Origin of the sequence: Rothia mucilaginosa, from assembly GCF_049990865.1 — a bacterium.
In the GTDB taxonomy this organism is placed as follows: domain Bacteria; phylum Actinomycetota; class Actinomycetes; order Actinomycetales; family Micrococcaceae; genus Rothia; species Rothia mucilaginosa_I.
Window position 1 is genome coordinate 1,326,093 of record NZ_CP188231.1, and the last position, 57,671, is coordinate 1,383,763.

General features: G+C 60.4%; 43 protein-coding genes (2 of these 43 cut by a window edge). 8 read left to right on the forward strand and 35 right to left on the reverse strand.

Annotation, left to right across the window (positions count from 1 at the left end; all coding sequences use genetic code 11):
* The 23 genes from dnaE to dinB form a co-directional block, all read right to left on the reverse strand.
* Positions 1-1,418 carry the 5' portion of a DNA polymerase III subunit alpha gene (dnaE, locus tag ACP3RB_RS05175; RefSeq protein WP_426698706.1) on the reverse strand. 2,125 nt of this gene lie to the left of the window's left edge, so 1,418 of the gene's 3,543 nt are visible here — the first part of the coding sequence; it begins with the start codon at positions 1,416-1,418; its stop codon lies off the left edge, out of view.
* A 109-nt stretch (positions 1,419-1,527) separates the two neighbouring features.
* Entirely contained in the window at positions 1,528-2,514 is a 987-nt protein-coding gene (locus ACP3RB_RS05180; protein WP_311449967.1) for an RluA family pseudouridine synthase, read from the reverse strand.
* 105 nt (positions 2,515-2,619) lie between these two features.
* Positions 2,620-3,249, reverse strand: a complete 630-nt coding sequence (gene lspA / locus ACP3RB_RS05185; protein WP_426698707.1) for a signal peptidase II — start codon at positions 3,247-3,249, stop codon at positions 2,620-2,622.
* 335 nt (positions 3,250-3,584) lie between these two features.
* Complete coding sequence (locus tag ACP3RB_RS05190) at positions 3,585-4,124, reverse strand: DivIVA domain-containing protein (RefSeq protein ID WP_426698708.1); 540 nt, start codon at positions 4,122-4,124, stop codon at positions 3,585-3,587.
* A 494-nt stretch (positions 4,125-4,618) separates the two neighbouring features.
* Positions 4,619-4,918, reverse strand: a complete 300-nt coding sequence (locus ACP3RB_RS05195) for a YggT family protein (protein ID WP_294627031.1) — start codon at positions 4,916-4,918, stop codon at positions 4,619-4,621.
* A gap of 10 nt (positions 4,919-4,928) precedes the next feature.
* On the reverse strand, positions 4,929-5,411 hold the full coding sequence (locus tag ACP3RB_RS05200; protein ID WP_426699566.1) for a cell division protein SepF: 483 nt from the start codon (positions 5,409-5,411) through the stop codon (positions 4,929-4,931).
* Between the two features lie 609 nt (positions 5,412-6,020).
* Positions 6,021-6,854 carry a YggS family pyridoxal phosphate-dependent enzyme gene (locus ACP3RB_RS05205; RefSeq protein WP_426698709.1) on the reverse strand — a complete coding sequence of 278 codons (834 nt, stop codon included), beginning with the start codon at positions 6,852-6,854 and terminating at the stop codon, positions 6,021-6,023.
* 51 nt (positions 6,855-6,905) lie between these two features.
* Positions 6,906-7,754 carry a polyphenol oxidase family protein gene (locus ACP3RB_RS05210; RefSeq protein WP_426698710.1) on the reverse strand — a complete coding sequence of 283 codons (849 nt, stop codon included), beginning with the start codon at positions 7,752-7,754 and terminating at the stop codon, positions 6,906-6,908.
* A 149-nt stretch (positions 7,755-7,903) separates the two neighbouring features.
* The gene (gene ftsZ, locus ACP3RB_RS05215) at positions 7,904-9,088 is read right to left on the reverse strand and encodes a cell division protein FtsZ (protein WP_049354877.1); all 1,185 of its coding nucleotides are present in this window, start codon (positions 9,086-9,088) and stop codon (positions 7,904-7,906) included.
* A gap of 196 nt (positions 9,089-9,284) precedes the next feature.
* Complete coding sequence (locus tag ACP3RB_RS05220; RefSeq protein WP_426698711.1) at positions 9,285-10,898, reverse strand: cell division protein FtsQ/DivIB; 1,614 nt, start codon at positions 10,896-10,898, stop codon at positions 9,285-9,287.
* A 9-nt stretch (positions 10,899-10,907) separates the two neighbouring features.
* Positions 10,908-12,407: a UDP-N-acetylmuramate--L-alanine ligase gene (murC, locus tag ACP3RB_RS05225; RefSeq protein WP_426698712.1), complete on the reverse strand. Its 1,500-nt coding sequence runs from the start codon at positions 12,405-12,407 to the stop codon at positions 10,908-10,910.
* A complete protein-coding gene (gene murG / locus ACP3RB_RS05230) occupies positions 12,407-13,507 on the reverse strand; it encodes an undecaprenyldiphospho-muramoylpentapeptide beta-N-acetylglucosaminyltransferase (RefSeq protein WP_426698713.1) in 1,101 nt (366 codons plus the stop codon). Before murG ends, murC begins: the two co-directional genes overlap by 1 nt.
* Before the next feature lie 210 nt (positions 13,508-13,717).
* A complete protein-coding gene (locus ACP3RB_RS05235; protein ID WP_426698714.1) occupies positions 13,718-15,895 on the reverse strand; it encodes an FtsW/RodA/SpoVE family cell cycle protein in 2,178 nt (725 codons plus the stop codon).
* A 149-nt stretch (positions 15,896-16,044) separates the two neighbouring features.
* On the reverse strand, positions 16,045-17,631 hold the full coding sequence (gene murD / locus ACP3RB_RS05240; protein ID WP_426698715.1) for a UDP-N-acetylmuramoyl-L-alanine--D-glutamate ligase: 1,587 nt from the start codon (positions 17,629-17,631) through the stop codon (positions 16,045-16,047).
* Positions 17,631-18,836: a phospho-N-acetylmuramoyl-pentapeptide-transferase gene (gene mraY, locus ACP3RB_RS05245; RefSeq protein WP_426698716.1), complete on the reverse strand. Its 1,206-nt coding sequence runs from the start codon at positions 18,834-18,836 to the stop codon at positions 17,631-17,633. Before mraY ends, murD begins: the two co-directional genes overlap by 1 nt.
* A gap of 6 nt (positions 18,837-18,842) precedes the next feature.
* Positions 18,843-20,462 carry a UDP-N-acetylmuramoyl-tripeptide--D-alanyl-D-alanine ligase gene (locus tag ACP3RB_RS05250; protein WP_426698717.1) on the reverse strand — a complete coding sequence of 540 codons (1,620 nt, stop codon included), beginning with the start codon at positions 20,460-20,462 and terminating at the stop codon, positions 18,843-18,845.
* Entirely contained in the window at positions 20,455-22,200 is a 1,746-nt protein-coding gene (locus ACP3RB_RS05255; protein ID WP_426698718.1) for a UDP-N-acetylmuramoyl-L-alanyl-D-glutamate--2,6-diaminopimelate ligase, read from the reverse strand. Before ACP3RB_RS05255 ends, ACP3RB_RS05250 begins: the two co-directional genes overlap by 8 nt.
* Positions 22,201-22,368: 168 nt before the next feature.
* Positions 22,369-24,234, reverse strand: a complete 1,866-nt coding sequence (locus ACP3RB_RS05260) for a peptidoglycan D,D-transpeptidase FtsI family protein (protein ID WP_426698719.1) — start codon at positions 24,232-24,234, stop codon at positions 22,369-22,371.
* A 62-nt stretch (positions 24,235-24,296) separates the two neighbouring features.
* Entirely contained in the window at positions 24,297-25,295 is a 999-nt protein-coding gene (locus ACP3RB_RS05265) for an amino acid ABC transporter ATPase (RefSeq protein WP_426698720.1), read from the reverse strand.
* Between the two features lie 20 nt (positions 25,296-25,315).
* Positions 25,316-26,380, reverse strand: coding sequence for a 16S rRNA (cytosine(1402)-N(4))-methyltransferase RsmH (gene rsmH, locus ACP3RB_RS05270; protein WP_426698721.1), 1,065 nt, complete (start codon positions 26,378-26,380; stop codon positions 25,316-25,318).
* Between the two features lie 101 nt (positions 26,381-26,481).
* Positions 26,482-26,913, reverse strand: coding sequence for a division/cell wall cluster transcriptional repressor MraZ (mraZ, locus tag ACP3RB_RS05275; protein ID WP_005506565.1), 432 nt, complete (start codon positions 26,911-26,913; stop codon positions 26,482-26,484).
* Positions 26,914-27,506: 593 nt separating this feature from the next.
* Positions 27,507-27,908, reverse strand: coding sequence for a DUF3040 domain-containing protein (locus ACP3RB_RS05280; protein ID WP_049337555.1), 402 nt, complete (start codon positions 27,906-27,908; stop codon positions 27,507-27,509).
* A gap of 304 nt (positions 27,909-28,212) precedes the next feature.
* A complete protein-coding gene (dinB, locus tag ACP3RB_RS05285; protein WP_426698722.1) occupies positions 28,213-29,643 on the reverse strand; it encodes a DNA polymerase IV in 1,431 nt (476 codons plus the stop codon).
* A 185-nt stretch (positions 29,644-29,828) separates the two neighbouring features.
* Between dinB and ACP3RB_RS05290 the strand changes: the two genes are divergently transcribed.
* On the forward strand, positions 29,829-31,061 hold the full coding sequence (locus tag ACP3RB_RS05290; RefSeq protein WP_426698723.1) for a polyprenyl synthetase family protein: 1,233 nt from the start codon (positions 29,829-29,831) through the stop codon (positions 31,059-31,061).
* A gap of 146 nt (positions 31,062-31,207) precedes the next feature.
* Here ACP3RB_RS05290 and ACP3RB_RS05295 read toward each other — a convergent pair whose 3' ends face one another.
* Positions 31,208-31,576: an Rv2175c family DNA-binding protein gene (locus ACP3RB_RS05295; protein ID WP_060823681.1), complete on the reverse strand. Its 369-nt coding sequence runs from the start codon at positions 31,574-31,576 to the stop codon at positions 31,208-31,210.
* A gap of 214 nt (positions 31,577-31,790) precedes the next feature.
* Here ACP3RB_RS05295 and ACP3RB_RS05300 point away from each other — a divergent pair, with 214 nt between their 5' ends.
* Complete coding sequence (locus ACP3RB_RS05300; RefSeq protein WP_426698724.1) at positions 31,791-33,518, forward strand: serine/threonine protein kinase; 1,728 nt, start codon at positions 31,791-31,793, stop codon at positions 33,516-33,518.
* A gap of 177 nt (positions 33,519-33,695) precedes the next feature.
* Here ACP3RB_RS05300 and ACP3RB_RS05305 read toward each other — a convergent pair whose 3' ends face one another.
* Both ACP3RB_RS05305 and ACP3RB_RS05310 read right to left on the reverse strand, forming a co-directional pair.
* Entirely contained in the window at positions 33,696-35,060 is a 1,365-nt protein-coding gene (locus ACP3RB_RS05305) for a class II 3-deoxy-7-phosphoheptulonate synthase (protein WP_311648031.1), read from the reverse strand.
* A gap of 363 nt (positions 35,061-35,423) precedes the next feature.
* On the reverse strand, positions 35,424-36,173 hold the full coding sequence (locus ACP3RB_RS05310; RefSeq protein WP_424826811.1) for a lysophospholipid acyltransferase family protein: 750 nt from the start codon (positions 36,171-36,173) through the stop codon (positions 35,424-35,426).
* 224 nt (positions 36,174-36,397) lie between these two features.
* On the opposite strand from ACP3RB_RS05310, the gene ACP3RB_RS05315 reads away from it, so the two are divergent.
* The gene (locus ACP3RB_RS05315) at positions 36,398-37,264 is read left to right on the forward strand and encodes an alpha/beta hydrolase (protein WP_426698725.1); all 867 of its coding nucleotides are present in this window, start codon (positions 36,398-36,400) and stop codon (positions 37,262-37,264) included.
* 151 nt (positions 37,265-37,415) lie between these two features.
* Positions 37,416-39,590 (forward strand): AMP-binding protein, encoded by a 2,175-nt coding sequence (locus ACP3RB_RS05320; protein ID WP_424826809.1) that lies wholly within the window; start codon positions 37,416-37,418, stop codon positions 39,588-39,590.
* Positions 39,591-39,747: 157 nt separating this feature from the next.
* Here the strand turns inward: ACP3RB_RS05320 and ACP3RB_RS05325 are convergent, their stop codons facing one another.
* The 6 genes from ACP3RB_RS05325 to ACP3RB_RS05350 all read right to left on the reverse strand — a co-directional run bounded on the left by ACP3RB_RS05325 (position 39,748) and on the right by ACP3RB_RS05350 (position 49,479).
* Positions 39,748-41,205 (reverse strand): mycothione reductase, encoded by a 1,458-nt coding sequence (locus tag ACP3RB_RS05325; RefSeq protein WP_424826808.1) that lies wholly within the window; start codon positions 41,203-41,205, stop codon positions 39,748-39,750.
* A gap of 258 nt (positions 41,206-41,463) precedes the next feature.
* The gene (locus tag ACP3RB_RS05330) at positions 41,464-42,276 is read right to left on the reverse strand and encodes a ParA family protein (protein WP_060823688.1); all 813 of its coding nucleotides are present in this window, start codon (positions 42,274-42,276) and stop codon (positions 41,464-41,466) included.
* A gap of 204 nt (positions 42,277-42,480) precedes the next feature.
* Positions 42,481-43,128 carry a MerR family transcriptional regulator gene (locus ACP3RB_RS05335; protein WP_304192133.1) on the reverse strand — a complete coding sequence of 216 codons (648 nt, stop codon included), beginning with the start codon at positions 43,126-43,128 and terminating at the stop codon, positions 42,481-42,483.
* Between the two features lie 735 nt (positions 43,129-43,863).
* Positions 43,864-44,637 (reverse strand): transcriptional regulator FtsR, encoded by a 774-nt coding sequence (locus tag ACP3RB_RS05340; protein ID WP_314706852.1) that lies wholly within the window; start codon positions 44,635-44,637, stop codon positions 43,864-43,866.
* Between the two features lie 594 nt (positions 44,638-45,231).
* Positions 45,232-45,624 carry a glycine cleavage system protein GcvH gene (gene gcvH, locus ACP3RB_RS05345; RefSeq protein ID WP_296705285.1) on the reverse strand — a complete coding sequence of 131 codons (393 nt, stop codon included), beginning with the start codon at positions 45,622-45,624 and terminating at the stop codon, positions 45,232-45,234.
* Positions 45,625-45,987: 363 nt separating this feature from the next.
* Positions 45,988-49,479: a bifunctional proline dehydrogenase/L-glutamate gamma-semialdehyde dehydrogenase gene (locus ACP3RB_RS05350; protein ID WP_426698726.1), complete on the reverse strand. Its 3,492-nt coding sequence runs from the start codon at positions 49,477-49,479 to the stop codon at positions 45,988-45,990.
* A 511-nt stretch (positions 49,480-49,990) separates the two neighbouring features.
* Here ACP3RB_RS05350 and ACP3RB_RS05355 point away from each other — a divergent pair.
* Positions 49,991-50,917: a LysR family transcriptional regulator gene (locus ACP3RB_RS05355; protein ID WP_294631469.1), complete on the forward strand. Its 927-nt coding sequence runs from the start codon at positions 49,991-49,993 to the stop codon at positions 50,915-50,917.
* 209 nt (positions 50,918-51,126) lie between these two features.
* Here the strand turns inward: ACP3RB_RS05355 and ACP3RB_RS05360 are convergent, their stop codons facing one another.
* From ACP3RB_RS05360 to ACP3RB_RS05370, 3 genes are all read right to left on the reverse strand, one after another.
* Entirely contained in the window at positions 51,127-51,924 is a 798-nt protein-coding gene (locus ACP3RB_RS05360) for a transcriptional initiation protein Tat (RefSeq protein ID WP_426698727.1), read from the reverse strand.
* Positions 51,925-51,935: 11 nt separating this feature from the next.
* Complete coding sequence (locus ACP3RB_RS05365) at positions 51,936-53,312, reverse strand: 6-pyruvoyl tetrahydrobiopterin synthase (protein ID WP_426698728.1); 1,377 nt, start codon at positions 53,310-53,312, stop codon at positions 51,936-51,938.
* A 282-nt stretch (positions 53,313-53,594) separates the two neighbouring features.
* Complete coding sequence (locus ACP3RB_RS05370; protein ID WP_426698729.1) at positions 53,595-54,542, reverse strand: sugar-binding transcriptional regulator; 948 nt, start codon at positions 54,540-54,542, stop codon at positions 53,595-53,597.
* A gap of 122 nt (positions 54,543-54,664) precedes the next feature.
* Between ACP3RB_RS05370 and ACP3RB_RS05375 the strand changes: the two genes are divergently transcribed.
* From ACP3RB_RS05375 to glpK, 3 genes are all read left to right on the forward strand, one after another.
* Positions 54,665-56,410 (forward strand): glycerol-3-phosphate dehydrogenase/oxidase, encoded by a 1,746-nt coding sequence (locus ACP3RB_RS05375; protein ID WP_426698730.1) that lies wholly within the window; start codon positions 54,665-54,667, stop codon positions 56,408-56,410.
* Between the two features lie 346 nt (positions 56,411-56,756).
* Complete coding sequence (locus tag ACP3RB_RS05380) at positions 56,757-57,554, forward strand: MIP/aquaporin family protein (RefSeq protein WP_426698731.1); 798 nt, start codon at positions 56,757-56,759, stop codon at positions 57,552-57,554.
* Between the two features lie 42 nt (positions 57,555-57,596).
* A protein-coding gene (glpK, locus tag ACP3RB_RS05385) for a glycerol kinase GlpK (protein ID WP_426698732.1) crosses the window boundary here: on the forward strand, positions 57,597-57,671 show its start. 1,482 nt of this gene lie beyond the right edge of the window; the window shows 75 of its 1,557 coding nt (coding positions 1-75); its start codon is at positions 57,597-57,599; its stop codon lies off the right edge, out of view.

Consider the following 57,671-nt stretch of genomic DNA (forward strand, 5'->3'; position numbering starts at 1 on the left):
GCCTTGGTGAGGCGCTCGCCGACCGAGTATGGCTGGTCCATCACGCGGGAGGCGTCCTTGAGCGCCTGCTTCGCCTTAATGGTGCCGAAGGTGACGATCTGTGCGACCTTCTCTTCACCGTACTTTTCGGTCACGTAGTCGATGACTTCGCCGCGGCGACGATCGTCAAAGTCCACATCGAAGTCGGGCATGGAGACGCGGTCGGGGTTGAGGAATCGCTCAAAGATCAGGTCGTGGTCGAGCGGGTTCAGGTCGGTAATACGCATCGCGTACGCGACCATGGAGCCTGCACCGGAGCCACGGCCGGGGCCCACGCGAATACCGTTGCGCTTCGCCCAGTTGATGAAGTCGGCGACCACGAGGAAGTAGCCGGGGAAGCCCATGGAGGTAATAACCCCCACCTCGTACTCTGCCTGCTTGCGCACGGCGTCGGGAACACCCTGCGGGAAGCGGTAGTGCAGGCCCTTCTCGACCTCCTTCACGAACCAGGATTCCTCGTTTTCGCCTTCGGGCACGGGGAAGTTCGGCATGTAGTTCGCCTTGGTGTTGAACTCCACGTTGCAGCGTTCAGCGATTTCGAGGGTGTTCTCACACGCGCCGGGAATGTCGCCGAACAGGGCGTACATTTCTTCAGCCGAGCGCAGGTAGAAGTTATCCGCGTCGAATTTGAAACGCTTGGGGTCGGTGAGGGTCGAGCCGGACTGCACGCACAGCAGCGCCGCGTGGGCGGTGTGGTCTTCCTGGCGGGTGTAGTGCAGGTCGTTGGTGGCGACGAAGGGCAGGTTCAGCTTCTTGGCGAGGCGGTGCAGATCCTCCTGGACGTTGCGTTCAATATCCAGGCCGTGGTCCATGACCTCGCAGTAGAAGTTGTCCTTACCAAAAATATCGCGGAATTCACTCGCCGCCTTGACTGCCTCGTCGAACTGGCCCAAGCGCAGGCGCGTCTGAACCTCACCGGAGGGGCAGCCGGTGGTGGCAATCAGGCCCTTCGAGTAGGTCTGCAACACCTCACGGTCCATACGCGGCTTGTACAGCTGACCTTCCAGCGACGCAATCGAGGAGGCACGGAACAGGTTGTGCATGCCCTCGGTGGTTTCAGCCCACATGGTCATGTGGGTGTACGCGCCACCACCGGAGACGTCGTCGCGGGAACCGTCACCCCAGCGCACACGCGAACGGTCAGTGCGGTGCGTGCCGGGGGTCAGGTACGCCTCCACACCAATGATGGGCTTGATGTCGTGCGCTTTAGCCTGCTTCCAGAAGTCGAAGGCACCAAAGAGGAAGCCGTGGTCACTGGTCGCCATGGACTTCATGCCGAGTTCTTTAGCGTAGGTGAACAGGTCACCCAGGCGCGCGGCACCGTCGAGCATGGAGTACTCGGTGTGCACGTGCAGGTGCGTAAATTCTTTGGTTGCCACGGGAATCTCCTGGAGGTGTGGGCTGGAGGATGGGCGGTGAATGTGATGCTGTGTGCGGCGGCCCGCGGGCGGCTATAGCTAGCCGAGCTGAGCTGTCTAGCTGAGCTGTCTAGCCGAGCTGAACCTTACCCTCGCGCAGAGCAGTCAGCGCGTAGGACAGGTCGAGCGGGTACTCGCTGGTGAAGGTCACGCGCTCGCCGGTGCCGGGGTGATCGAAGCCCAGGCGGTGCGCGTGTAGCCACTGGCGGGTCAGACCCAGTTCGGCGCTAAAGCGCGGGTCGGCGCCGTAGGTCAGGTCGCCGCAGCAGGGATGGCGCAGCGCGGAGAAGTGCACACGAATCTGGTGGGTGCGTCCGGTTTCCAGGTGCACCTCCACCAGCGATGCGGGGCCGAAGGCTTCGAGCACATCGTAGTGGGTGATGGAGTTGCGTCCGTCTTCGACCACGGCAAACTTCCATTCGTTGCCGGGGTGGCGGCCGATGGGTGCGTCAATAGTGCCGCGCAACGGGTCGGGCAGGCCCTGCACGAGGGTGTGGTAGACCTTGTCCACGGTGCGTTCCTTGAAGGCGCGCTTGAGTTCGGTGTAGGCGCGTTCGCTGCGGGCTACGACCATCAGGCCGCTGGTGCCCACGTCCAGGCGGTGCACGATGCCCTGGCGTTCTGCCGCACCGGAGGTAGCAACCGAAATGCCCTCGCCCATGAGCGCGGAGATGACGGTGGGGCCGTGCCAGCCCGGCGAGGGATGTGCCGCCACGCCTGCGGGCTTATCCACCACAACGATGTCCTCGTCCAGGTGCACGATGCGGAAGCCGTCCACCTTCTCGGGGCGGATGTCCGCCAGATCGCGCGGTGCGGGGGCATCCACGACGACCTCGTCCCCTGCGGACAGCTTGTAGGACTTGCCGATTTTCACGGTCTTGCCGTTGTTGGTCACGCTCACGTGGCCGTCACGAATCCACCCGGAGGTGCGGGTGCGCGGCGCATCGAGGGCACCGGCGAGCGCGGCGTCCAGGCGCATACCGGCGAGCGCGCCTTCAACGGTGAATTCGGCGCGGATGCGTGCCGATTCTTCGGCGGCGTTGGTGGTTTCGCTCATGCGGCTCTCCTTCGGGTGGTGTTTGCTTAGGTTGTCTGTGTGAGGGGGTCGTCTGTGTGAGAACGGCTATAGGCACGTGTAATGGCGATGTAGCCGGGCGGGGAGCTACTTGGCGCTCTTTTCGTCGGTGCTCTTGTCGTCAGCCGGGGTTTCGTCAGCCTGCACGCGGGTGCCATTGAGGTTCAGACCCTTGAAATTCAGCAGCACGATGAACGCCATGCACACGCAGATCGCGGAGTCTGCAATATTGAAAATCGCGAAGTTCGGTACGGAAATGAAATCGACCACGTGACCGGAACCGAAGCCGGGCTCACGGAAGAGACGGTCGAAAAGGTTGCCGCAGATACCGCCGAGCAGGCCGCCCAGCGCGAGGGTCCAGGACAGCGCGCGGGTGCGGCGCAGCAGGTAGAGCACCACGGCTGCGGCGGCGACCATGACGAGGGTGAAAACCCAGGTGACGTTCTCACCCATGCTGAATGCGGCGCCGGAGTTACGGATCGAGTACCACCACAGAAGCCCGTCGATGACGGTGATGCGCTCCCCCAACTGCATCTGGGTAACGACCAGATATTTGGTGCCCTGGTCGATTGCGAACACGACGGCGGCGAGCACGAGCGCGAGGATACCCGCGGAGCGTCCAGAAAGGATGCGCACGCGGCGTCCAGCAGTTTTTTCGGCGGCGTTATCGGTTGCCTGTGCGACTGAGGATTCAGCAGTCTTGGGGGTGTTGGTCATAGCTCTCCTCTAGTCTGTGCCGGTTGCTGCGCCTACGATGCGGCGGCGCTATGGTGCGGAGGCCCTATGGTGCGGAGGTAGGGTCCGCTCGCGTTCGATAGTGCCCCTCTAGCTTAGCAAATCGGGGTAGTGCATCGAGTATTCGGCGGTGATTTGGCGGGTACTCTCCCCCGCTTCTCACGCTGGGTTATTGCACCGTGCCGGGCGGGTATGAGAATACCGCCCGGTTCTCTCAATCTTCCCCGGTGAATAGCGGTGGAAGAGAAAGAATCCGGGCGGCATACGCCTCAAAGCGTCGTTAGCTTAGCGTCGTTAGCTTATTTAGGCGAACTGTTTTATGCGGAAGCCTCGATGGACTTGAGGTTCTTCAGCTCCTGAACCTGTGCGTCCAGGTGCTGCAGCAGCTTGGAGCGGTAGCGGCTCTCGAAGCCACGCAGGGCCTCAACAGCGATCTCCAGCTCTTCCTTCTCGTCGGTGAGGCGAGAGAGAATCTCTTCGCGCTGTTGCTGAGCTTCGCTCACCATAGCGTCTGCCTTCTTCTCTGCCTCTTCAATCAGTTCAGCCTTAGCCTTCTCGCCCTGTGCCACGTAGTCGTCGTGAACCTTCTGTGCCATGGCGAGCAGTGCCGCTGCGTCCTGAGGTGCAGCCGGTGCCGCAGAGGACTGTGCGGGTGCTGCAGCCGCTGCGGGGGAATCGGGTGCGTTTGCGGAGAGCTGCTCAACCTGGCGCTCCAGGGCGTCACGCTCGGAGTAGAGTGCGCGCAGTTCGACAACGAGCTCGTCCAGGAAGTCGTCGACCTCGTTGCGGTCGTAACCGGACTCTTCGGTCACGATTTTGAAGCTCTTAGTGATCAGGTCTTCGGGGGTGATTGCCATGGGCTTCTCCTCTGGGTATCCCTACGGGGTTTGGTGGTGATGTTGAGTGCCGCGGATTCGCCAGCCGGATAGGTCATGGCCCCAATATTTCAGGGTCCCGATGATTCAGGGCATGGCTATGCCGCGATGCAGTCGTTGGCACCAATTCTACTATTCTTTGGTTTCTGTGCCCGGTTATACGTCGGTTGAACCGTAAAATATTCGCTCTGCGCAAGGGTGGGATTCACCACGTCTAATATCCTCCCTAGTCCCCGCTATCCCTCTTGTATTTTCTGCCCTGCGGTGCATTTTGAGAAGGTTTTCGAGGAGGCATTTTGGCGCTCCCCATTCGCTGAAAACCCGGGCACAGAACCCAAACACAGACCCCAGGCACAGATTCGGAGCACAGACGCAGAAAACCCCGCCGGCGCTCCATCCCCTGAGGGGTGTCAAGCGCAGGCGGGGCTCAAACTCTAGCTCTCTAGCCTCTCAGCCGAACGGGTCGAACGGGCGGTTTAGGAGAATGCCGCGGTTGCCCGCATCATGATGCTCAGCAGGAAAGACAGCAGAACAATCAAGATCAGGAAACCGGTATCCAACGCAACGTTACCCACACGAACCGGCGGAATCAGGCGGCGCAGCTGGTTCATCGGCCAGTCAGTCACCGCGTACACGCCGCTGGCGAAGAGCAACACAATGCCCTTGGGTCGCCACTCCGGAGCGAACATGCGCACCCAGTCAAAGAGCATGCGCAGAAGCATCGCAATGTAGAGAACGTAGACAACGATCGTAATGAGGGCGAAAATATAACCCATCTATCAGTCCTTAGCCCTGGTCGAAGGGGAATTCGCCGTCGGTCTCAAAGCCGGCGGGAACCTCAGAGTTAGCCACACCCAGAACCTCCAGGTTGGAGGGGGTCAGCAGGAACACCTTAGCGGTGACGCGCTCAATGCGGCCCTCCAGTGCGAATGCCAGACCGGATGCGAAGTCCACCAGGCGCTTAGCGTCTGCGTCGGGCATCTCTTCCACGTTCATAATCACGGGGATGTTCTCGCGGAATGCCTCACCAATGATCTTTGCGTCATTGTAGGAGCGGGGGTGGATAGTGGTGATACGACGCAATTCGTCCTCTTCTTCCTCGTAACCGTAGGTGTATCCGTTGGTTTCTTCGGGCGCGTAGCCCTCTTCGTAGTAGCCGTCGTTGGAGTACGTCTCGGCGTACTGCTCGGTGTATTCGGTATTCGGCACCGGGGTGTCCTCCCAATTGTCTGCGCTGGCGTCGTCCCAGGTCTGTTCGGTTTCCGCCAGGTCAGCTGTGGTTTCAGGTGTATGAGCGGTGGCGTGTGCCGCTGCATCTACGGTTGCTCGTCCGTCGGCAGGTTCTTCTGCGTCCAGATACTCGGTTTCTGTACCGTCATCGTAGCTATCAGCCTGCAGGTACTCTTCCTGTTCAGTATAGGCGGGTTCGTCCTGCTGGTGGTAGGTTTCGCTCTGCGGCTCGACTGCGCTGTTGCTGTACTGTGCCGAGCCGGGCAGTGCTGAGAGCCGGTTAGGGCCCTCGGTCTTCTGTGCTGTAGCAGCCTGCCCTGCGGAGGCGGTTGCCTCCCTGCGGGTGTCAGCCTGCACAGCCTGCGGGGATTCTTCCGGCGTCGCCTCGGCGTCCTGGTATCGTTCCAGGCCGAGGAAACCCGCCAGACGGCTTTGTTTCGCCATGATTCTCTCGCTGTTCTTTGCTTGTGGTGTACAGGGTCTGCCGTGGTGCTTCATCAGAAGGTGTGTGTGCGTGACGGTACGTCATGCACCGGCATGTATATATTACCAGCGCCCACCCCGCGCGGGCGGTCAGGGCGCCGATGATTATGCCACCGAATGCAGACCCGGAACTATAGCCTCTGAAGGGCCGCGGTTGAATAGGGCCTAGAGCGCCGGGCGCTTACCCATAATGTCGCTACCCACGCGCACGCAGGTCGAGCCCCAACGCACCGCCGCCTCCAGGTCGCCGCTCATGCCGGCGGAAATCTCGGTCGCGTGCGGCACCTGCTCACGCACCAGCGACGCCAAACCGTAGAGCTTCTCGAACGCCTCGTCCGGGTTCATGCCCAGCGGCGCTACCGCCATCACACCGCCGCAACGCAGGTGCTCGTGGTTCTCGATGCGCTCCACCAGCTCCAGCAGTTCGGATGCACTCGTACCGCCGCGCGCGCCCTCGGCAGCGTGCCCAGCCGTCGCGACCTCCGCCAGGGACACCTGCACCAGGCAGGTCAGCGCACCCTGCTCCGCCGCGGCGGGTGCGGGCGCCTCCCCCGCCTCAAAACGGGAGAGCTGGTTCGTGTACGCCTTCGCCAGCGCGTCCGCCAAGGAGGGGCGGTCCACCGAATGCACACTGGAGGCGTACTTGACCACGGATTTCGCCTTATTCGTCTGCAGCTGACCGATAAACGCCCAGTGCGGGGGCTGCACCTCACGCTGGGCGCAGTAGGCGGCGAGCTCACGAGCCTTCGCGCTCGCCTCCTGGTCGCGGTTCTCGCCGAAGAGGGACACTCCCCCATCCAGCAGCGCCGCCGCGTCGGAGGCGGGGAAGAACTTCGTGACCGTCACCAGCTGCACCGGGGCGCTCGCCTCGGTACGCACCGCGCTATGGTCCTGCTCTGCGGCGCGGATACGCTCAAGCACGCGGCGATAGTTCTGCAACAGCTGCTCGGCACGTTCGGGAGTGTACTGCAGATTCTCTTCTGTGTTCATTTCAGGCATCTTCTCTCCTTCAGCGGCTCTCTATCTTTAGCGGCTTTGTCTTTAGCAGCTCTACGCGGCAGGCTCCGTCAGCTTCTCAAGCCACACCAGACCCGCGATACGGCCCGGCTTCTCACCGCGGTTCGTGAACCCGCGATGCGAATACACCTCCGGCTCCTCAAACGTGCACTGGGCGCAGTCCATGCTCACCTGCACGCCCGCCTCTTCCAGCACCGCTCGGGCACCGGCGGGTAGATCCAGTCCGGGGGTCTGCTGGCTGGTCACCGAATGCACCTGCGGAATCAGCTCGGTAGACTCAGTGCGCATCGCCTCGGGTACCTCGTAGCAGCTACCGCAAATGCTCGGCCCCAACCACGCGGTAATTTTCTCCGCGCCGAGCTGACGCATACGAGCCACGGTCTGCTGGAGCACGCCGTCAAGCAGGCCGCGGCGGCCAGCGTGAGCCACCGCCAGGATCGGTTGCCAGTTCGCGACCCGCTCACCCACCAGCACCACGGGAATGCAGTCCGCCACCATAATCGCCAGGGGCACGCCCTCGGTGCTAATCGCCGCATCGGCGACCGGGGAGTTCTCCAGCACCGCGCGGGCACGTTCCGCGGTGCGCTCCTGCGGGGCACCGGGCGCGTAGGATTCCACTTCGTAGTCTTCCGGGTAGGCAATCTGCACGCCGTGCACCTGGTTCAGGTAGAAGAACGGCTCAGTACCCAACGCCTCCTCCAGGGCCGCACGGTGGTTGAGGGTGCGTACCAGGGAGGCGTCCATACCGCCACCGAGCTCATCGTCCACGTGCAGGCCCAGGTTGCCCGCCGCACGGGATGTGAACCCCACCCGCACACGCCAGGAGCCCAGGGTGCGAGTGTCGGCTGAGGCAAGTAGCGGAGTTTTGGGAGTTTCGCTCATCGTCTATTCCTTCATCAGATGTCAGCAGGTATAACGGCGGGTATAGCAAAGGGGAGCCGAGAACCGCACAAAGTGCGTGTTTCTCAGCTCCCCTATAGCTTCATAAGACTCTCAGCCGTGCAACGCCTAGGCGTTCACAGCCGGGCAGACTACTTCAGGAAGTCAGGGACATCCAGGGTGTCGCGGCGAGCCGGAGCTTCCTCCACAACCGGGGGAAGGTCAACGTCGAAGCCAGCAGCGCCGGTGGAAGCCGGAGCAGCAGCGGGTGCGTTGTAGCCGTAGCCGTTAGCAGCCGGAGCAGCGGTGGAACCGCCGAAGGATGCCTGGGTGCGCTGAGCCTGAGTAGCAGCAGCGGTAGAAGCGTTGGAGTTGGTCTCCGGGTTCACTGCGTCGAAGCCAGCAGCAATCACGGTCACGCGAGCCTCATCGCCCAGTGCGTCGTCAATAACAGCACCGAAGATGATGTTTGCGTCGGGGTGAGCCACTTCCTGAACCAGGCGTGCAGCCTCGTTGATCTCGAACAGACCCAGGTCGGAGCCACCCTGAATGGACAGCAGAACGCCGTGTGCACCGTCGATGGATGCTTCCAGCAGCGGCGATGCGATAGCCAGCTCTGCTGCCTTCACTGCGCGGTCCTCACCGGATGCCGAGCCGATACCCATCAGAGCCGAACCTGCACCCTGCATGACGGACTTAACGTCGGCGAAGTCAAGGTTGATCAGGCCGGGGGTGGTGATCAGGTCGGTAATGCCCTGCACACCGGAGAGCAGAACCTGGTCAGCGGACTTGAATGCGTCCAGCATGGAGACGTTGCGATCCGAAATCGACAGCAGTCGGTCGTTCGGAATAACGATCAGGGTATCAACCTCATCGCGCAGAGCAGCGATACCGGTCTCAGCCTGGTTGGAGCGGCGACGACCCTCGAAGGTGAAGGGGCGGGTCACCACACCAATGGTCAGAGCGCCGAGGGAGCGGGCAATACGTGCCACGACCGGTGCGCCACCGGTACCGGTGCCACCGCCCTCACCTGCGGTCACAAAGACCATGTCTGCGCCCTTGAGGACTTCCTCAATTTCCTGCGCGTGATCCTCGGCTGCCTGACGGCCAACCTCGGGGTTTGCGCCCGCGCCAAGACCGCGGGTCAGCTCACGACCAACGTCCAGCTTAACGTCTGCATCGGACATCAGCAGAGCCTGAGCGTCAGTGTTGATAGCAATGAACTCAACGCCGCGCAGACCAACCTCAATCATGCGGTTGACTGCGTTGACGCCACCGCCGCCGATACCAACGACCTTGATGACTGCCAAGTAGTTCTGGGGAGTTCCAGCGTCCATGTATTCCTCGATTGTTCCGTGTTCCAGCTTCGGAAGACCCGCAGCTTAATCTAAGCCTGAAGGTTTCCTCTAAAGAATGACTTTATCTGCTAGGATACCAAACTGTTTTTGTCGGTTCCTAGTCACACAGCGCAATTACCCCCTCTTTTTGCGGATTTCACACAAAAAGGGAGGATAAAGCGCCTGAATGGTTCCCCTAACGGGTCACCGGTACGCGCGGGGCAGACACGTCATAGACGGTCACCTTCTGCGTCTGTGCCTCGGAGGAGGTCTCCTCCTGGGCACGCTTAGCAATAGCCTGGCGCAGGGAGAGCAGGACCTTAGCCTTCAACTCACTCTCTTCAGCGGTTCCCCACTGCACCGTAGTATTATCCCTCAAGGTTAGAGTGATACTTGAGGTTGAGGTCGCGCTGGCTTCCTTAACCTGAGCTAGAAGCTCAGAGGGCATCGCCGAAAGCGCGGTAGAAATAGTGCGGAACTCAGCCGAAGTCTGCGGGTCATCACCGCTGAAACGAACCAGCGGCACCGACGTATCGGGCTGAGTTGCCGACTCCAGAAGGCTCACACCATCGCTATCAACAGTATGGTACGTATCGCCCTGCTTCACAACCGCAACCGCGGTACGCTCCTTCAGAGTCACCACCAGCTCATGCGGCGGACGGCTCTCCACCTGCACGCTACGAATCACATTATCCTGCCCGAGCAGCTCACGCACCTTCTTCTCATCGATGCGAGTGAGCGGAACGCCGCGCAGAGGCTCAAGCTTCTGCTCCACCTGAGTGGTCTCCAGTAGGGATGCGCCGCGCACCGTAATCTTCTGAGTCGCCAACAGGGGCGAGAAGAAGACCAGCACCACGTACAGCACCGCAATAATAGCCAGCGCCGAAGCGGTGTACAGCAGCTTACGGGCACGGGTCAGAGGCGCACGCTCCTTACGGGAGCGTTCCTCAGCACGCAGACCGTCCAAGCCCGGATCCTGACGCAGACGCTCACGCTGAGCCTGACGGCTCGCACGCTCGCGCTCCTTCTCAATCTCCGCGGCACGCTGCTGCTCACGCTCAGCACGCCAACGACCAAAACGGCTCGCGGGGCGAGGCTCTTCAGCAGCCTTCTCCCCCGCCTTATCGACGCTTTCTTCAGCCTTCGGAGCGGCAGACTCTTCGCGGCGAGATTCAGCAGAACCAGCAGAACCAGCAGACGCCTTGCCCGCGGTGGACACCGACTTCTTGTCAGAACCCTTATCGCTATCCTTGCCTACGCTCTTCTCCGACTGCGAGGACGCGACCTGAGCAGATGCAGTCTTAGCAGATGCAGTCTTAGACGAAGAATCCTCAAACGCCTCAACATCAAACAGCACGGGAGCGTGCTCAACCTCAGACACGGTACGACCGGTCATCAGCGCCGAACGCACCGAATCCTTCAAAGACTGCGCCGAAGAATGAACCGCCGCAGCGCTCTTGGAAGCCGCAGAATCAGTACCGTGCTGAGAAGACGCCTTATGCACCACAGGCTTACGCGGCATGTGTCGAACGGAGCTCGAAGACTGAGTAGCGGCAGAGCCGGCAGATACCCCAGAAGAGGCAGGCTGAGCGGATGCTGCAGGTTTTACAGATTCGGCAGCCTCTGCGGTCTTTGCCGCCTGAGGCTGAGCTACCTGAGGCTGCACGGACTTAGGCTGTACCGCCTCAGCCGGTGCCACCTCAGTCTGCACATTCTCAGGTGCCTGCTGGGCACGCAGGCGAGCACGCGAACGCGGAGCCTTCGGCGCGCGCGAGGAGGAATGCCCCTCCGAAGAGAGACCAGAACTCATCGGCACAGCCTAAGCCTCCGACTTCTTCGACTCGCCACCGTGACGGATCTCCAGGGACTCCAGCAGACGCGCACCCAAAGCAGTCACGTCGCCAGCACCAACAGTCATCACGATATCGCCGGGCTGAGCGCAAGCCACAATATCCTCAATCGCGCCCTCAGCCGTAGCGTAACGAACCTCAGAGAAACCAGCACCGGTAATCAGCTCGCTGGTCACGCCCTCAATCGGCAGCTCACGAGCCGGGTAAATATCCAGCACATGAGCGCGGTCAGCCATCGACAGGGCCTCCGCAAACTCCTTCGCGAACTCACGAGTACGAGAGAACAGGTGCGGCTGGAAAATCACGTACAGGTTATGGCCGTCAGCCACGGTACGGCCGGTCTCCAGGGCACGGAACACCTCGGTCGGGTGGTGCGCGTAATCGTCAAAGACCTTCACGCCAGCAACCTCACCGCGCAGGGTGAAGCGGCGGTCAGCGCCCACAAACTCAGCCAGCGCACGAACAATATCGGCAGCCTCGTAACCAGAAATGAGCGCCGAGATAAAAGCAGCCGAAGCGTTCAGCTGGTTATGGATACCGGGCACCTTCAGCGCAAGATCCTGCTCACCCTCATAACGCACTCCGCGGCATTCAAAAGACCAGGACAGGTGCGACGATGAGGAAGAACCAGCGCTGGTAATCTCGCTAATGCGCAGGTCAGCATCCTCAGACTCACCGTAGGTCACCACGGGCACACCCGCCGCACGAGAACGAGCCGCCAAAGTCGCCGCACCCTCATCATCAGCGCAGGTCACCACAACACCGTTAGGTGCCAGCGAAGCCACAAAACGGTTGAACGCCTCAAAGACACGCTCATCCGTCTCATAGAAGTCCAGGTGGTCCGGCTCAACATTCGTCACCACCGCAATAGCCGGGCGGTAACGCACAAACGAGCCGTCCGATTCATCAGCCTCAGCCACAAAAATCGACTCCGGACCCTGAGCACCCAAGTGAGCGTTCGTGCCGCGACCAGCGATCACAGTACCCACCGCAAAGGAAGGCTCCGCACCCAGCTGATCAAACATCACAGAAATCATGGAGCTGGTCGTGCTCTTACCGTGAGTACCGGCAACAGCAACCACCTGAGACTCACCCATCACAGCGGCAAGCGCCTCAGAACGGTGCAGCACACGCAGACCCTGCGCGCGAGCGGCAACAAGCTCCGGGTTATCCTCACGAATCGCAGTAGAAATCACCACGGTATCAACGTCCACAATGTTCTCAGCCTGCTGAGGAACACCCACACGAGCACCCGCAGCACGCAAAGACTCAACAGCAGCCGACTCGGCACGGTCAGAACCGCTCACCGTCACACCAGCCTGCAGCATCAGAGCGGCAATAGCGCTCATACCCGCGCCACCAATACCGATGAAGTGCACACGGCCCAACTTGCTCATCTTCGCGCGCTCAGGGAACGGCGGGTTCAGCGGTGCCGGCAACACCATCTCAAGATTCATCAATTCAGTCATTACTTCTCAGCTGCCTTCAATACTGCTTCAGCCATAACGCGCGCCGCGTCACGGATACCAAGTTCATACGCCGCAGCGCCCATACGCTCCAGCTCCTCCGGGTTCGCCATAAGAGCCGGAATCTCACGGGCAAACCACTCACCGGTGACCTCTGCATCCTTCACCAGCAGAGCCGCAGACGCCTCCACCAGAGAACGAGCATTCAGAGCCTGCTCACCATTACCAATGGGAAGCGGCACAAAAATCGCGGGAACACCCACCGCAGCAACCTCACTGACGGTCGCCGCGCCCGAACGCACCAGCAGAAGATCAGCGGCAGCGTACACATCCTGCATGCCATTGCTGAACTCAATCTGACGGTAATTCGGCGCGCTCAACGGCTCACCATTCTTATCCAGAACAGCCTTACCCTTACCGGTAATATGCAGAATCTGGAAGTCCCACTCCGCAAAGTGGTCACGGCACGCCGCCACCGCATTGTTCAGGCTCTGCGCACCCAGCGAACCACCGGTCACAATCACGGTCGGCTTCTGCGGGTCCAGACCCAGGTTGCGGCGAGCCTTCGAACGGTGCGCCTCACGGTTCAGGTAGGCAATCTCATCCTTCATCGGCATACCCACCAGGGTCGCGCGCGGGAACGGAGTATTGGGGAACGCAACACCGGTGAACTTCGCGAACGTACCACCCAGGCGGTTCGCCAAACCGGGCTTCGCGTTCGCCTCATGAATCACCACGGGAATCTTAGCGCTCAACGCCGACAGGTACGCCGGCGGGCACACGTAACCACCCACGCCAACAACCACGTCCGCATCTACGTCCTTGAGGATGCGGCGGGTCTTCGACAGGCCACCAAAGAACTTAGCGGGGAAAGCCAAGGCGGCACGGTTAATGCTACGAGGGAACGCCGCACGAGGAATGAACTCAATATCGAAACCAGCTGCCGGAACCAGCTCGGCTTCCATCTTGTCCGCAGTGCCCAGCATCAGAATCTTAGCGTTCGGTTCAAGATCACGAACCGCACGCGCAATCGCGAGCATCGGATTAATATGACCGGCGGTGCCACCACCGGCGAAGACTATAGAGGGCGCCTTCTTCGTCATAGGTCTTTCTCCCAACACATCGGTACAGCATCATTTTACGCTATCGCACCTGTTCAAAAGAGCGCCCCCGCCATTGAGCCACAACTCAATAGCGAGGGCGTTATCTCATATTCAGCACATACACATCACGGGCGGAGGCAAGAACCGCAACCCTCTCCCCCGACTGCCAGCCCCCGCAGCACAGGCTTCACGGAATGGGTTCCGCGGGGCTTAGCCCTGCTGGCGAGTGTTGCGCTGAGCGGAGTTCCGAGCCGCCCCCTGAGCCGGACGCTGCGCCTGCTGAGTGCCGTTCTTCGGAGCGCCCTTTGCCTGAGCACCCCTTGACTGAGCACCCCTTGACTGAGCGCCCTGTCGCGGCGTTGCCTGACGCTGAGCACCCTGGCGAGGATTACCCTGTCGCTGCGCGCGGCGCTGACGATCCTCAGGATGCAGCGGCTGCAGACCCGCAGGTAGCGAACCCGACGGACGGTGCTGGGCGCTACGAGGCTGGGCACCGCGAGGCTGCTGCACTCGCTTCTGCGCGGCAGGCTGCTGAGCGGTACGAGGCTGAGCGGGGCTCTGCTGTACAGTCTGCTTCGGCGCCGCTTGCTTCTGTGCGGCGGGCTTCTGGCCCGCAGGCTTCGCAGCACTCACCTTCTGAGCGGTCTGCTTCTGAGCAGCACGAGCCTGCTGACCGGTACGAGGCTGAGCGGAAGCCTTCTTCGGCGCTGCCACCGTCGGTGCAGGCTTCTGCGAGGCCTTCTGCTTCTGAGCTTCAGTCCTCTGCTTCTGAGCCTCGGTTTTCTGCTTCTGAGCTGCGGCCTTCTGCTCCGCCTTCACGCGGGCAGCTTCCTCACGAGCCAGACGAGCCTGCTCCTTCTGCTGCTCACGAGCCTGACGCTCCTGCTCCTTCTCCTGCTCCCGAGCCATACGAGCCAACTCACGCTGCTGATCCGGCGCAAAACCCAACCAGCGGCGCAACGTGCTCTCCGGACCAAAAACAACCTTCAAAGGATTATGTTCCTTCAGCAGGTGGCCACCGGCAGCCGCACGAGCTGCCTCCTCCTGATTCAGCACAATCTGCAACGGCGTACGACGATGCCAATCAGCATTCGCACGACGAACCTCACGCACGCTCTGGGTCTCAATATTCGACGGTGCCGTCGCGCCACGCAACGGAGTCTGCCGCGCAAACGCCAACAACAAACCCGCCGCAAACAACGAAGACAACAGCGACGAACCACCATAGGAGACAAACGGCAGAGGCACACCAATCACCGGCAAAATACGGGACACCATGCCCATATTGATAATCGCCTGAGAGCTCAGCCAAATCATGATGCCGCCCGTAGCCAAACGCACCAGCGGGTCAGTAGTGCGCAACATAATACGAACCGCACAATACACCAGGCCCGCATACAGCAGCAGAACCGCCAGCGTACCCAGCAGGCCCAGCTCCTCACCAATAATGGCGAAAATATAGTCGTTATGCGCCTCAGCCAAGTAGTTGTACTTCTGACGCGACTGGCCCAAGCCAACACCCAAGAAGCCGCCGGTCGTCAGCGCCACCTCACCAGAATTCGCCTGGTCACAGTTAGCGTTCGTGCACGAGCCCCAAACACCGAAAATACGAGCCACACGGTTCGCGCTACTGAGAACGCCCACCAGCGCCAACGCCGCAAACGCGCCGCCAATTTTCAGCAGCGAGCTGCGAGAAGCACCCGCCAGCCACATCATGCCCACAAAGATGAAGCCGTACACCATGGCGGTACCCATATCGCCGCCGAGCATAATCAGCAACACCAGGGCACCCACACCATAAATCGAGGGAAACAGCGTACGCCAAATACTGCGAGAAATATCGCCGTGGCGGCTATACACCCACGCCAGCCACATAATAATCGCCAGCTTCGAAAACTCCGACGGCTGAATCTGCACGCCGCCGGGGAATTTCAACCAGTTACGGTTACCGTTCACCTCAACGCCAACAACCACCACAGCAAGCTGCATGACCAACGCGGCAATCAGCATCGCGTTCACCACAAACTCCTTGTGATAAACACCCACAGGGATACGCGTAATACCCGCCATCGCAATCACGCCAAGCACCAAGAACATGACCTGCGACGAAACCTGCGAGAACGGCGACTGGCCCTGAGAAATCATGGTGACGCTCGACGCCGACAGCACCATAATGCAGCCAAAAATAGCCAGACCCAAGGTGGTGACCAGCAGCATCACCGGCACATCCCACAGGTCAGCCTTCAAACCACGACGGTACAGCCTATCGGCACGAGTACGGAACGGCGCAGAGAAATCCTCCCAACCGGCTCGCAAAGACGCCCAACGACCACTCGCGGTCGAACGCGCCGAAGAAGCCGAACGCTCCGAAGATACGCTGGTACTCACATGCCCTCCTATAGGCCTCAACTGCCACGGATCCGTCGTGGCGACTACACGAAAAAGGTTCAGGGGTGGGACACCATTACCATCCCACCCCCGAGAAGAACCCGCAAAAAGCACCCCGGTCACCCGAGACGCCCCCTGCAAGCAACGTCCTAAGAGTCTGCCAGCTGGGCGGCAACAGCGTTCGCAAACGCATCACCGCGCACCGCATAATTCTTGAACTGGTCCATCGACGCAGACGCGGGAGCCATCAGCACGGTATCGCCCGGATGCGCCAGCTCAGCAGCCTTCGCAACGGCCGCGTTCATCACGGCAATGCCGTCCGAAGAATCAGCCACAGCGGCGGTCATATTGTAGGTCGGAACCTGCGGAGCGTGGTTAGCCAACGCAGACTTCAACGCCGCAGTATCAGTACCGATAATCAGCACAGCCTTCAGGCGCTGAGCATGAGCAGCAATCAGCTCATCGTACTCAACACCCTTCGACAGGCCGCCAGCAATCCATACCAGAGACGGGTAGCCGCTCATCGACGCATTCGCGGCGTGAGGATTCGTAGCCTTCGAATCGTTCACCCACATGATGTCGTTCGCGTAGCCCACCAGCTGGTTACGGTGCGCACCGGTCTTGAAGGAACGCAGGCCAGCGCCCACAGCCTTCGGGTCAATATCAGCCGCACGGCACAGAGCCGCAGCCGCCAGAGCGTTCTCCACGGTGTGCTTCGCCGGCATCTTACCCGGTGCCGGAGCCAAATCCTCCAGAACCGCCAGCTCGTACGCCTCGTTGTAACGGTTCTTCAAGAAGGCGCGATCCACCATGATGTCCTCAGCCAGGCCGAGCATCGATACGGCGGGCATCTCAGTGGAGCTGAAGCCAATCGCGCGAGCGCCCTCAATGACGTCCGCATTCTCGACCATGCGCAGGGTGTCTACGTGGTCGGTGTTGAAGATGCAGGCGACCTGAGTGTGCTCGTACACGCGCGCCTTATCGGCCTTGTAGGCGTCGAAGGAGCCGTGCCAGTCCACGTGATCCTCAGCGATGTTCAGAACCACCGAAGCGTACGGGGACATCGAGTAGGTCCAGTGCAGCTGGAAGCTGGACAGCTCCACCGCGAAGAACTCGTAGGGCTCATCGTCGGCAATCGCGTACACGATGGGCATGCCCACGTTACCCACCTGAATAGACTTCTTACCGGCGGCCTTCAGGATGGAATCAACCATACCCACGGTGGTGGTCTTACCGTTCGTACCGGTCAGGCACAGCCACTTGGGGGTCAGGCGGTCGTTGCGCTCATTCAGGCGCCACGCCAGCTCCACATCGCCCCAAATCTGGATGCGACGCTCATAAGCGTCCAGCATGACCGGGTGGTCGGGACGCACGCCCGGGGAGGTCACCACGAGCTCGGGTTCCTGACCGTCCACCAGGGGCAGTGCACGCATGTGCTCGGGCCCGAACAGGCCCTCAACATTGCCGTAGGCGTTCTTGTAAATCTCGATGCGCTCACGCTTCTCCGGGGTATCTGCCCCGTCGATGACAACGATATGTACACCCAGCTGGGCGAGCACATCGGTCACGGCGTCGCCGCTGGTGCCCATGCCCACCACGACCACGCGCAGGTTAGCCCAGGGGGCACCCCAGTGAGTTAGCTCCGCGAGGCGCTCGTTCTCATACACCGGGTTTACCGCAATAGCGGCGGCGTTCGCTTCAATGCGAGCGGCATCCGGCTGTTCATTAGTTGACATTAGTGAATCACTCCAGACGTCTGCGAGAACCAGTCACCGAAGAACAGCGCCAGGGCAACGAGCACGCAGAGGGCGTTGACAACCCAGAGGCGGAACACGGAGTTCACTTCGCCGCTGCTGACGGTACCGGGGGCAATGCCTCGCTTATCAATTGAGTACTTGCCGTTGACGCCGACCTTCTCCATGTGGTGGTGGAAGGGGGTCATACGGAAGTAGCGGTGCGCGTGCAGGGGCTTCTCCCCCGCTGCGACCGAACGCTTACGGCTGGTCTTGAACACGAACTTCTGCACGATCACAGAGAACACTTCCAGCACGGGAATCAGGGCGATGACCAGCAGAAGCAGCTCGGTGCGGGTGAACAGCGCGAAAGCAACCATTGCGCCGCCGAGCGCCAGGGAGCCGGAGTCACCCATGAAGATCTGTGCCTTCGACACGTTCCACCAGAGGAAGCCAGCCAGCGAACCCACCAGGGATGCGGCAATCAGCGCCAGCGAACCGGGGTCGCGCACATCGTAGCAGGCGGTGCCGGCGCCAGCGGAGCAGGCGTGCACGTACTGCCAAATGCTGATGGTCAGGTAGCCGGAGAAGATGGTCATCATGATGCCACCAGCCAGGCCGTCCAGACCATCGGTAAAGTTCACAGCGTTCGTACCGGACAGGGAAATGATGGTAATCCACGCAACCATCAGGATGCTGCCGAAGACCGCGCCCGCCGCGAACAGGTCGATGGGCAGGTCACGTACGAAAGAGATAGCGGTCGACGCCGGGCGAGCACCCGACTCGTTCGGGAACTGGAACGCCAAGTACGCAAAAGGCAGGGTCACAGCCAGCAGACCAATGGTCTTCTGCTTCTCGGTCAGACCCTCATTGCCCTTATTGCGGAACTTCATGATGTCGTCCGCCGCGCCCACACCGAGCATACCCAGGGTGAAGGCGATAGTCAGCCACGCGGTAGCGGTCGGTACCGGTGCGGTACCGAAGAGCAGGGCGCTCACCGCCAGGGTCAAGAAGTAGGCGAGAATCGCCGCGGGGATGAAAATCAGACCCGCCATGGTGGGGGTGCCCGCCTTATACTGGTGGGCTGCCGGGCCTTCCTCACGGATGAGCTGGCCAAGCTTGAGGGACTTCATCTTCTTGATGAACACCGGCAGCGCGGTGAGGGAGATGAGGAATCCGAAGATTCCAGCAATCAGCACGGTAATCATAAAGCGCTACCCTTCGTTCGTGGTCTGTTCGGTCGAGGTACGGTCGCCGTTAGCGGCACCGTCCAGGTGAGCGGCAAGGTGGTCACTCAAATCGGTGGTTTCAACGAAGTCACCGGCAGAAAGCCAGGTCGGTGCCTGCTCTTCCTCAGCGCCAAAGGTGTACTCGGCGAAAGCAACCTGGTCGCCCAGAATGCCCAGCTTCGCGCCGTTCGAGGACTTGAAGAGCACAATATCGCCGGGGCGAACCTCAGCGCGCAGAATCTGCTCTGCCTCTTCCGGGGTCTTCACCCAGGTCGCCTCATTACCCCAAGAACCTTCCAGGTGAGCCGCATTGTAGATGGGCTTCGTCTCGTCACCCACAGCAATCAGCTTGGAGATGTTCATGCGCACCACGAGGCGGCCGATGCGGTCGTGCTCCTCCACGGAGGCGTCACCGAGCTCCAGCATGGCACCCAGAACAGCCCAGGTGCGGTGCGGCTGACCGGTCGCCGGGTCAACGGTGCGGCCCAGCTGCGCCAGAGTGCGCAGTGCAGCCGCCATCGACTCGGGGTTCGCGTTGTAGGCGTCGTTAATGACAGTCACGCCGTCGGCACGGTCGGTGCGGGCCATACGCCACTTCGAAGCTGCCGCCGCCTTGTTGAGCGCGCGAGCAATCTTCTCGCCCGAAATACCGCTGTTGTAGGCGATCGTCGCCGCAGCCAGCAGGTTGTACACATGGTGCTCACCGATCAGCTGCGAGGAAATCTCGTACTCGCTACCGTCGGGCAGGCGCAGAGTGAACTCGGGGCAGCCAGCGTCGGTGGTGTGCAGGTTCAGCGCCGCCACGTAGCGTTCGTAGGGCTGACCGTTCGCGTCGGTCTTCTCACCCACGCCAAAGTAAGTAATGGGGGCAACCGAACGCGACGCCATGCGCAACACGCGCTCATCGTCAGCGTTCAGAGCCAGGGAACCGGTCGGCTGAACGCCCTCAGCCAGCTCACCCTTAGTGCGCTCAATATTGTCCACACCGCCGAATTCGCCAGCGTGCGCGGTACCAACCTTCAGAATCGCACCGTGATCGGGGTGCGCAATATTCGCCAGGTACTCGATGTTACCCACGTGGTCCGCACCCATCTCAATAACCAGGTAGCGGGTGGACTCATCCGCACGGAACACCGTCAGAGGCACGCCCACCTCACTGTTGTAGGAGCCAACCGGGGCAACAGTCGGGCCCTCCGGGGTGAAAATGGCGGCAAGAAGGTCCTTGGTGGTGGTCTTACCGGCAGAACCGGTAATACCGATAACGGTCAGCTCACCCTGAGCACGCATCTGCTCAATGGAGTAGCGCGCCAAATCGCCCATCGCCAGCACCACATCGGGCACCTGGATGCTCGGGTACGGCACACCCTGCTCGTCGAGTACCTCACGCTCGACCAGTGCCAGAGTCGCACCCTTCTCAAACGCCATGGGGATGAACCTGTGGCCGTCAGTGACCATGCCGGGCTTCGCCACGAACAGGGTACCGGTCTGCACCTCGCGGGAGTCGGTGGTGGCGAAGTCTGCGAACACCTGCTCCTCACGGCCATCCAGGCCGATAGCGGTGCCGCCGGTTGCCTCAATAATCTGGGCGGCGCTGAGCTTAATCATTCTTCACCATACCTTCAGCGGTCTTAGAGTCACTTTCATCGAGCATGCGCTGGTAATCAGGCAGAATCTCGAAGCCGTGCGCGCGCAGGGCACGGGCGGTTTCAACGCGGTCATCCAGGGCAATATCCACGCCGTCAACATCCTGTTCGGTTTCATGGCCGCGGCCAGCAATCAGGATGGCATCGTGCTCGCTCGCCAGGGCAATTGCCGCCTCAATAGCGGCGGCACGCGGAGCGATATTCAGGATCTGGGTGGCTCGGCGGTTCTCAGCCTTCTGCGCACCCTCCTCAACGGCGGCACGAATCGGCTCGGGTGCCTCACCGTGCGGGTCGTCATCAGTCACGACCACAATATCCGCGTACTGCGCAGCAATCGCGCCCATAATCGGGCGCTTGAGCTGGTCACGTTCACCGGTCGCACCGAAAACAATCATGACCTTACCCTCACCGGGGCGGTCCATTGCCTCCAGGGCACGGGTCAGACCGTCCGGGTTGTGGGCGAAGTCCACAATCGCGTGCGGCGCCAAAGAAATCAGCTGCATACGACCCGGAACCACCGGAGTCAGAGCCGCACCGGACGCCAGCTCGGGCAGCAGACGCTCACGCTCAGCGGAGTCAGTGTCCAGGTACGCCATGAGAGCCGCCAGCGCAGCATTCGAAACGTTAAAGTCAGCGGGCAGGCCGGTGTAACATTCAACGCTCTCACCGGCACCATTAGCCACGTGGAAGCGGTGGCCCAGGCCCTCACGCTGAACCTTCACCACAGCCCAGTCGCGGGGACCGAACTCTGCGGGCACCTCAGCCAGACCGGCACCGCGGGCAGTCACCAGACGGTGAACCTGCTCAGCACCCATCTGCTCGCAAGCGGTGGAGAACATCTTCTCGCCCCACTTGTCATCAGCAGTAATCACAGCCAGCTCAGCACGCTCAGGGGTGAACAGCTGAGCCTTCGACTCAAAGTAATGCTCCATAGTGCCGTGCAGATCCAGGTGGTCCTGAGTCAGGTTCGTGAAGCCCGCAACCGCATACTTCACACCGTCCACACGGTGGTAATCAATCGCGTGCGAGGACACCTCCATCGCCGCGCAACGCACCTGCTGCTGGCCCATAATCGTGAGCAGAGAATGAACGTGAGGAGACTCCGGGGTGGTCATCTTCGAAGGAACCGACACACCATCAATCAGAATCTGAATAGTGCCAATCAGACCGGTCTTCACACCCAAACCGGTGCGGAACACCGACTCCAGCATGTAGGTGGAGGTGGTCTTACCGTTCGTACCGGTCACCGCATATCGGTGAGTATCAGGGAACGACGCCGAACCATAAATCAGCGCCGCCAACGGACCCACGTACTCGCGCAGGTTCTCCGTCACCAGGACAGGCACCGGCGCCTCACCCAGCAGCTGCGCACCGGCAGCGTCCGTCAAAATAGCGGAAGCGCCCAGCTTCAACGCACCCTCAGCGAACTGCGCACCGTGCACTTTAGCACCGGGCAGAGCCACGTACAGGTCCTGCGGGCGAACACCTCGGGAGTCCATGCTAATACCGGTAACCTCAACAGAATCACCGGATTCAGAACCCTGAACGCCGCTAACCGGCTGGGAACTCACCTGAGCACCCAATCCCTGCAGATGTTCGCGAAGGTGCGCCAAACTCACCGGGCGCACAGAATTCGGGCGCAGAGTCTGAGCGTCGCCGCCCAGCAGGTTCTGGCCGGGTGCGTGAGATGCGGTATCCATCGTCCTTCTTTCCTCTCCGCTGTCCGAAGCGGTGAGCTCTGTATGGTCAATGCGCTCAAGGCACACAGGGTCATTCAATATTCTACGGGCTTTAGGCTTCGACAGGTGTTCAGTCCCGGGGCTTCTTCATCACGAATCAGCTACCGGGCGCCTCTCCCCCGTCTGCCCTTAGCCCGTCTTATTGGGGCTGTCCTCAGCAAAAATCGGAATCAGATCCGGCTCTCCGGTAGAACGCGGCACATTATAGGTGTGCAGGGTCTTCTCCATAATCTTGGAGAACTCAGCCGTCGTACCGTTCGCACCCACGCTACCCTCAGGACGCTGCATGGTCACCGCCACCAAGAACTGCGGGTTCTCAATCGGCGCCACACCAATAAAGGACGTCGTGTTGCCGTCGTAGCCGCCCTTCTCACTCGGAGTTTCCGCAGTACCGGTCTTACCGCCCACGCGGTAGCCGGTCACCTTCGCCGGACGGGCGTGGCCTTGCTCCACCACATTCTCCATGAGAGTCAGGCAGGAAGCGGCAGTCTCCTCGCTGACCATGCGTTCGCCAGGCTCTACGGCACGCTTATGTTCGGTACCGTCGGCGTCAATGATCGCGTCCACAATGCGCGGCTTCAGACGAACGCCCTTATTGCCCAGCGCCTGGAAAATCATGGCGGTCTGCAGCGGAGTCTGCGCAACACCCTGACCGAACAGCACAGTGTACTGCTGACGGCCATCCCAATCACGCCAATCAGCGATTATACCCTGCTCCTCACCGGTCAGCTCAATGCCGGTAAACTCGCCGACGCCGTACTTCTTCAACCAGTTGTAGCGCTCTTCCTTGCTGAGCTTCTGACCGACCAGCACCGTACCGGTGTTCATCGAGTCATGAATAATGCCCGAGAAAGTACGCCGCTGCGCCCCGTGCTCAAACGCATCCTTGAAAGTCTGGCCGTCAATCGTGAGGGTCGCGGGCACATCATACACACTAGTCGGAGTCGTCAGGCCCTGCTCAATCAACGCAGAAGAAGTCAGCATCTTCTCGGTCGAACCGGGCTCCACGTTCTGCGAAATAGCGCGCGGGGTCATATCCGCCGCATCCTCAATGGTTGCCGCACCCGGGTCCATCGTGGAGGAATCAGCAAGAGCCAAAATCGAGCCGTCACGCACATCCATAACAATGGCGGTACACCACTCAGCTTTCAGCTCCTCAGCGCGGGCACGCACTACCTGCTGCGCAAAATACTGCACGTCACGGTTAATGGTCAGACGAATATTCTTACCGTCCACCGCCAGGCGCTGCTCTTCCTTCGCCACGGGGATACGCACACCATCAGCACTAATCTCGTAGGTGCGCTCACCGGGGGTACCGGCAAGCTCCTTCTCGAAGACACGCTCAATGCCCACCGAGAAGTTACGCGAAACCGTACCGCCCTTGCCGTTGCCGTCAGCCTCTTCAACAATGTTGTACTTGCCGACCACGGAGCCACCCACACTGCCGTTGGGGTACAGGCGCTGGGAGAACGCCTCACCGTAGATGAAGGGCGCACCCAGCGCATCAATCTTATTGAAAATCTCCGGGGTGATATTTGCCTTAATCACCGAGTACTTGGAGGTGCCGTCCAGCTTAGACTTGATGAACTCGTCGGTAATGCCCGGATCAACGGTCTTGAGAATATCGACCATCTCGTACACCAGCTGGTTGGGGGTGACCTCAACCTTCTGGGTGCGGTCCTCGTTGTAACGCTTGAAGGTCGCCACGGCACTCTGATCAGCAGTCAGGTTGTAACGCTGCACGGTACGCGCCATAACGTTGCCGTTGATATCGAGAATCTGACCGCGCACAGCAGGCAACACCTGCGAGCGCAGACGCTTCTGACGGGACGCATTCGCCACCGCACCGGGGTCAAAACCCTGGCGGATAAACAGGTTCGCACCGATAACGCCCAGAGCGCAGGTGGCAGCGGCACCTGCAACAAAGCCACGGCGGGTCAGATCCGGCTGACCGGATGCCGATTCGTTCGCGTTCTTACGCGCGTCGGAGCTCATGCGGTGGTCCTTTCGCTGGTCTAGTCTATCGGTGATGCTACGCATCCTGTGGTCAATGGTGTTTATCGTGTAGCCTGGCTTGCCGCGGGGCTAGCGGCAGGACTGGGCTGCTGAGCGGCGCTCGGTGCGGCGGACGCGGCGGGGCTAGCAGGTGCACTCGGTGCAGGGTTAGCCTGCTGAGCGGGGTTAGCCTGCTGAGCGGGGCTTGCCGAGGCGCTTGCAGACGCCTTAGCCGCAGCACTCGCCTGGCTGTGTCGCTGCTGAACAGACTTGTCAGCCTCCACAATGCCCTTGGCGTAGCTTTCGTTCGAGCCGGCCGCCGGAGGCGCAATCAGGTTCTCCTGCTTAGACCCTTCAGCACCGGTCGGGCTTGCCACCGGGGCGGGCGTGCCCTCAATCGTGGAGGACTGCAGGTTCAGAGTCGCCTGCGAAGAGCTCACAAACATACCCAGGGTACTTGCTCGAATCGCCAAATCCTGCGGGGCTTCCTTGAAGCCAATCTCCTGCTGCAGCGCCTGGTTTTCTTGCACAAGCTGCTGCTCCTGCGCACGCAAATCCACCATGTCGTACTGGCGGCTCACAATCAGCACGTTGAGCAGCAGAATAAAGATCAGGGTCAGCGGGATTGCCGCGAAGACAGCGAGCATCGTGGGCGGGCTGAGCTTACGTGCTCGGCGGCGCACAGTGGACAGCGGGTTACGCTGCTTAGGCTTCTCTTCTCGGGTCTCTTCGGTGCGGGCTGCCGCACGGACGCTCGAGGGAACACGGCTTGCGTTCGTTGAGGTGCGCTTACCGCCGTGCGAAGCAGCGGTACTGGCGGGGCGGACCACCGGCTGGGAGGCGGTGACCGGCTCCAGACGCGCGGTGCGGGTGCGGCCGGAGTGGGCTCGGGTGGAGGCGCGGCTCGCCCCGGTAGAGCCGCCGGTAGAGCCAGTAGAGGATGCGCGGGTAGAGCCAACGGCGCCGGGGGTGCCGGCGGCAGGGCGCGAGGAACCGGCGCGTCGACTCCGCGGGGCGCCCTGGGTGCGGGTGGGGCGCTGGGATGCGTGCTGGGTGCTCACTCTTCTTCGCTTTCTGTCTTCTACTTGGCGGGGATGCGGATCTTCTCGGCGGCGCGCAGCTTGGCGCTGGCGGCGCGGGAGTTCTGTTCGATTTCCTCGTCGGTAGGCGGTTCGGCGCCTCGGGTAATGATTTTGACGGTGGGCTTGTGCTCTTCAAGCTCTACCGGGAAGCCCTTAGGCGCCTTGGAGGTTGCCTCTGCGGTCAGTGCCCTCTTGACGATTTTGTCTTCGAGGCTGTGGTAGCTCATGGCGACGAATCGGCCGCCGAGGTTGAGCGCCTCCAGGGCTGCCGGTACGGCGCGTTCGAGGGCTTCAAGCTCGTGGTTCACTTCGATGCGCAACGCCTGGAAGGTGCGCTTGGCGGGGTGGCCGCCGGTGCGCTGCGCGGCGACGGGCACAGCCTTCTGAATAATACGTACGAGCTCACCGGTGGTTTCCAGGGGTGCGTTGGCGCGGGCGGTGCAGATGGCGCGGGCAATACGCGATGCGAACTTCTCTTCGCCCCAGTTGCGGATAATACGGCGCAGCTGGTCTTCACTGTATTCGTTAACGACGATGCGGGCGGTGAGCTCGTCTTCGGAGTTCATGCGCATGTCCAGGGGCGCATCGTAGGAGTAGGCGAAGCCGCGGGTGCGTTCATCCAGCTGCATGGAGGAGACGCCCAGGTCCATCAGGATGCCGTCGATGCCCTGCACGCCGGCGGTTTCCATGGCGCGGTCAATTTCGTCGTAGACGGCGTGGACGGGCACGAAGCGTTCGCCGAAGCGTGCCAGGCGCTCACCGGCGATGGCGTGTGCCTGCAGGTCGCGGTCAATACCAATCAGCACAAGGTTTTCGAAGCGTTCAAGCAGAGCCTCAGAGTGGCCACCCATACCGAGGGTGCCATCAATGACGTAGGCGGTGCCTCGCTCCTCGACGGCGCGCTCAATGCCCGGTGCCAGCAGGTTAATGCAGCGGTCCAGCATGACGGGCACGTGGCGTTCACTGGCTTCACGCTGGGAGAGGTTCTCAACGGATGCGCCGGTCACCTTGGCGGCAGCGCCGGAGGCGGTCGTACCGGTTTCGGGGGCGTGTTCTACGCTCATGGGTGCTCCTGTGAGAGTTTGTCCTGCGGGAAGGCTTACGGAAGAGTGGTGCGGGTGCTAGAGATGCCGGGGCGGTAGCCGTCGCGTCGGCGGGATGCCGGTTAGAGCAGCGGGCTGAACGGGTCCTCGTCGAGGGCAGCGAATTCAGCTTCGGTGCGGGCGAGGTACTCTTCCCAGGCCGCTGCATCCCAGATTTCTGCGCGGGTTCCGGATCCGATGACGACGAGATTGTCGGTCAGTCCTGCGTATTGGCGCAGTATCGGCGGGATGGTGATGCGTCCCTGCTTGTCGGGCAGTTCGTCGGAGGCTCCTGAGAGGAAAACTCGCAGGAAGTCTCGGGCGGCTCGTCCCGGCAGGGGCGCGGTGCGCATCCGTTCGTGGATGCGTTCAAATTCTGCGGCGGGGAAAACGTACAGGCATCGTTCTTGACCGCGGGTCAGAACGAGGCCTGCTGAGAGTTCCTCACGGAATTTGGCGGGAAGGATGATGCGTCCTTTGGCGTCCATTCGTGGTGAGTAGGTACCTAGGAACATTCACTTCACCTCCCCGATGTGTGCCGTTGCGCTAAAGTCTGCGGGAGCGGGGTTGCTCCACGAATCCTGTAGGTGCCGGTGGCGGGGTGTGCCGGGCCGGCGCCTCCGCCGCGTGTTTGAGGGCACGGCGATAGGACTGACTTTCAGCTTTCCTCTCCACTTTACCCCACTTTCCACCACCTACCCCACCCGGCAGAGTATCTTTTAGTGTTTTTATGCTCTCTTCTGCATTTTTAACGCTGACGCACAGCTTCTACACAGCTTCGGGCGTGTGTGCTCAGTGCTCCACCCTCATCATGCTTGCCATACCCAGACTCAATGACGGGGCTAGTTTCAGGGGGTTAGTTTCGGGGTTTGGCGTGCTCCGCTCACCAGCCCCTCATACTTCCGTCTCTCATCAGTTCGGGCATACTCGCTAGTTCGGGTATAGTCACTAGTTCTTCGGGCATAGAAAAAGCGGAGGTAAGAGAATTCTTACCTCCGCTTAATCAGTATTGAGTCAGTCTTGAGTTTTGAGATTCTCGCATCGGGGGTCAGCCCTATGAGATGAGCCGCGAAGCTTCTGCACCCTGAATGCTTTAGAACTGAACGCTTTAGAGCTGACCGTTATTACGCTCATCCCAACGGTCTTCCAGGCGGTTCATGAACGAAGACCGCTCCTTCTGTTCGCGCTGACGCACACGGGCTGCACCTTCTGCCTTACCACCGAGGAAGGAATCTACCGGGGTCTTCTTGCTGGTGGTTGCGAAGTACACGCCACCGGCCGCAAAGAGGAAGCCGAATACACCCAGCCAAATCATGTTAGATGCGACCGCACCAATAATAATGCCCAGGCCAATAAGAACGAAGAGAATACCGAGAGCCAAGTGGCGAGCGCTAAAGACCGGCGCAGTATTGCCGGTTGAAGACATGGAGGAGGCAAAGTGCGGATCCTCATTGCTCATGAGTTCTTCGAGCTGGTCCAGAACCTTCTGTTCACGCTCGGACAGTGCCATCGTTTTCTCCTTTGAGGTGTCTTTGCTCAAGATGACGTCGGTATCAACCGGGTTAGAACCGGGTTAGCTAGTGTATCAGCTGGCGCGGTGAGCGCTTCTTGCCGGTCGTATGGGTCGTATGCTTCCCATCGTACCGCGCCGGGTGGGGTTGGCGCATTCTTTTTCGGTCAGAAGCTCTTTATGTCTTTCTCCCGCCTTCCGCGGAGGTGTTCCTCACCCGCACTTTACGAGTAACCGGCTGCGATATAGCCGCTGACCATGCTATGGCCCAGGCTGTATCGACTCCCCAGTTGTTGCCCCTCAGCTATTTTTCATCGTGGCTCTTTTCTTCGATATTCTTCTCTTCGATATTCTTCTCAGGCGCGGCAACTCCGGAGGCGGGTTTGAGGCTTTCCTGCGAGTACTTGCGGTGAATGGCGTCCATGACGTGCTCCACCTCGGACCATCTGCCGCTTTTCACGAGGCGAGCACCAGACCCCAGGCTATTGCCCGCTCCCCCGCCGCCGCCTCGTTGCGCAGAGGCAGTTTGTGCGGAGCCGATTTTTGCCGAGCTGGTTTGTGCGGAAGCGGTTTGTGCGGAGCGTGAGCTTGCCCCGCTCTCGATGGAGTCGAAGAGGGTTTGTTGCACCCCGTCTTCTGCGCGGGCGAGTTTTTCGGCGCGCACTCCGATGAGTCGCAGGGCGCGGGGTGCATCCTGCCCTACCAAGATTCCGTCTGCGCGCAGTGCTTCCAACGCTAAGGAAGCAATCTGCATACCGGAGTCTACGGGCACGTTCAGGGCAATAGCGCGGGTGTGCGTTTCGAAGGTGCTGTAGCGGATTTTGAGGCTGAGCCCTCCGGCGAGTTTCCCGGCGGCACGCAGGCGTTTTCCCAGCTTGAGGCTCAGCTCCCGAATAGCAGCACTAATCTTCCGAGCATCGGTCGTATCCGTCTCGAAGGTATGCTCACCGCCCATGCTTTTCTCTTCGCGTTCGGTGATCACGGGGCGTTCGTCAATGCCGCGCGCCATGGCCCAAAGGTGCTCACCCTGGGCGGTGCCAAAGCGTTCTTTGAGCCAGTCCAGGCTCATTGACCTCATCTGGGCGATGGTGTGAATACCGTATCGGGAGAGCTGCCCGGTACTTTTCGCGCCCACACCCCACAGGTCGGAAACTTTTCTCGGGTCAAGAAATTCTTGAACGCGCTCGGGCGGGATGACCCACAGCCCGTTCGGTTTACTACCGGTGGAGGCCATTTTGGCGAGTAGTTTATTGGGCGCAACCCCCGCGGAGGAGGGCAGGGAGAGTTCCTGCGCGATGCGGTCGCGAGCGCGCTGCGCCAGGGCAACGGGGTCTTGGCCGTGCAGATATGCGCCGGTTAGGTCCACGAAGGCTTCATCCACGCTAACCTGTTCAACGTAGGGGCTCAGATCGTTCAGGATTGCCATGACGGCGCGGGAGTAGTGCCGGTAGTCGCCGCGCAGCGGCAGGACGGTGGCGTTGGGGCTGAGGTTCCGGGCGCGGCTGAGCGGCATGCCGGAGCGCACTCCGTGAGCGCGCGCCTCGTAGGAGGCGGAGCAGACGACCGAACGGGGCCCCAGGGGCGCCACGATAATGGGTTCGCCGCGCAGAGCGGGGTTTTCGAGAAGTTCGACGTTGACGAAGAAAGCGTCCATGTCCAGGTGCATAATGACGCGACTGTTCCTTGCGCCGCCGTTCTTTGCACCGTTGCTCTTGCCGGTTCGTGCCTGCCCCATGTCGCCTCCTCTCATAGCTTCTACGCCCACCTACCGAAAATATAGCACATTTCTACGAAAAATAGAGGCAATCCATCGTAAACATGTTCGTAAATGCGTTCTCTTGGGCTTTTCTCCACTAAGCTAGAAGAAGTGCACACCGCACCCCATCAGGACCGTACACAGCGACCTTCAGCGAGGATAGTATGACTCCCCCTTCTCCTTCCGGAGCACCCACTCCCCAGGCGACCGAGAGCCTCACCGTAGCGGCACCGAATATCCCGGCGGCTTCTGCGCACCTCGCTGAGCGTATTGCTGAAGAGCAGCGAGCCTACCTGCACGCTTTTGACACTCTCATGGCTGAGTTTTTTACCCGCCAGCGCGAGCTACTCGAGAGCATTTCTGCCGAAACTCTACCCCTGCTTGAGGCTATTGAGTCCCTCTCCACCGGCGGCAAGCGCCTGCGTGCCCTGCTGAGCTACTGGGGTTGGCGAGGTGCCGGAGGCGCACCCGTCACCGAGAACCGCGCGTCCTGGTCCATTGTGAAGGCGGGCATGGCGGTGGAGCTGTTCCAGACCTCCGCGCTGATTCACGACGACATTATCGACCGCTCCGATACCCGCCGCGGCGCTCCCTCCGTGCACAAGCGTTTCGAGGCGGCGCACGAGCAGAATAGCTGGCGCGGTGATGCTTTCAACTACGGTCTGACCGGCGGTATTCTTGCGGGAGATCTGACCCTGGCGTGGTCTGCCGAGGTTTTCGCGTCCCTGGGTGAGGGGGTAATCTACGGCGCCCCCGCACGCACTATTTTTGACCGGATGCGCACCGAGGTTCTGGCGGGTCAGTACCTGGACGTCTACTCCGAGGTTCTCGAAACCGAGGATGCTCAGGCGGCTCTGCAGCGTGCCCTGAACGTGATTCGTTTCAAGTCCGCCAAGTACTCGTGCGAGCACCCCTTCACGATTGGTGGCGCTCTGGCTCTGCAGGCTACCGCGCTGGAGAACGGCGCCGGTGCTGTGAGCGAGCAGCACCCGGTACTTGTCGGTTACCGCGCGTTTGGTCTGCCGCTGGGTGAGGGCTTCCAGCTGCGTGATGACGAGCTGGGCGTCTTCGGTCAGCCCGAGGTAACCGGTAAGCCCGCCGGCGATGACCTGCGTGAGGGTAAGCGTACCGTCTTGGTGGCGCTCACCTCCGCCGCCCTCGATGAGAAGGATGCGGCGCTTCTGCACAATAGCTTGGGCGACCCTGATCTGAGTGACGAGCAGGTGGAGCGCATCCGTGAGCTGATGGTTTCTTCGGGTGCTTTCGCCAAGCATGAGCAGCTGATTGGGCAGAAGTCTCAGGCTGTGTTTGAGACGCTGGAGGCGATGAACCTGGACGAGCTGGTGCACGCGGCGCTGACCGATATTGTGGGCCGTGCACTGCGCCGTAAGGCATAGAAGGTCACTACAGTTATAGACGTTAAATAGTTGAGGCGGCATACCGGAGTATGCCGCCTCAACGTATTGAGCTATCGTGCCGGATCGGTGTCACCAAGTAGGTGCCACCTAGCAGGCGCTACCAAGCCGGTGTTACCAAGCTAGTATTACCAAGCCAGTGCCTGCGCACGGCGACGAATTTCAGTCTTACGACCGTCGATCAGTGCGTCGATGGGACGGCCGGGCAGGGACTCATCGTTGGTGTACAGCCACACGATGGCTTCTTCATCGCTAAAGCCGGAATCCTTCAGGACAACGAGGGTGCCCTTGAGGGATTCGAGAACTCGCGAACCGTTCAGGAACAGTGCGGGTACCTTGCGCACGTTGGTTTCCGGGTCGCGCAGTGCGATGAGCGTACCGTCAGAAATCAGGTTGTGTACGCGGGTCACCTTCAGGTCGAGGGCCTGCGCAATTTCGGGGATAGTTACCCAATCGCCGACGAGGGCGAAGGTCTGAGCAATATTTTCGTTAGTCACCTTTTAAGAGTGCCAGAGCTGGCACGTATTTACCACTTTTGACCCGCCGCGCCTTCGGTGCCCCTCCCGGCTTCTTTCGTTATTGTGCGCTGCCGCGGTTCGTGAGCCGGAGCCGGGTCCACCTGCGCTTCTTAAGAATTCGCTGAGTGTTCACCTGCCAGGCCCCCTGTGGCATCGCGTCTCTCCAGGTGGGCGGGCTAAAATGTTGAGACGTATGAATACTCCCAGCCCGCGCCGGATTTCTCCCGTGAACCCTCGTTCTTCTTCTAATACTTCTGTTCCTCCCGCCACTCGTCCCGCTGCCTCTGATACCGCTATCGGTTCTTCGCAGTGGCTCAGTGGCGCCATTATTGAGGGTCATTACCAGGTGGGTTCGCTCATTGGCCGCGGCGGCATGAGCGAGGTGTATTATGCGTTGGACCTGTGGTCGAATAACCCGGTCGCGCTCAAGGTCCTCTCCCCCGCTCTGGCTGAGGATGCGGCGAACCGCCAGAAGTTCCACCGCGAAGAGCGTTCGATGCGCCAGGTGGGTGGCGGCGGGCATACGGTGGGCGTGATTTCTTCGGGTACCGAATATTTTTCGGGCAAGATGGTCATGTACATCGTCTTGGAGTATGTGCACGGCTGCACCCTGAGTCAGCTGCTGCGTGTGCGTAATGCTCTGTCCCTGGGTGAGGCTCTGGATATCCTCATTCCGGTGGTGGAGGCGCTCTCGGAGGTGCACGCGAACCGCTACCTGCACGGCGATATTAAGCCGGGCAATATTCTGCTGGACGCTAACGGCCAGGCGAAGCTCACGGACTTCGGTCTTTCTCGCCGTGATGATCAGGTGGATGCGGGCGCCCCCATGGGTACCCCCGCTTACGTTGCGCCGGAGGTCCTGGACCCGAAGGTGAAGGTCGGCGCGCAGGCCGATATTTTTGCGCTCGGCGTGATGATGTACCGCATGCTTTCAGGTCGTCTGCCCTTTGTGGGTCTGGAGAATGACCAGCAGGTGCTCTACCACAACGCCAACATTGAGATGCCCGCGCTGACCGATGTTGCGCCGGGTGCGGACCGCGATATTGCGGGGCTGATTTCGTGGTGTACCCGCAAGCAGCCTCACGCCCGCCCGGAGGATGCGACCGAGCTGTTTACGGCTCTGCTGGAGATTTCTGAGTCGCTGGGTGAGTCCGAGCGTGCCTGGCGTGCCCCCTCGTGCCCGGAGCCGGAGCTTCCCCTCTGGGAGGCTGTTGCCGATATTGCGGAGCGTAGCGGCGCCGCACAGATGGTCCGCAACACCCCGATTAGTGCTTTTAGCGATGCCCGCGATCTGCTGGCGTACGATGTGTACTCCCCCGACAGCCTCGTGTACGATACCTCGGCAACCGGTCAGGGCGTGCACCTTGCCGATGTGGACGCTGAGGACTCCGTGCTGAACCGCCAGGGTATTCCGCCGCTGGTGAGTTCCACCTCCGATGATGACGACTCTGAGGCTGACCAGGAGCAAGATGGTGCAACGGGTAAAACCGGCAAGCGTGGCCTGGGCTCGTTCATGGGCCGCCGCGCATCCGCCGCGAAGGGCCCGCTGACTCAGTCCGTTGGCATTGGTCCACAGACGGAGCAGGAGTTCATCTCAGCTCACGGCGAGTACGCACCGATTCATGCCGAGCGTTCGTTGAGCCCTTCGGAGTCGCGACGTTCGAAGGCTAAGGGCTCGGCGAGCGCATCTGAGGCGGAGGAGTCTGCGGGTACTTCTGATGATTCCGAGCAGTCTGCGCAGAAGGATCCTCGCCTACCCGCCAAGCAGTTTAGGACTCCGCCTTCGGGTATGGCTGTGGGCGGTTGGGCCCTGGCGCTGATCCTGCTGGGTATGGGTTCAAGCTTTACCGGTTGGTGGCTTGCGACCTCGCTGGTGCAGTCGCAGTGGTGGCGTAACGTTGAGGCGTTCCTGACCTTCTAGCGCCTGTAGCGCCGCTCTTCTGTCGCACCATGCTTCTGCCGCGCCGCTCTTCTGCCGTGCGCTGGTTAAACGCAAAGCCCGGGTCTTCACTCCCAATGAGCGAAGACCCGGGCATTGTTATATCGGCGTTATATCTGCTGTTTTCCGCCGCCTATTGCGGCGAGACGCATGAGCGTTTTATGCGCGGTTCTTGAGGTACTCGGAGACCAGGAACGCGATTTCCAGGGACTGCGAGTGGTTCAGACGCGGGTCGCACAGGGACTCGTAGCGGTCAGCCAGTGCTGCCTCGTCGATAGCATCGGAGCCGCCCAGGCATTCGGTCACGTCGTCGCCGGTCATTTCCACGTGGATACCGCCGGGGAACGAGCCCAGTGCCTCGTGCACCTCGAAGAAGCCGCGAACCTCGTCGAGCACGTCGTCAAAGCGGCGGGTCTTGTAGCCGGAGGGCACGGAGATGGTGTTGCCGTGCATCGGGTCGGTGACCCATACGACCTTCGCACCTTCAGCCTGAACGCCCTCAACGATTGCGGGCAGCTTCTCGCGGATGTTCTTGGCACCCATGCGGGTGATGAAGGTCAGGCGGCCGGGCTCGCGGTTCGGGTCGAGCTTATCAATCAGGGCGAGTGCGTCCTCTGCGGTGGTGCTGGGGCCCAGCTTCACGCCGATGGGGTTGCGGACCTTGGAGAGGAAGTCGACGTGTGCATCGTCGACGCCGCGGGTGCGCTCGCCAATCCACAGGAAGTGTGCGGAGGTGTCGTAGGGCAGCTGGGTGCGCGAGTCGATGCGGGTGAGGGCACGCTCGTAGTCCAGCACGAGCGCCTCGTGGCCGACGTACAGGTCGGTGGTCTTGAGCGCTTCGAAGTTAACGCCGCAGGCTTCCATGAACTTGAGGGCACGGCCGATTTCGTTGGCGGTCTTCTCGTAGCGTTCATGCGCGGGGTTGGAGGTGAAGCCGCGGTTCCACTGGTGCACGGCGCGCAGGTCTGCGAAGCCGCCCTTGGTGAAGGCGCGCACCAGGTTCAGGGTGGATGCGCTGGTGTGGTAGCCGCGCAGCATGCGCTTGGGGTCGTGTACGCGGGCTTCGGGGGTGAAGTCGAAACCATTGACGGTCTCACCGCGGAAGGAGGGCAGGGTGACGTCGCCGCGGGTTTCCATATCTGCGGAACGGGGCTTAGAGAACTGACCCGCCATGCGGCCCATCTTCACCACGGGCATGGAGGCGCCGTAGGTGAGCACTGCAGACATCTGCAGGATGGTCTTGACGCGGCCGGAGATCTTGTCGGCGGTTGCACCCGCGAAGGTTTCTGCGCAGTCGCCGCCCTGCAGGAGGAATGCGCGGCCTTCAGCAACCTCACCGAGTGCCTGGCGCATGGCGTCGACCTCACCAGCGAAGACGAGCGGCGGTACCGAGTTCAGCTCGGCGATGGTGCTCTCAAAATCTTCGTGCTCGCTCCAGGTGGGCTGCTGGTCAATGTGCAGCTGACGCCAGGTGTCCAGGCCGTGGTCGGGGGCCTGCGAGGTGCTGAGGTTTTGATTGCTCATCTTCACTCCATCGGGATGGTCTTGTGCGTTTTCTGATTCAGCCCCGTTTCGGGCGCCCGGCGCGCCGTGTGCGGCGTGCCGACTTACGATTCTTCAAGCTGAATAGACCTAATTGTACTCTTGCTTGCTTCAACACCTAACCCCAAGGTCAGGTACATCTCACATGTTTAGATAGCGTCCCGGTGTCGGTGATAGGTGTCGACGATAAGCGGGTTGATGAGCAGCGGGTTAATGGGAACGGTTGCAGAACGGCATACGAAAGGGCGGGAGGCGGTATGTACCGCATCCCGCCCTCTGGCGTATGTGGGCGCCCGGGGAGCTGTCCCAGGGAGCTGGAGCTGTCTCAGGGTGCTGTCTCAATGTTTAGTGCTGCAGGTGTGCGATTGCCTCGTCAGCGCTCATGTTCTTATCAGCCATGAGTTTCTTGACGCGGTCGGCGTACACGTCCACGTATTCCTGGCCGCTCAGGGCACGGATTTCAGCACCGATACGGTCGGCGATTTCACGCTGAACGCGGTGGCTCATGTCTGAGCCGTCGGTGTATTCCTCGAAGGTGAGGGGCTTGCCGATGATGGTGCGCACCCGAATGGGCTTGCCGTCACGGCGCAGGCGGATACGGTTCGAGCCGGAGGGCTGAATCAGGTCGGTACCAATCTGGCCGACGGGTACTACGGGCACGCCGGTTTCTAGGGCGAGGCGGGCGACACCGACCTTGGGGCGGTAGCCGCGTCCGTCGGGGCTACGGGTGCCTTCGGGGTAGATGCCAATGACGCCACCATCCTTGAGGACCTGCGCGCCGGCATTGAGGGATTCCTGGCTCTTCTGGCCGCCCGAACGGTCCATGGGAAGCTGACCGACACCGCGGAAGAACGCCGCCATGGCGCGACCCTTCACGCCGGGGGTGGTGAAGTAGTCGCTCTTGGCGAGGAAGTTTACGGTGCGCGGCATGGCGAGAGGAATAAAAATGGAGTCGCAGAACGCCAGGTGGTTACTGGCGACAATGTAGGGCCCCTCGGGCAGATTTTCGAGGCCCACCACGTCATGGTGGTACAGTCCCCGCAACAGGGGAGAGCCAAGAATCTTGAGCGTTGAATAGAGGGCGGTGTTAGGCATGGGGTCTCCTCTCTGAATGTTCCCGGCTCAATTCTAGCGTGTCTGGAGAGGCGCGAGAGAACGCGCGATAATTAAAGAAAAGAGAACGATTTTTCTGCGCACGGGTGTATCGGGTGCGCTGGGGGCGATATATCAGCACCGGTGCTGTATCTGCGGTAGCCGGTCGGGGTACGCTAAAAAGCCTCACCTGCGCTCGTATTCGCGCAGGTTGGCGAAGGAGGACCATGAGCATTTTCGATAACTCGCTGGAACCGCTCAAGCGGATGCGCCGCAAGGCTCGCGAGCGCAGGCTTCTTGCGACCCAAAATGTTAAGGATTCCCTGACACGTCGCCTCCGGGAGAACCAGGAAGCCTTCGACCACTCCCCCGTATCTTTTACCCCTGATTCGGCGCAGCATCCTGTGGGTATTTTGCTGGTGCATGGTTTTACGGGTTCGCCGCACAGTATGCGCCCGGTGGCTCAGCGTTTTATGGAGCTCGGCTATGCGGTGGAGATGCCCGTGCTGACCGGTCACGCGACCCGTTGGCAGGATTTGCGTGATAGCACGTACCAGCAGTGGCTGGCTTCTGCCGAGCAGGGGTACCGCCGCCTGGCTGATCAGGGGCTGCAGGTGGTGGTCATTGGCATGTCCATGGGTGGCACAGTGGCGACTCATCTGTCGGCTCGTCTGCCGGTGGTGGGCACGGTGCTGATTAACCCCTACATGGTGGATGTGAACCCGATGATGCGCCACGCGGGTAAGGTCTCGAAGGTTCTGCCGGTGCTCAAGGCGATTGGTTCCGATATTGCGGTTCCTGGTGTGAATGAGGGTGCTTATTCGCTGGTTCCGACGGCGGCGGTGCATCAGCTGCATCTTTTGGGCGCTGAGACTCGTGCCCTGATTCCGCAGTTGAAGTCGCCGGTTCTGTATTTGCGTTCACTGGGTGATCATACTGTGTCGGATAGCTCCCACAAATATTTTCTCGAACATTGTTCAGTTCCTGTAGAATTTAGGTGGCTGACCCGCAGCTACCATGTGGCAACCCTGGACTATGACGCCGAGTATCTTCTCTCTACTGTTCAAGCTTTTGTCGCATCCCTAAACCACTAAATTCTGAAGGTTCCACCCGCTCCAAACCGGCGAATGCATCACCCGCCGCGGTGGGCGGAACCATCAGAAAGCCATCACGGCACCTCGAGAAATTGAGGACAGCCCGCGGCCCGGACCGCCCGAGCTGACGCCCTGATTCGAAAGGCGCATTATGAAAGTCTTCTCCACTCCCGCTGAGGTTCTTGTCGACCCCTCGCTGAACCTGACAAGCATTGTTGAGCGCCACCGTGCCGATAGTTCCAATCCGGTGCTGTACCGCCGTCAGATGTCTCCGGGTAACTGGCAGCCTGTTCGCGCCCAGCAGTTCCACCAGATGGTGACCGACCTGGCTAAGGGCTTGATTGCCTCTGGCATCCGCCCGGGTGACCGCGTGGGCATTATGAGCCGCACCCGTTTTGAGTGGACCGTCATCGACTTTGCGATTTGGTATGCCGGCGCTGTCTCCGTGCCGGTGTATGAGACGAACGCCGCCGCCCAGGCGGCGTGGGCACTGTCCCATTCTGAGGCTGTCGCAATCTTCGTCGAGGATGAGAAACTCCTGAATCGTGTGGCTGAGGCTGAGGAATTTGCCTCCACGACTGAGGAACCCATGCAGTTGAAGCACCGCTGGGTCATTGAGAACGGCGACCTTGACGTTTTGAGTGCTCGCGCGTCCGAGGTGAGCGATGAGCAGCTGGAGCAGGTACGTTCCGCAGCCGGTTGTGATGACCTCGCGACCATTGTGTACACCTCCGGTACGACCGGTCGCCCCAAGGGTTGCGCGCTGACTCACGGCCATTTCCTGAACCTGAGTGTCAACACCAGGATGGTCGAACCGGAGATTGCGAACCCCCGCAACTCCTCCATCCTTTTCTTGCCGCTGGCACACGTTCTGGCGCGCCTGATTCAGGTGCTGGCGCTGGATGCTGGCCTGGTTATCGGTCACTCCCCCAATATTAAGAACCTGGCTGCTGACTTGGATAGCTTCAAGCCGACCATGCTGCTGGTGGTGCCCCGCGTCTTTGAGAAGGTGTACGAGGGCGCCATGGCGAAGGCGGCTAAGGGCGGTAAGTTCAATAAGGCTCTCTTTGAGCGTTCCACCGACATTGCGGTGCGCTGGTCGCAGGCGAAGGTTGAGGGCCGTGTCCCGCTGAAGCTGGCGGCGCAGTACGCTCTGTACGACAAGTTGGTCTACTCCAAGCTGCGTGTAGCCCTGGGCGGCGAGCTGCGTTACGCGGTCTCCGGCGGCGGTCCCCTCGGCGAGCGCCTGGCGCACTTCTTCCACGCGGTGGGTGTGCAGGTGGTTGAGGGTTACGGTCTGACCGAGACCTGCGCCCCGATTGCGGCTGGCCGCATCAACCCGTACCAGATTGGCATGATCGGCCCGCTCATCCCCGGTTCCGAAGGCTATATCGCTGAGGACGGCGAGCTTCTGGTTCGTGGTGTGGGCGTGATTAGCAGCTACTACAAGAACCCCGAAGAGGACGCTCAGGCGTTCACTGAGGACGGTTGGTTCCGTACCGGTGACCTGGCTCGTTTCGACGAGCGCGGCTACCTGAAGATTGTGGGCCGCAAGAAGGAAATCATTGTCACCGCCGGCGGTAAGAACGTGATTCCGGGTATTGCGGAGACTCATCTGCGTACCTCTCCCCTGGTTTCTCAGGCGATGCTGATTGGCGATGAGAAGCCGTTCATTGCGGCTCTGGTGACCCTGGATCCGGATACCCTACCCGAGCAGTTGGAGCATCTGGGTCTGCCGCGTTCGCTTTCCATCCCGGAGGCTGCTGTTCACCCGGCGGTTCGTGCCGCGATTCAGAAGCTCGTGGACGAGGCGAACCAGCTGGTTTCCCGCGCCGAGGGTATTCGCGAGTTCCGCATTATGAACCGCGACTTGACCGAGGCGGACGGCTATCTGACTCCTTCGCAGAAGCTGCGCCGCGCGAAGATTCTGCAGGACTTCTCCTCCTACGTGGATGAGATGTACGGCAAGGTTTCCGATAGCACCTCGGATTCTTTGGCTCGTCTGCAGGAGTACGCGGCGGAGCAGTCTGAGAAGTTCGCTGAACTGCGTGAGCAGGCGGCTGAGCGTCTGCACGAGTACGCGGATCATCAGGCGGAGCGTCTTGCCGAGCTACGTGAGCAGGCGGCTGAGAAGTTTGAGGAGCTGCGTGAGCAGACCGCCGAGATGATGCAGAAGCCTCATGAAGAGAAGGATAAGGACTCTTCCGCCGAGGATTCTTCCACTGAGGACTCTTCCGCAGCGGCTCCCGCTGAGAAGCCCGCACAGGTTGAGAAGAAGACTGCTACAGAGCAGAGCTCTCAGAAGTCTGAGGGCGACAACGCATAACCGGCTCTGGCTTTCCATATACGAGAGGCCATAAACAAGAGGAGGGGGTCGTATCGTTTAGGTACGACCCCCTCCTCTTGTTTGCACGCTAGAAGCCTAGGCTTGCTAGAAACCTCGGCTTCCGGGTGTTATTTAGCCGTCGTTAGCTGGCGGATTCTTAGTTGGCGGGCTCGTCAAATTCCAGGCCGAGCAGCGCGTTCTCAACGATTTCGGTCAGTGCCGGGTGAATCCAGTACTGGCCGCGTGCGAGGGTGCGCGCATCCATGCCGAAGCTCATTGCCTGCAGTAGCGGCTGGATGAGCACGGAGGACTCTTCACCGACCAGGTGTGCACCGAGCAGCTCGCCGTTGTCCTTGCGGGCGATGAGCTTGCACAGGCCGATCTTGTCTTCCATTGCCCAGCCGTAGGCGGTGTCGCCAAAGTTCTGTGCCTTGACGGTAATCTCAAAACCTTCACGCTCGGCCGCCTGGCGTGCCTGCTCTTCGGTCATGCCGACCACGGCGATCTGCGGGTTGCTGAAGACCGCGCCGGGTACGTAGCGGTGGTCGCTGGCACGCAGGTCCTCGGGATGGCTGAGGTTGTGCTGCACAACGCGTGCTTCGTGGTTTGCCACGTGCTTGAGCTGGTAGCGGCTGGACACGTCGCCGAGGGCGTAGACGCCAGGTACGGGTGCGCCGTTGTAGAGCACGCGCTGGTACTTATCGACGCTGAGCTGGCCGCCGTCCTGCACGTCGAAGTAGTTCTTCGCGTTGAGGGTGTCGGTGTTGGGGCGGCGACCGGTCGCCACGAGCACTGCGTCTGCCGGGATTTCGAGCAGTTCTTCACCATTCTCGGAGGTGCGCTTAGCTACGACGGTCACGCTGCCGTCGGCGTTCTCACGGATTTCGGAGAGGGACGCGTTCTTGACAATGTTCCACTGCTTGCTTGCGGCTTCTTCAAAACGCGCCACGATCTCTTCGTCCACACCGCGCAGCAGGCGGGAGGAGCGGTTCAGCTGGGTTACTTCGGTGCCGAATGCGGAGAAAACATGGGAGAATTCTGCCGCAATCACGCCGCCGCCGATGACGACCATGCGGGCGGGCAGTTCGTCCATGCGCATGACGTTGTCGTTGGTGTAGACCTTAGCGGAGTCGATACCGGGCACGGGAGGCAGCACGGCGCGCGAACCTGCCGCAATGACAATCTGGCGGCCCTGCAGGCGGGTGCCGTCGGTCAGCTCGACGGTGTGGGAGCCGACGAAGTGCGTATACTGGTCGTAGAAATCGACGTTGGGCAGAGCGGCACGCCAGTCGCGGCCGCCTTCAGAGATCTGGTCGATGCGGGAGGCGAAGATGCGGTCACGAATCTGCGCCCAGTGCACGGCGTCTACGTGTGCGTCGACGCCCAGGTGCTTGACCTCGCGGGTCTTCTGCGCGATGGTCGCCGGGTAGACGTACATCTTGGTGGGGATGCAGCCAACGTTCAGGCAGGTGCCGCCGAAGATACCGCCGTCGATGAGGGCGACCTTCTTGTCGTCCCATTCGGGGCCGATGAGGGTGTTGCCGGATCCCGAGCCGATGACGATGAGGTCGTACTGTGCTACGCCGTCAATGCGTTCTACGTTCTCGATGCTCATGTGGTCCTCTCGTTAATGGTGTTGAGGCTGGGCTCATTCCCAGCGTGCCCCTCGATGACGGGCTTATTCCTGTTATTGCCACTATAACGTGTACGGGCGGCACGCTATTCCCGCTATCTCGTGTCATTGGTGACGGATATGCGAAAGTGCGCCGTCCCAAAGAACGTAGCGTTGAGATCGCAGCGGTTCTTTGAGACGACGCACTCAAGCATTAAAACCATGTGAGCCCGCGGATTAGTAAGGCCTAGATGTCTGCACTTAGAGGTCGGCCATAAGCCCGGCCAGCAGGCGGGTGAAGTCAATGGCGGGATCAACCGACTCTTCGTCGGGCCAAAAATGGATCGGGTACGCGGCACCCTGGGCGCGCTGCAGCACGGGGCTTTCAGCGAGCACGGGTTCTGCCACGAGCTCACCAAAGAGGGAGCGCATTTCGTCGCGTCGGTAGCGGTGCTCGCTGTCGTTGGGGCGCATCTTGTTGATAACTACTCCCGCACCGTCAATGCTGATGCCGCTTTCCTGCTGAAAACGCACGATGGCGCGCAGGGTTCGTTCGGTGCCCGCCACGGAGAAGAGAGATGGTTCAGCGACCGAGAGGATGCGCTCGCTCACCGCCCAGCCCATCGAAGACAGGGTTCCGAGGAACGGCGGGCAGTCAATCAGGATCACGTCGTAGGCGTCCGCTGCCGCCTCCACCATGCGCTTGAATCGGCGGATGAACGGCGCCGCTTCCTGACGGTCCACGAGGGTGGAGCGAGCCGAACCGCGTGCCACCTTCACGCTACCGGTGGTCACGGGGTTATTGGTCAGCAGGGTGGGCTTGCCGACGAGGGCATTCCAGGAGGAGCTACCGGCTTCCTCCGCGAAGGCGCGCTCATTGGAGCTGGCGATCAGGGAGGCGACGTCGGGGATGGTTTCATCCACCGCCAGGCCGGTGCTGGCGTCGCCGTGGGGGTCGAGGTCAATAACGAGTGTGGAGAGTCCGCTGTGTAAAGCCGCGGACGCGAGCCCCAAGGTGATGGACGTTTTGCCAACGCCACCTTTGAGGCTGCTGATACTGACGATGCGGGGCATGCAGGTCCCTTTTATGAGTGAGGTGTAATGCCCCTTTATTTTAGCGAATCTTCGCTTTTCTTCCGGCTCTGACAGGGGTGCATCTTGAGTTTTTTCTCAAGTGAGCATTGAATATTCCCTCGGGTTTAAAACTTCTGCCCGCGCTCGCCACCGGGTAGGTAGTGAGCGCGGGCAGATTCACAATGTGTGGTTGAGGTCTATGCTTTATGCCTGTGCACGGCGGGCACGGCGGGCGGCGAGTTCGTCGCCTTCGAAGCTTTCGTGCATTTCTTCGCCGGGCTGGCCGTTGAGGTTCATTTCGATTTCGCGCCAGACGCGGCCAATCGCGATACCGAAGACGCCCTGACCAGCCTGAACCAGGTCGATCACCTCACTCGGGGAGGTGCATTCGTAGACGGTGGTACCGTCACTCATCAGGGTGATGTTCGCGAGGTCGTCAATGCCGCGGGTACGCAGATGCTCGATGGAGGTGCGAATCTGCTGCAGGGACACGCCGGTGTCGAGCAGTCGCTTCACGATTTTAAGCACGAGCACATCGCGGAAGCTGTAGAGGCGCTGGGTGCCGGAACCGGAGGCGCCACGCACGGTGGGTACAACCAGGTCGGTGCGTGCCCAGTAGTCGAGCTGACGGTAGGTGATGCCGGCTGCCTTGCAGGCGACGGCACCACGGTAGCCGAGGTTTTCCTCGACGACAGAGACAGGGTCGGTGAAGAGTACGCCCTGTTCACCGCGCGGAGGCGGTGCTACGGGGAAGAGGGTGTCGAAGCCATCCAGGGGCTGGTCGAAGCCCTGGGGTGCCTCATGGGTGCCTGCGGCCTCGCCTGCATTTTTGGCTACCTGCTGCTCTAGCACGGTCCCTCCTTTTCGTTAACCCGTTTAATGCGATTCACCGCGCCCTATCAAATGCGGTCGACTTCGTTCCGGTGTAGCCCCGATTTTCGGGGTGAGAATCTAGGGCTAAGCCTTAGAATCTGCATCTATGATTCGCGCGGCCTCCCTCTGCGAGGTGAGCTACGCGGTTTTCAATACTACACATTGGTTCGGCTATTCGATTCGCAGAACACGAGGTTCATAGAACACGAGTCGATAGTGCGACCGATGCGCGATAGGCGCGGTTGTTCAATCTATTTTAACTGATAGAGGGCCCTACTTAAAATTGAACCCACCGAAGCGAATGATCTTTTCAGATTCATTCGCGCCTCTTTAACGCCGTGCAGGGGCGCTCCTCCCCCGCTGTTCCGTTCGCTTTTCCCGGGCGTCCATCCCACAGGGGAGTTTAAAAAGTAAAGGCGTACGGATAGGTAGTCCGTACGCATTTACAGCTGAGTTGAGTGAATAGCCTTGGCAGGCCGGGAGCCCCCTGGTAAGAAAGCTCTTCGTGTTGGACGAAGGGGTAGAAATTCCGAGCGTGCCAGCGTCGGCTTCGTCCAAGTCTAGAGGCCGCTACCCGTTGGTAAGGGGTAGGGACTATAGAGGGAATCACCGTGGTCAGCGGTGCTTCCCGAGGGAAATCCCCGTTTGGGGCGCGGTAGAACCGCTGAGGATTTACGAGCGGCAGACTGTCCGGTAGCCTGCCTCTTCGTACGCCTACTCGTAGGTAGGCATTGCCGATTCGACGAGAGTTGCGTGCAGCTGCAGGCACAACTTACGGATCTTGTCGGCTCGCTCCTGCGCCTGAGCCTGGGAGGCTGCGTCGCGGCGCGATGCCAGCGGAGCCACCGCAATTTCCACGAGGGAAATTTCGCGGTCTGCCGCAGACTTAAATGCGCGCAGGTGACGGGGCTGAATGCCGTGCTGGGTCAGTTCTGCACTGACGCGGGCAATCAGCACATCGTAATCGGTGTACTCCACGTCCGGACCGTCTTCGAGCAGTCCAAAGTCAATCAGCTCGCGGATCAGTTCGGGGGTGGTGTTAGCATATTCAGCCAGCTCGCGGAGAGTGTAGGTGCGACCTTCCTGCTCGTTCGGGCCAAGGACGGTGTCTAGCACGTCTTCGCTTACGGTGGCAGGCATGGAGTTCAGTACGCGACCGGTTTCCAGGTCCTCCAGGTGCTGACGGATTACCTTCAGCGGCATGTAGTGGTCGCGCTGCATCGTGAGGATGTAGCGCAGACGCTCAATATCAGTCTGAGAGTACTTGCGGTAACCGGTTTCGGTACGGCTGGGGTGCACGAGACCGCGCTCCTCCAGGAATCGGATCTTGGATGCACTAATTCCGGGGAACTCCAGGTCAAGCTGGCTAAGAACCTGGCCAATGGTCCGGCTCTTAACGTCACGCGGGTTACGGTCAGAGTCGCCGTTCTCCACGTCCTCTAGTTCAACCTCAGCGTTAGTGAGGTTCTCATCGATGCGTGAGGTCATCTATGTCTTTCGGGTACTTGTTCAGCCGATATCGATACGAGCCGAAATTTGAGTGAGTGGCTCGTTCCCCCGGTCGGGGTCTCGATTCGTGCCGAATATCTTTGCTTAGTGTTGAGAGTGTGATAGATAAGTTTAGTTGTTTATCACGAAATGATAAACCGCAAACCTTCGAGACAATCTTATAGCCTCACAAGGCATTTTGCTATTTAGTTCGCCCTTCTCAGGGGCTTTTTGAACCAAAAAATAACCACACAACCAGACACTATCCAATAGAGACAGTACCAATTTTAGCAAAATTCCAATACTTCGAATATGCGTGTCTCATATTGGACTGCTTTACGGGGAAAATTTTATCTTCTCGCGACAGTTGAAGTTTTCATCACATTTAACTTGAAAGAGGCTCCCACTAGGGGTTTAGCCATCTTTCAAGCCCCTCAGGCAGCTTCAGAGACCCTCAAGATGAACCTTAAATGCACCCCACTATTTGCGTTTGTGTGCACTTTAAATGAAAAACGGCGAGACCAATTGGTCTCGCCGTCTCACCACTACGTACCTCTTATCTGAGGCCTATAGAAGATCTTAGAGTCTATCGACTTAGAGCTTGTCCAGCTCAGCCTTGTATGCTTCTGCGTCCAGCAGGTTCGCCAGGTCATCAGCGTTCTCGGGGCGAATCTCAATGATCCAGCCCTCGCCGTAGGGGTCAGAGTTAACCAGTGCGGGATCGTCTTCCAGAGCCTCGTTCACTGCAACAATCTCGCCCGCAATAGGAGCGAAAAGATCAGAGACAGACTTGGTGGACTCGATCTCACCGAAGCTATCCTCAGCAGCTACAGAGTCGCCGACAGAGGGAAGATCGACGTAGACGACGTCACCCAGTGCATCCTGAGCGTGGTCAGTAATACCAACACGTACGGTGCCCTCGGCGGTGAGAGCGGAAACCCACTCGTGCTCAGAAGTGTACGAGAGTTCTGCGGGAACGTTGCTCATAGCAGCGGTGTCCTTTCAGTGTGATTTTGCGTAGCGCGGACCGTCCCGCGCACGGTGTCGTTCGCATGTGGGATAGCGAAACGTCCTACACCAATTATCACATAAGAAGTAACGCGGGGCACGCCTAAACACCCCCGTACCACTTCTACGACACTATTTTTCCTCTTCTTATTCGTGCACCTAACCATCCGCACCCTATCAACCGCTAGATGCCCCTCTATTCATCACTTTCACACACGGCTCCGTACAGGCTTCCCACTCCCCAGGTAAGAACCCCGAAGAAACGCAAAAGGCTCAGGACCCCACACCATGAGGGTGCAGGGCCCTGAGCCTTAGACTAGAGAGCTAAACTCTCACAGCGTCTTAGCGGGAAGAAATGACGCGCTCGGAGAAGCGGTTCGGGTTACCGAAACGGTGTGCGGTAATCGAAACAGCCTGCTCGCGGAGGAAGGGCAGCATCTCGATACGGCCAGCCTCGGTGACCGGTGCGAAGTACACTGCAACGTCCGGGCGACCACCCAGTGCGGTGTAGAGGGACTTCTCATCGTTACCGATGTAGCGGATACGGGTGCCTTCCAGCGGGGTACCAGCCAGTGCGCGGACCGGGGTCTTTGCGTTGGATGCCAGGTACTCGCGGAACTGAGCGTCCGACTTGACTTCGTACTTGATGCCCTTGTTCTCGAGGACGCCACGAACGTCGACCGGCAGGTCCTTACCGACGGACAGAGCGATCGGTGCGTTAGCTGCCAGACCGGCGAGCACAACACGCAGGGTCTCTGCTGCGGATGCGGACTCGTCTGCACGAACCAGAACCTGGGTGGGTACGTAGCGCAGGATGTTGCGCTCCACGCCCAGCTTCGAGGGATCGTGGCCGAAGCCGAACTCGGTGTCCCAAGCGTGTGCGTCAGAGGAGACACCGCGCTTGATGAATGCGAAGTCCTCGCGCTTGCCCAGCTCGGAGTTCTCGATGGTAGCCAGGGTCTCGCGGACGGTCACCGACTGGGTGGTTGCGGTCGCGGTTGCCTGTGCCGGCTCCCAATCGGACAGAGCGATCAGGTAGCTGGGGCCACCAGCCTTGGTACCGGAACCCACGGTGGACTTCTTCCAACCACCGAAGGGCTGACGCTGAACGATTGCACCGGTAATTGCACGGTTGACGTACAGGTTACCTGCCTGGACCTTGGAGAGCCACAGCTCGAGCTCGTCAGCATCCAGCGAGTGCAGACCTGCGGTCAGGCCGTAATCGGGTGCGTTCTGCAGCTCGATTGCCTCTTCCAGGGTGTCAGCGGTCATGATGCCCAGAATGGGGCCGAAGTACTCGGTCATGTGGTACTCGGAACCGGGCTTGACGCCTTCACGAACACCGGGGCTCCACAGGCGACCGGTCTCGTCCAGTTCCTTGGGCTGAATGAGCCAGCGCTCGCCCGGGCCGAGGGTGGTCAGACCGCGCAGCAGCTTCTCTTCCGGCTTCTGAACAACGGGACCCATCTGGGACTCAATGTCCTGCGGGTGTGCCACGTGCAGGGAGCTGACGGAGTCAATCAGCTGGCGGCGGAAACGCTCGGACTGTGCCACGGAGCCAACCAGGATAACGGTCGAACCAGCGGAGCACTTCTGACCTGCGTGACCGAATGCCGAGTAGACGACGTCCTTGACGGCGAGGTCGATGTCAGCGTTCGGGGTAACGATGATCGAGTTCTTACCCGAGGTCTCACCGAACAGGGGCAGGTCATCGCGCCAGGAGCGGAAGAGCTCAGCGGTCTCGTAGCCACCGGTCAGGATCAGGCGGTCAACCTCGGGGTGCGAGATGAGCAGCTTGCCTGCAGCGCGGTCAACAACCTTGACGAGCTTCAGAACTTCCTTGGGAACGCCTGCATCCCACATGATCTCTGCGATCAGGGCACCGGTGCGAGCGGTGATGGTTGCGGGCTTGAAGATGACAGCAGAACCTGCAGCCAGACCAGCCAGAACACCACCGGCGGGGATAGCGGTCGGGAAGTTCCACGGGGGAACAACCAGGGTCAGGTCAACAGACTTGGGCTTTGCGCCGTCGATCTTCTCGAGGTCTTCAGCCAGCATTGCGTAGTAGTATGCGAAGTCGATTGCCTCGGAGACCTCGGTGTCGCCCTGCTCCAGGGTCTTGCCAGCCTCAGCTGCCATAACCTCCAGCAGGTCACCGCGGCGCAGTGCGATAGCCTTACCGACCTTGCGCAGAATCTCTGCACGCTCGTGGCCGGAGAGCTTGCCCCATGCCTTGCCAGCTTCTTCGGTTTCCTTGATCAGCTTCTCAGCCTCAGCCTCGCTGGTCAGCTCGTTAGCCTTGAGGGTGTCGATGCCCAGCTTGGTGGTCTTGGAGCGCTCGAGGATTGCGCGACCCCACTCACGGTTACCTGCCAGTGCGGGGTCGGTGTCGGGGGTGTTCTCGAAGCGGCCAGCCGGTACGAAGACGTTGTCCTCGTTCTCGGTCAGGCGGTTCTGGGTACGCTTGGATGCGGGAACCTCGTCGGTGACGGAGTTCAGTGCACGCATGAAGCGGTCCTCTTCGCGCTTGAAGATGGACTCGTCGGTTGCCAGGTCGAAGATACCGGACATGAAGTTCTCGGAGGAAGCGTTCTCCTCGAGGCGACGGATCAGGTATGCGATTGCAACGTCGAATTCCTTGGGGTTCACGACGGGCACGTACAGCAGCAGGTGACCAACGCGGCGGCGGATGATCTCTGCCTGCTGCTCAGCCATACCAATCAGCATCTCGAACTCGACGCGATCCTTAACACCGCGGTCCTCGGACAGCAACAGTGCGAAAGCAACGTCGAAGAGGTTGTGGCCTGCAATACCGAGGCGGATGTTCTTCACGTGCTCGGGGCGCAGTGCGTAGTCCAGAACGCGCTTGTAGTTGGTGTCAGCTGCCTGCTTGGTGTCCCAGGTGGTCAGCGGCCAGCCGTGCATAACAGCTTCCACGATTTCCATGGAGAGGTTTGCACCCTTAACCAGGCGGACCTTGATGCCTGCGCCGCCAGCAGCAACGCGCTTAGCAGCCCATTCCTGCAGGTGCTGCATTGCAGCCAGGGTGTCGGGCAGGTATGCCTGGAGCACGATACCGGCTTCCAGGTCCTTCAGGTGGGGCTGGTCCAGGATCTTGGTGAACACCTCAATGGTGAGGTCCAGGTCCTTGTACTCCTCCATGTCCAGGTTGATGAACTTCTTGGGGGAGGAAGAAGCTGCCAGCTCGTACAGCGGGGTCAGGCGGCGAACAGCGGTCTCAACGACCTCGTCGAATGCCCAGTGCTGGTGGGGGCCGGAAACAGCGGACACCTTAATGGAGACGTAGTCAACGTCGTCACGTGCCAGCAGGCGCTTGGTCTCAGCCAGGCGGTGCTCTGCTTCCTTGTCACCCAGAACTGCCTCACCGAGCAGGTTGACGTTCAGGCGGTTACCGGTCTTGGTCAGCTCTGCAATTGCGTCACCCAGCTTCTCCTCGGAAGCGTCGACGATCAGGTGACCGACCATCTCGCGCAGCACGCGGCGTGCAACGGGAACGGTGGGCCATGCGACCTTACCAGCCAGCTTGCCACCGAAGCCAACAGCGGACTTCATGTACCAGGGCAGGAAGGAAGGTGCCAGGCCGGAAATACGGGAAAGGTTGCGGCCGGAGACGTTGTCGTCCTCGGGGCGAATAACGCCATCAACAAAGCCGACGGTGAAGGGAAGACCATTGGGGTCCTTCAGAACACCGGCGAGCTGCTCAGCCGCGAAGGTGGGCTTGATCGACTGGGACTCGTTTACCCACTGACGAACAAGCTGACGAGCTTCCAGAGCCATCTTCTGGTAGTGCTCAGATGCGAAAGGATGGGTCATCCTTGACTCCTAACTATCTCACTGTGTGCGGTGCACACCACGTTTGGCGATGTCTCTATTTCACCACAAAAGGGTAATAAATACCTCATTAGAAAAACTGAATGTTTTTTCCAAAATCCATTTAGTTTTTCTAAATGATTGTGCGGTGTGGCTCCCGTCCGGCAACCCTCCGAACACCGAGCCCAAAGAGAAGAAACGAAGACCATAGCAACATCGCTATCCATCCCTCTCAGGCTAGCACTTCCAGAGCGCAAATACCGAACCCATTTCGTAATAAACGAACACCTCAAAACCATTCCCAGAAGCATCTTCACCCCCAAGAACCATCCCATCAGCGCGAAAATACTCGCTACACAAGCCAACATGCCAACACCCCACGTCAAGCGTCTCAAAAAGAGCCGGCCGAAAGCCCGCGCGGTACCATAGACAAGAGTCCACGATGAGAGACGCACCACGGAAGAGTTCGGGGGCCCAGCCCACCCGAACAACCGGGCGCACCAGGGAGGGAAATATGTCCATCTACGACATTCGACGCATGCAAATGCTCCTCGAAATCCAAGAACGCGGCACCATCATCGCCGCAGCCGAAGCGCTCAGCCTCACCCCCTCCGCCGTCTCCCAGCAGATCGCCACCCTCGAAAAAGAAACCGGCACCCCGCTACTGCAGCGCATCGGCAGACGCGTACAGCTCACCAGCGCCGGACTCATCATCGTCGACAGCGCCCGAAGCATCCTGCGCGAACTCGACCGCATGCAAACCTCCGTCGCCAACCTCACCGGCGAACCGGCCGGCATGGTCCGCCTCGCCATCTTCCAGTCCGCGGCCTTCGCGTTGCTACCGGAAACCCTCAGCTACCTTGCCGAACACGCTCCCTCGCTCACCCTGCAAGTACTGCAAATCGACCCCGAAACCGGCACCTCCCTGACCCGAAGCCGCGAATACGACATGGTGCTCTCCGAAGCCTACCCGCACCACCACATCCCCGAATACCCCGAACTGCACTCCGAGCTACTTACCGAAGACCCCCTCAGCCTCATCGTGCCCAGCACCTCCACCATCACCTCGATCGAGGAGGCGCACGCGCTGCCCTGGGTCCTCGAAATGGAGCAGAACACCTCCCGCAGCTGGGCACTCAACCAGTGTCGCACCGCAGGATTCGAGCCGGTCATCCGCTACAGCGCCAACGACATGATCACGAACTCCAACCTCGTCAAGGCAGGATTCGCCGTCACCATCGTGCCCGGCTTCATCCTCTCCTCCCTCTCCACCACCGAGGGACTACGCATCGTGGAGCTACCCGGCAAACCCTCACGCAAAATCTTTACCGCCGTACGCCGAGAATCCGCCGCCAACCCCGCCATCGCCATGGTGCGCGAAGCACTGCACCACGCGGTGAAGGTGGCATTCGGCGAACACGACAGGACCGAAACCGCATAGGACATCACCGCATAGGACATCTCAGTCGCCGCCCATGCCGGCACGCTAGAGAACACAAACACTAGAGAACGCAAAGGTCGGGGCCGTTCCCACGAACGACCCCGACCTTTCACCATACATTTTTGAACAGGCGCCTATATATAGAGGTATAGAAGCACGAACAGCGGAGCCTCTCCCCCCACTATTTCTTCGCGGGGTCGGCTCAACTGCTAGTTCAGCGAAGCAGCCACAGCCGGGCTCTGCACCTCGCAGAACGAAGACGACAAACCAGCCGCCGCCATATCCAGCACAGCGCTCACATGAACCTGCTTCAACGCAGACCCGGCAACGCCCGAAGCCACCTGATAATTCAACTGAACATCCAGGCGATGACCGCGAGGAATAGCGGTACGCAACTCCAAAACATTCTCGCTGCCGGCACCAGCCTGACCGGTCTGTTCGCTACGGTGCACCGCATCAAGATTCAGAGCATCCACAGGAGCCACCAGAGCCGAAGCACCCAGGCCGCCCGAAGGCAGCACCGCCTGACCCGAAGTCACGCGAAGAGTCACCGCAGGATTCAACAACAAACCGGTCTTCGGATCCTGCGCGCGAGCACGCACCATCAGGCGAGTACCCACCGGCAGCGTCGAATTACCCTCATTAATAATGCTCAGGCGAGTCGGCAGATTCCGGAACGCAACGGTACGCGCCGGCTGGCTCTGCATAGACACAGCCTGCACACCAGAGGCTGCCTTCAACTCCAGGCGGATGCACGACTCGTTATAGCGCATCGGAACCTGCACCAGCGCAGAGCTCGCCGCGTCGCCGCGCTGTCCACCGCCGTGCTGGCCACCGCCGCGCCGTCCACCAGGACGCTGGGTCACCGGGGTCACGCGAGCACGCTTACCGCCCGAACGAGTTGCCGCCTCCGCAGCACTCACGCCGCCAGCCACCAGGGCCGCCGAAGCACCCGCAACCTTCAACGCGGTACGGCGAGAAGCGTTCATCAGATTATTCTTAGTCATTTTCTACTCCTCTAAGCCTTCGCGATACGGTACACGCCGCTAATCGTGCCCTGCCACCAGGTGCCGTAACGGTCAATCGTGCCCACCATCTGCAGGGTGTCACCACCGCCGAGCAGCAGGCTCACATGCTGAGGCAGGCGTTGCTCATGCATCGTCTTACCGGTTTCCATGTCCAGCGCGACAGCCCACGCGTAGGCGCCATTCGCCAAACCAGCCGGGCCGCGGCGACGCTCACAGGTATAAATCAGGCCGTCAGCGGCGGAATAGCGAGGAACAGCCGAAGAGTACACATCCTTACGATCCCAGATCTTACGCAGACCGCGGTCGGTAATATCCCAACGCTCCATACCGGGAGCAAAAAGCGCGTTCGCAGGAACCGACGGACCGGCACCCTCCGGGTACTTCGGGTAGGGGTAGCCGTAGGTGCTCGCACCGACCATCGTGTTACCCACACCGATCATGGAGTTCTCAGTGCCAGAGGTACCGGCAGTAAACAGGCCGGCACTACCGACCTTCGCGCCGTTATCGGTGCGGTACACAATGACCGACTCCTGAATATCAGAGTTATCGGTCAGCATCACATAATCCGAACCGTTCGGACCAAAGAACGTCGGGGAGGCACCGGAACCCCACGCGAGCTTACCGGGCTTGCGGGCGCTACCTCGATCGTACGCATGCCACCACTTGAGGGTGGGCGCACCGGTTGCGGTAGCGTTCAGCATATAAATAGCGTGGGAGGTCACCACGCTCACACCCTGAGGGCACGCCGAAATCGAGTTGTCAATACGCTCGCCCGCAATCGACGCCTTGTTCAGGCGCATCGAGCGAATCGTGCCGCGGGCAGAATCAATCACCGCAATGTAGCCGTTCTTCGTCGCAACCCAAATGCGACCGGACCAGTCGGGCACCAGACCAACCACAGCGTCATTGGCGCTCTGGGCGAGCATGCGGCTCAGGTCAATACGCTCATCAACTCGGATGTTGCGTCCGTCAGCAGAGTGGGAGAGGCGCAGCAGGCACTGAGAGCCATCCACCAGAACCATGCGGTCCTGCGCGTCAAGGTAGGCGTACACGCCGCCGAGCAACGCGCCCTTCGGAATGTCCAGGTGCGAAAGTTCACGACCGGTATGCGGATCAAGGATGGAGAGCTTCGGGGTGATGAACTCACCGTGGGCGAAGACCTGGGTACAGAGCACCTGAATGAAGCCGTCGCGTCCAGCAAGAATCGTCGGGCAGGCGCCGCCGAGCTTCGTGCCGGTAATCTTCCAATTGCCTGCGCCGGGGCCGGCAAGAGGAGTAGCGTCGGAAGACTGGGCATCACCGTGCATGGTGGTAATGCCGGGTGCGCCCAGGTGCGGATTCGCCTGGGCGTTATAGGTGGGGGTCATAGTTGGTTCTTTCTAACGGTGAGTGGCGCACACCTTCAATGGAGTGCACTAATATGCGCTTTCACATGCGCAAACGTTTCACATTGTAGGGTCAGAAAGCAGTTTTTGACGACACTCAAGGGCACCTTGAAGCATCGTTCAGGCGGCGCTTGAGAGCTTCACTCAGAAAGCCCTCAGCGCTACCCATTCAGATTCAAGGTACCCTTATTAGCCCATAACCACGGACCTTCATACCTGCGAGCCCCATATCCGCGAACCTCATGCCCGCGGCAATTATTTCAGCTACTTCTCCATGAGCGCCTTTGCCAGCGCATCATCAAGAACCAAATCGGTAATCGCACCCGTACGCAACGCACCACGCAAAGCACGCACACGGTGAGTACCGGACGCAACGCAAATACGGCGCGGAATACGAGCCAGCTCCTTCGGAGTCGGACCGGACGCACGCTTATTCAGCTCCAAATCAGCCCACGAGCCATCCTCACGCAGAAGAACCGTGCACATATCCCCCACAACGCCCAGCTCACGCAGCTGACGCTGCTCCTGCGCCTCAAAATAGCCACCCGAATACACGTGAGAAGGAATAGGTCCACCAAAAGCGCCCACACCAAAAATAGCGAGGTCAACGTTCTGCTGGGCATGCAGATTCTTCTGCACGCTACGCTCACGCCACATGGCGGTCTTCGTGTCCGCATAGTCGAAGAACGCGGGAACCGGGAAATGGATAACCTGCGCATCATAGGCGTTCACCAGCTGCCCCAGCAACGAACCCAGGTAGGGAATACCGGAATGATGAGCGTTACCCGCACCGTTGAGCTGAACCACCGTCACACCGGTCAGCGGGCGGCGCGGCAGGTGGCGGGAAATCTCAGTCATGGTCGAACCCCACGCCACACCCAGGCTCGTTCCGTTATCAACCAGGGAATCTAGTAGCGCCGCCGCGGTGCGAGACACCTGGCTCATACGAGCAATCGGGGTGGCATCCGAACGGACATTCACGAGGGTAACGCGCACCTTATAGCGTTCACCAATGCGGCGCTCCAGCTCACTGCGGGTACGGAAGGAATCGTCCAGACGAATCTGCACCATCCCGCTTTCACGAGCACTTTTAAGGAGGCGCGATACGGTGGCACGGGAGACCCCCAGACGGGCCGCGATAGCATCCATCGTCATGTTGTGGATGTAGTACAGCTGCGCCGCCTCGTAGGTGTGGTTAGCGCGTTCGTTCATCGGTCACAGACCCCCAGTGAAAATCCGTTCATAGTGCTTGGTTATTATTTCACCATTGGGTTTTACTAAATGCAAGATGAAACCCCACGCCGCGCACGCGGCACGAGAAGAAAGAGCACTACATGAGCTCCCAGCACATTGCACAGCAGTCCCAGCTGACCGCTGAGTCCCGCGCCAAGGCACTCAAGAGCATGGTCAACGAAGAACTCGACATCCTGGTCGTCGGCGGCGGCATCACCGGTGCAGGTATCGCCCTTGACGCAGCAACCCGCGGTCTGCGCACCGGCATCGTCGAAGCAGGTGACTGGGCTGCAGGCACCAGTGCATGGTCCTCCAAGCTCGTCCACGGCGGCCTGCGCTACCTCTACAACCTCGACTTCAAGCTCGTGACCGAAGCTCTCACCGAGCGCGGCCTGCTGCTGAACAAGATTGCACCCCACCTCGTGCACGCACAGCCCTTCCTGTGGCCCCTGAAGATGCCCGTCATCGAGCGCGCATACTCCGCAATCGGCATCGGCATGTACGACACCCTCGCATTCCTCGGCTCCCGCGGCAACAAGGGCGTCCCCTCCCAGCGTCACTTCACCAAGACCGGCACCAAGACCGTCTTCCCCGACATCAAGGACTCCGCATTCAGCGGCGCAATCCAGTTCTACGATGCACGCGTTGACGACGCACGCCTCGTGATCGACGTCGTCCGCACCGCTGCAGGCTACGGCGCACTGGCTGCATCCCGCACCCAGGTCGTCGGCTTCACCAAGGACGCATCCGGCCGCGTCATCGGCGCAGAGCTGGCAGACCTGGAGACCGGCGAGCGCCTGAACGTACGCGCAAAGCACATCATCAACGCAACCGGCGTGTGGACCGAAGAGTCCGAGTCCCTGGCTAACCCCGAGGGCGGCCTGGAAGTTCTCGCATCCAAGGGTATCCACATTGTGGTTCCCCGCGACCGCATCAACGCAACCAGCGGTATCTTCACCAAGACCGAGAAGTCCGTTCTCTTCATCATCCCCTGGCAGCGTTACTGGATCATCGGCACCACCGACACCCCCTACACCGAGGACCGCGAGCGCCCCCTCGCAACCAGCAAGGACATCGACTACGTCCTGATGCAGGCTAACAAGCTGCTCGCTAACCCGCTGACCCGCGAAGACATCATCGGCACCTACACCGGTCTGCGCCCGCTGCTGCAGCCCAAGGTCAAGGACGGCGCAGCATCCACCAAGGTTTCCCGCGAGCACACCGTGACCGAGGTTGCACCCGGCATGAGCGCAATCGCAGGCGGCAAGCTCACCACCTACCGCGTCATGGCAGAAGATGCCGTTGACTTCGCACTGGGCGAGCAGGCTAAGCAGAACCCCTCCGTGACCGCAACCATCGGCCTGGTCGGTGCTGACGGCTACCACGCAATCGCCGCTAACCGTGCACGCTACGCAGAGCGTTACGGCTGGGACGAGGACCGTATCACCCACCTGCTCGAGCGTTACGGCGCACAGATTGAGGACCTCGGAGCTCTCATCGACGCTGACCCCTCCCTCGGCGCTCCCCTGGCTAAGGCACCCCAGTTCCTGCGTGCAGACGTTGTCTTCGCGGTCCGCTACGAGGGCGCCCTACACCTGGAGGACGTGCTGGTCCGCCGCGTACGCCTCGACCTCGAGCAGCGCGACCGCGGCCTGGCTGCCGCCGATGAAATCCTTGAGATTCTGCGCTCCGAGCTCGGCTGGGACGACAAGAAGGTCAAGGAAGAACTCGACCTCTACGCAGCACGCGTTGCAGCAATCCGCGAGGCAGAGTCAGCCTCCACCGACGCTGAGGCATCGGCAAAGATTGAGGCTGTCACCCCCGTGGCACCCCGCGTGAAGCTCTAAATCTTTAGAGTTTTCGCGCACCTTTCGTAACCGTTTATTCGGTACGAACCAACCGTTCGCCCCTCACCGAACATGGGGCATCTCATAATTTCTTGGTGAGGGGTGGATGGACGGTTAAATAACCGTTTACGATAAACCCCCTGCACAAGAAGCAGAGCGCTAAATACGGGGTTAGCCCCCGAAGCAATCTGCTTCTCATCCAGGAACATCCATCAACTTTTCGTAGCAACCGCTACACATTTCAGCACAGCGTTGTGCCCCGATCCGCCCGTGCGGTGAGGATGCACGGGAATACGCAAGCAAAGGTTCGCTTGCCTTCCAGACGCTTCGTCTTCAAGGAGCATCAATGTCTCTTCTTGCTTCCGCAGGAACTGTACTTGCAGCCGGTTCATCCGCACTCGTGGATGCATCCGGTGCCCCCACCACCCTCGGAATCTTCGCTTCCGAATTCTTCGGCACCTTCATCCTGATTCTGCTCGGTGCCGGCGTATGTGCCGCAGTGACCCTCAAGAAGTCCTACGCTAAGGACGCTGGCTGGGTTGTTATCACCTTCGGCTGGGGTCTGGCAGTGTTCACCGCCGTGTACCTCTCCTTCCTCTCCGGTGCACACCTGAACCCCGCAGTGACCGTCGGCCTGGCAACCGCAGGCCGCGACCTGGCAACCGGTGTTCCCGCAACTCCCGGCAACATCGCCCTATACATCGTCGCTCAGATGCTCGGCGCAATGGCCGGCGCAACCGGAGCGTACCTCACCTACAAGAAGCACTTCGATGAGGACCCGGGCGACCGCCTCGGCATCTTCTCCACCGGCCCCGCTATCAAGTCCTACGGCTGGAACGTGCTCACCGAGATTATCGGCACCTTCGTCCTGATTGGCTGGATCATCGCATCCGGTAAGACCCCCGCCCAGATTGGCCCCCTGGCTGTTGCCCTGGTCGTTGTTTCTATCGGTATGAGCCTCGGTGGCGCAACCGGTTACGCTATCAACCCCGCACGTGACCTCGGCCCCCGTATCGCCTACACCTTCCTGCCCATCCCCGGTAAGACCGGCTCCAACTGGTCTTACGCGTGGGTTCCGGTTGTTGGCCCGATCATCGGCGCAGTCCTTGCTGGCCTGATCGTTCCGGCAGTTCTGCCCCTCTAAACCTCTCCAAAACCCCGTCTTTTTAGTTCTAAGGAAAAATCAATGACGACTTCTCTGCACTCCGCAACCCTCAACACCGAGCGCAAGTACATCCTCTCCATCGACCAGGGCACCACC

Excerpts from the sequence above, each read along its gene's own strand:
- ACP3RB_RS05180 (WP_311449967.1), bottom strand. The coding sequence starts at position 2,514 with ATGAGCGAAACCACCAACGCCGCCGAAGAATCGGCACGCATCCGCGCC.
- lspA (WP_426698707.1), bottom strand. The coding sequence starts at position 3,249 with ATGACCAACACCCCCAAGACTGCTGAATCCTCAGTCGCACAGGCAACC.
- ACP3RB_RS05190 (WP_426698708.1), bottom strand. The coding sequence starts at position 4,124 with ATGGCAATCACCCCCGAAGACCTGATCACTAAGAGCTTCAAAATCGTG.
- ACP3RB_RS05195 (WP_294627031.1), bottom strand. The coding sequence starts at position 4,918 with ATGGGTTATATTTTCGCCCTCATTACGATCGTTGTCTACGTTCTCTAC.
- ACP3RB_RS05205 (WP_426698709.1), bottom strand. The coding sequence starts at position 6,854 with ATGCCTGAAATGAACACAGAAGAGAATCTGCAGTACACTCCCGAACGT.
- ACP3RB_RS05210 (WP_426698710.1), bottom strand. The coding sequence starts at position 7,754 with ATGAGCGAAACTCCCAAAACTCCGCTACTTGCCTCAGCCGACACTCGC.
- ftsZ (WP_049354877.1), bottom strand. The coding sequence starts at position 9,088 with ATGGACGCTGGAACTCCCCAGAACTACTTGGCAGTCATCAAGGTCGTT.
- ACP3RB_RS05220 (WP_426698711.1), bottom strand. The coding sequence starts at position 10,898 with ATGAGTTCTGGTCTCTCTTCGGAGGGGCATTCCTCCTCGCGCGCGCCG.
- murC (WP_426698712.1), bottom strand. The coding sequence starts at position 12,407 with ATGACTGAATTGATGAATCTTGAGATGGTGTTGCCGGCACCGCTGAAC.
- murG (WP_426698713.1), bottom strand. The coding sequence starts at position 13,507 with ATGACGAAGAAGGCGCCCTCTATAGTCTTCGCCGGTGGTGGCACCGCC.
- murD (WP_426698715.1), bottom strand. The coding sequence starts at position 17,631 with ATGTCAACTAATGAACAGCCGGATGCCGCTCGCATTGAAGCGAACGCC.
- mraY (WP_426698716.1), bottom strand. The coding sequence starts at position 18,836 with ATGATTACCGTGCTGATTGCTGGAATCTTCGGATTCCTCATCTCCCTC.
- ACP3RB_RS05250 (WP_426698717.1), bottom strand. The coding sequence starts at position 20,462 with ATGATTAAGCTCAGCGCCGCCCAGATTATTGAGGCAACCGGCGGCACC.
- ACP3RB_RS05255 (WP_426698718.1), bottom strand. The coding sequence starts at position 22,200 with ATGGATACCGCATCTCACGCACCCGGCCAGAACCTGCTGGGCGGCGAC.
- ACP3RB_RS05260 (WP_426698719.1), bottom strand. The coding sequence starts at position 24,234 with ATGAGCTCCGACGCGCGTAAGAACGCGAACGAATCGGCATCCGGTCAG.
- rsmH (WP_426698721.1), bottom strand. The coding sequence starts at position 26,380 with ATGAGCGTAGAACACGCCCCCGAAACCGGTACGACCGCCTCCGGCGCT.
- mraZ (WP_005506565.1), bottom strand. The coding sequence starts at position 26,913 with ATGTTCCTAGGTACCTACTCACCACGAATGGACGCCAAAGGACGCATC.
- ACP3RB_RS05280 (WP_049337555.1), bottom strand. The coding sequence starts at position 27,908 with ATGGCACTGTCCGAGCGTGAACAGAAGGTTCTGGACCAGCTCGAAGAA.
- dinB (WP_426698722.1), bottom strand. The coding sequence starts at position 29,643 with ATGGGGCAGGCACGAACCGGCAAGAGCAACGGTGCAAAGAACGGCGGC.
- ACP3RB_RS05290 (WP_426698723.1), top strand. The coding sequence starts at position 29,829 with ATGACTCCCCCTTCTCCTTCCGGAGCACCCACTCCCCAGGCGACCGAG.
- ACP3RB_RS05300 (WP_426698724.1), top strand. The coding sequence starts at position 31,791 with ATGAATACTCCCAGCCCGCGCCGGATTTCTCCCGTGAACCCTCGTTCT.
- ACP3RB_RS05305 (WP_311648031.1), bottom strand. The coding sequence starts at position 35,060 with ATGAGCAATCAAAACCTCAGCACCTCGCAGGCCCCCGACCACGGCCTG.
- ACP3RB_RS05310 (WP_424826811.1), bottom strand. The coding sequence starts at position 36,173 with ATGCCTAACACCGCCCTCTATTCAACGCTCAAGATTCTTGGCTCTCCC.
- ACP3RB_RS05315 (WP_426698725.1), top strand. The coding sequence starts at position 36,398 with ATGAGCATTTTCGATAACTCGCTGGAACCGCTCAAGCGGATGCGCCGC.
- ACP3RB_RS05320 (WP_424826809.1), top strand. The coding sequence starts at position 37,416 with ATGAAAGTCTTCTCCACTCCCGCTGAGGTTCTTGTCGACCCCTCGCTG.
- ACP3RB_RS05325 (WP_424826808.1), bottom strand. The coding sequence starts at position 41,205 with ATGAGCATCGAGAACGTAGAACGCATTGACGGCGTAGCACAGTACGAC.
- ACP3RB_RS05330 (WP_060823688.1), bottom strand. The coding sequence starts at position 42,276 with ATGCCCCGCATCGTCAGTATCAGCAGCCTCAAAGGTGGCGTTGGCAAA.
- ACP3RB_RS05340 (WP_314706852.1), bottom strand. The coding sequence starts at position 44,637 with ATGACCTCACGCATCGATGAGAACCTCACTAACGCTGAGGTTGAACTA.
- gcvH (WP_296705285.1), bottom strand. The coding sequence starts at position 45,624 with ATGAGCAACGTTCCCGCAGAACTCTCGTACACTTCTGAGCACGAGTGG.
- ACP3RB_RS05350 (WP_426698726.1), bottom strand. The coding sequence starts at position 49,479 with ATGACCCATCCTTTCGCATCTGAGCACTACCAGAAGATGGCTCTGGAA.
- ACP3RB_RS05355 (WP_294631469.1), top strand. The coding sequence starts at position 49,991 with ATGTCCATCTACGACATTCGACGCATGCAAATGCTCCTCGAAATCCAA.
- ACP3RB_RS05360 (WP_426698727.1), bottom strand. The coding sequence starts at position 51,924 with ATGACTAAGAATAATCTGATGAACGCTTCTCGCCGTACCGCGTTGAAG.
- ACP3RB_RS05365 (WP_426698728.1), bottom strand. The coding sequence starts at position 53,312 with ATGACCCCCACCTATAACGCCCAGGCGAATCCGCACCTGGGCGCACCC.
- ACP3RB_RS05370 (WP_426698729.1), bottom strand. The coding sequence starts at position 54,542 with ATGAACGAACGCGCTAACCACACCTACGAGGCGGCGCAGCTGTACTAC.
- ACP3RB_RS05375 (WP_426698730.1), top strand. The coding sequence starts at position 54,665 with ATGAGCTCCCAGCACATTGCACAGCAGTCCCAGCTGACCGCTGAGTCC.
- ACP3RB_RS05380 (WP_426698731.1), top strand. The coding sequence starts at position 56,757 with ATGTCTCTTCTTGCTTCCGCAGGAACTGTACTTGCAGCCGGTTCATCC.